The sequence below is a fragment of the Paenibacillus brasilensis genome, assembly GCF_009363115.1.
GTDB lineage: Bacteria > Bacillota > Bacilli > Paenibacillales > Paenibacillaceae > Paenibacillus > Paenibacillus brasilensis.
Genome location: NZ_CP045298.1, coordinates 945,001 through 1,002,671 on the forward strand (window position 1 = coordinate 945,001; position 57,671 = coordinate 1,002,671).

General features: G+C 47.3%; 53 protein-coding genes, 1 tRNA gene and 2 other annotated features (2 of these 56 only partly in view). Of the genes, 3 read left to right on the forward strand and 51 right to left on the reverse strand.

Going from position 1 to position 57,671, the window contains the following annotated elements; genetic code table 11:
* The 45 genes from GCU48_RS04350 to GCU48_RS04570 all read right to left on the reverse strand — a co-directional run.
* On the reverse strand, positions 1-1,197 hold the 5' portion of the coding sequence (locus tag GCU48_RS04350) for a LysM peptidoglycan-binding domain-containing protein (protein WP_152379188.1). It extends 561 nt beyond the left edge of the window; only the first 1,197 of its 1,758 coding nucleotides appear in the window; the start codon lies at positions 1,195-1,197; the stop codon falls past the left edge of the window.
* Between the two features lie 158 nt (positions 1,198-1,355).
* Complete coding sequence (gene ilvE / locus GCU48_RS04355) at positions 1,356-2,240, reverse strand: branched-chain-amino-acid transaminase (RefSeq protein ID WP_025718672.1); 885 nt, start codon at positions 2,238-2,240, stop codon at positions 1,356-1,358.
* A 17-nt stretch (positions 2,241-2,257) separates the two neighbouring features.
* The gene (gene pheA, locus GCU48_RS04360) at positions 2,258-3,157 is read right to left on the reverse strand and encodes a prephenate dehydratase (protein ID WP_152379189.1); all 900 of its coding nucleotides are present in this window, start codon (positions 3,155-3,157) and stop codon (positions 2,258-2,260) included.
* A complete protein-coding gene (gene thrB, locus GCU48_RS04365; protein WP_152379190.1) occupies positions 3,154-4,122 on the reverse strand; it encodes a homoserine kinase in 969 nt (322 codons plus the stop codon). The genes pheA and thrB overlap by 4 nt, the downstream gene beginning before the upstream one ends.
* A 27-nt stretch (positions 4,123-4,149) precedes the next feature.
* Positions 4,150-5,436 carry a homoserine dehydrogenase gene (locus GCU48_RS04370; protein WP_025718675.1) on the reverse strand — a complete coding sequence of 429 codons (1,287 nt, stop codon included), beginning with the start codon at positions 5,434-5,436 and terminating at the stop codon, positions 4,150-4,152.
* Between the two features lie 46 nt (positions 5,437-5,482).
* Positions 5,483-5,920 carry an ACT domain-containing protein gene (locus GCU48_RS04375; protein WP_025718676.1) on the reverse strand — a complete coding sequence of 146 codons (438 nt, stop codon included), beginning with the start codon at positions 5,918-5,920 and terminating at the stop codon, positions 5,483-5,485.
* A 154-nt stretch (positions 5,921-6,074) separates the two neighbouring features.
* Positions 6,075-7,385, reverse strand: a complete 1,311-nt coding sequence (gene obgE, locus GCU48_RS04380) for a GTPase ObgE (protein WP_152379191.1) — start codon at positions 7,383-7,385, stop codon at positions 6,075-6,077.
* Positions 7,386-7,398: 13 nt separating this feature from the next.
* Positions 7,399-8,136 (reverse strand): Spo0B domain-containing protein, encoded by a 738-nt coding sequence (locus GCU48_RS04385; RefSeq protein WP_152379192.1) that lies wholly within the window; start codon positions 8,134-8,136, stop codon positions 7,399-7,401.
* 146 nt (positions 8,137-8,282) lie between these two features.
* Positions 8,283-8,600 carry a 50S ribosomal protein L27 gene (gene rpmA / locus GCU48_RS04390; protein ID WP_049825205.1) on the reverse strand — a complete coding sequence of 106 codons (318 nt, stop codon included), beginning with the start codon at positions 8,598-8,600 and terminating at the stop codon, positions 8,283-8,285.
* Positions 8,601-8,605: 5 nt separating this feature from the next.
* Positions 8,606-8,944: a ribosomal-processing cysteine protease Prp gene (locus tag GCU48_RS04395; RefSeq protein WP_025718682.1), complete on the reverse strand. Its 339-nt coding sequence runs from the start codon at positions 8,942-8,944 to the stop codon at positions 8,606-8,608.
* A gap of 13 nt (positions 8,945-8,957) precedes the next feature.
* A complete protein-coding gene (gene rplU, locus GCU48_RS04400) occupies positions 8,958-9,269 on the reverse strand; it encodes a 50S ribosomal protein L21 (RefSeq protein ID WP_013372663.1) in 312 nt (103 codons plus the stop codon).
* Positions 9,270-9,282: 13 nt separating this feature from the next.
* Positions 9,283-9,370 (reverse strand) — a sequence feature (ribosomal protein L21 leader region).
* Positions 9,371-9,469: 99 nt separating this feature from the next.
* Positions 9,470-10,654, reverse strand: coding sequence for an Rne/Rng family ribonuclease (locus GCU48_RS04405; RefSeq protein ID WP_025718684.1), 1,185 nt, complete (start codon positions 10,652-10,654; stop codon positions 9,470-9,472).
* A gap of 49 nt (positions 10,655-10,703) precedes the next feature.
* A complete protein-coding gene (locus GCU48_RS04410) occupies positions 10,704-11,582 on the reverse strand; it encodes a M50 family metallopeptidase (RefSeq protein ID WP_152379193.1) in 879 nt (292 codons plus the stop codon).
* Positions 11,575-12,420, reverse strand: coding sequence for a M23 family metallopeptidase (locus GCU48_RS04415; protein WP_152379194.1), 846 nt, complete (start codon positions 12,418-12,420; stop codon positions 11,575-11,577). The genes GCU48_RS04410 and GCU48_RS04415 overlap by 8 nt, the downstream gene beginning before the upstream one ends.
* A 445-nt stretch (positions 12,421-12,865) precedes the next feature.
* Entirely contained in the window at positions 12,866-13,663 is a 798-nt protein-coding gene (gene minD, locus GCU48_RS04420; RefSeq protein WP_025718690.1) for a septum site-determining protein MinD, read from the reverse strand.
* Positions 13,664-13,666: 3 nt separating this feature from the next.
* Entirely contained in the window at positions 13,667-14,329 is a 663-nt protein-coding gene (gene minC, locus GCU48_RS04425) for a septum site-determining protein MinC (RefSeq protein WP_152379195.1), read from the reverse strand.
* 82 nt (positions 14,330-14,411) lie between these two features.
* Positions 14,412-14,942, reverse strand: a complete 531-nt coding sequence (mreD, locus tag GCU48_RS04430; protein WP_152379196.1) for a rod shape-determining protein MreD — start codon at positions 14,940-14,942, stop codon at positions 14,412-14,414.
* On the reverse strand, positions 14,942-15,760 hold the full coding sequence (gene mreC, locus GCU48_RS04435; protein WP_025718696.1) for a rod shape-determining protein MreC: 819 nt from the start codon (positions 15,758-15,760) through the stop codon (positions 14,942-14,944). The genes mreD and mreC overlap by 1 nt, the downstream gene beginning before the upstream one ends.
* Positions 15,761-15,815: 55 nt before the next feature.
* The gene (locus GCU48_RS04440; RefSeq protein ID WP_013311600.1) at positions 15,816-16,850 is read right to left on the reverse strand and encodes a rod shape-determining protein; all 1,035 of its coding nucleotides are present in this window, start codon (positions 16,848-16,850) and stop codon (positions 15,816-15,818) included.
* A 105-nt stretch (positions 16,851-16,955) separates the two neighbouring features.
* Positions 16,956-17,648 (reverse strand): RadC family protein, encoded by a 693-nt coding sequence (gene radC / locus GCU48_RS04445; RefSeq protein ID WP_025718700.1) that lies wholly within the window; start codon positions 17,646-17,648, stop codon positions 16,956-16,958.
* 13 nt (positions 17,649-17,661) lie between these two features.
* The gene (locus GCU48_RS04450; protein WP_152379197.1) at positions 17,662-18,270 is read right to left on the reverse strand and encodes a Maf family protein; all 609 of its coding nucleotides are present in this window, start codon (positions 18,268-18,270) and stop codon (positions 17,662-17,664) included.
* Positions 18,271-18,292: 22 nt separating this feature from the next.
* Positions 18,293-18,535, reverse strand: coding sequence for a DUF4321 domain-containing protein (locus tag GCU48_RS04455; protein WP_007431701.1), 243 nt, complete (start codon positions 18,533-18,535; stop codon positions 18,293-18,295).
* Positions 18,536-18,656: 121 nt separating this feature from the next.
* Positions 18,657-19,928, reverse strand: a complete 1,272-nt coding sequence (locus GCU48_RS04460; RefSeq protein ID WP_152379198.1) for an SPOR domain-containing protein — start codon at positions 19,926-19,928, stop codon at positions 18,657-18,659.
* A 167-nt stretch (positions 19,929-20,095) separates the two neighbouring features.
* On the reverse strand, positions 20,096-21,478 hold the full coding sequence (murC, locus tag GCU48_RS04465; protein ID WP_370881027.1) for a UDP-N-acetylmuramate--L-alanine ligase: 1,383 nt from the start codon (positions 21,476-21,478) through the stop codon (positions 20,096-20,098).
* A gap of 3 nt (positions 21,479-21,481) precedes the next feature.
* Entirely contained in the window at positions 21,482-22,858 is a 1,377-nt protein-coding gene (locus GCU48_RS04470; protein WP_152379199.1) for a bifunctional folylpolyglutamate synthase/dihydrofolate synthase, read from the reverse strand.
* Positions 22,859-22,894: 36 nt separating this feature from the next.
* Entirely contained in the window at positions 22,895-25,561 is a 2,667-nt protein-coding gene (locus GCU48_RS04475; RefSeq protein WP_025717698.1) for a valine--tRNA ligase, read from the reverse strand.
* 54 nt (positions 25,562-25,615) lie between these two features.
* Positions 25,616-25,900, reverse strand: a binding site (T-box leader).
* A gap of 71 nt (positions 25,901-25,971) precedes the next feature.
* Complete coding sequence (locus GCU48_RS04480; RefSeq protein ID WP_152379200.1) at positions 25,972-27,237, reverse strand: LysM peptidoglycan-binding domain-containing protein; 1,266 nt, start codon at positions 27,235-27,237, stop codon at positions 25,972-25,974.
* A gap of 125 nt (positions 27,238-27,362) precedes the next feature.
* Positions 27,363-28,274: an RluA family pseudouridine synthase gene (locus tag GCU48_RS04485; protein ID WP_025717700.1), complete on the reverse strand. Its 912-nt coding sequence runs from the start codon at positions 28,272-28,274 to the stop codon at positions 27,363-27,365.
* Positions 28,271-29,575 (reverse strand): glutamate-1-semialdehyde 2,1-aminomutase, encoded by a 1,305-nt coding sequence (gene hemL, locus GCU48_RS04490; protein ID WP_152379201.1) that lies wholly within the window; start codon positions 29,573-29,575, stop codon positions 28,271-28,273. Before hemL ends, GCU48_RS04485 begins: the two co-directional genes overlap by 4 nt.
* A gap of 31 nt (positions 29,576-29,606) precedes the next feature.
* Entirely contained in the window at positions 29,607-30,605 is a 999-nt protein-coding gene (hemB, locus tag GCU48_RS04495; protein ID WP_152379202.1) for a porphobilinogen synthase, read from the reverse strand.
* Positions 30,606-30,652: 47 nt separating this feature from the next.
* The gene (gene cobA / locus GCU48_RS04500) at positions 30,653-32,209 is read right to left on the reverse strand and encodes a uroporphyrinogen-III C-methyltransferase (RefSeq protein WP_152379203.1); all 1,557 of its coding nucleotides are present in this window, start codon (positions 32,207-32,209) and stop codon (positions 30,653-30,655) included.
* Positions 32,210-32,213: 4 nt separating this feature from the next.
* Positions 32,214-33,140 carry a hydroxymethylbilane synthase gene (gene hemC, locus GCU48_RS04505; RefSeq protein ID WP_152379204.1) on the reverse strand — a complete coding sequence of 309 codons (927 nt, stop codon included), beginning with the start codon at positions 33,138-33,140 and terminating at the stop codon, positions 32,214-32,216.
* 1 nt (position 33,141) lies between these two features.
* Positions 33,142-33,789, reverse strand: a complete 648-nt coding sequence (locus GCU48_RS04510) for a precorrin-2 dehydrogenase/sirohydrochlorin ferrochelatase family protein (RefSeq protein ID WP_152379205.1) — start codon at positions 33,787-33,789, stop codon at positions 33,142-33,144.
* Positions 33,790-33,796: 7 nt separating this feature from the next.
* Positions 33,797-34,624 (reverse strand): cytochrome c biogenesis protein CcsA, encoded by an 828-nt coding sequence (gene ccsA / locus GCU48_RS04515; protein WP_025717706.1) that lies wholly within the window; start codon positions 34,622-34,624, stop codon positions 33,797-33,799.
* Positions 34,625-34,640: 16 nt separating this feature from the next.
* Positions 34,641-36,035: a glutamyl-tRNA reductase gene (gene hemA / locus GCU48_RS04520; RefSeq protein WP_152379206.1), complete on the reverse strand. Its 1,395-nt coding sequence runs from the start codon at positions 36,033-36,035 to the stop codon at positions 34,641-34,643.
* Positions 36,036-36,282: 247 nt separating this feature from the next.
* Positions 36,283-36,681: an adenosylmethionine decarboxylase gene (speD, locus tag GCU48_RS04525; protein WP_025717708.1), complete on the reverse strand. Its 399-nt coding sequence runs from the start codon at positions 36,679-36,681 to the stop codon at positions 36,283-36,285.
* A 267-nt stretch (positions 36,682-36,948) separates the two neighbouring features.
* Positions 36,949-37,536, reverse strand: coding sequence for a hypothetical protein (locus GCU48_RS04530; RefSeq protein ID WP_025717709.1), 588 nt, complete (start codon positions 37,534-37,536; stop codon positions 36,949-36,951).
* 306 nt (positions 37,537-37,842) lie between these two features.
* Positions 37,843-38,454 (reverse strand): ribosome biogenesis GTP-binding protein YihA/YsxC, encoded by a 612-nt coding sequence (gene yihA / locus GCU48_RS04535; RefSeq protein ID WP_025717710.1) that lies wholly within the window; start codon positions 38,452-38,454, stop codon positions 37,843-37,845.
* Between the two features lie 18 nt (positions 38,455-38,472).
* Complete coding sequence (gene lon, locus GCU48_RS04540) at positions 38,473-40,809, reverse strand: endopeptidase La (RefSeq protein ID WP_152379207.1); 2,337 nt, start codon at positions 40,807-40,809, stop codon at positions 38,473-38,475.
* A gap of 110 nt (positions 40,810-40,919) precedes the next feature.
* The gene (gene lonB, locus GCU48_RS04545) at positions 40,920-42,647 is read right to left on the reverse strand and encodes an ATP-dependent protease LonB (protein ID WP_025717712.1); all 1,728 of its coding nucleotides are present in this window, start codon (positions 42,645-42,647) and stop codon (positions 40,920-40,922) included.
* 218 nt (positions 42,648-42,865) lie between these two features.
* Positions 42,866-43,984, reverse strand: a complete 1,119-nt coding sequence (ispG, locus tag GCU48_RS04550) for a flavodoxin-dependent (E)-4-hydroxy-3-methylbut-2-enyl-diphosphate synthase (protein WP_152379208.1) — start codon at positions 43,982-43,984, stop codon at positions 42,866-42,868.
* A gap of 109 nt (positions 43,985-44,093) precedes the next feature.
* Positions 44,094-45,350, reverse strand: a complete 1,257-nt coding sequence (gene clpX, locus GCU48_RS04555) for an ATP-dependent protease ATP-binding subunit ClpX (protein WP_025717714.1) — start codon at positions 45,348-45,350, stop codon at positions 44,094-44,096.
* A 12-nt stretch (positions 45,351-45,362) separates the two neighbouring features.
* Complete coding sequence (gene clpP / locus GCU48_RS04560) at positions 45,363-45,953, reverse strand: ATP-dependent Clp endopeptidase proteolytic subunit ClpP (protein ID WP_152379209.1); 591 nt, start codon at positions 45,951-45,953, stop codon at positions 45,363-45,365.
* Between the two features lie 403 nt (positions 45,954-46,356).
* Positions 46,357-47,670: a trigger factor gene (gene tig / locus GCU48_RS04565; protein WP_025717715.1), complete on the reverse strand. Its 1,314-nt coding sequence runs from the start codon at positions 47,668-47,670 to the stop codon at positions 46,357-46,359.
* Positions 47,671-47,813: 143 nt separating this feature from the next.
* Positions 47,814-48,749: a hypothetical protein gene (locus GCU48_RS04570; RefSeq protein WP_025717716.1), complete on the reverse strand. Its 936-nt coding sequence runs from the start codon at positions 48,747-48,749 to the stop codon at positions 47,814-47,816.
* Positions 48,750-48,984: 235 nt separating this feature from the next.
* Here GCU48_RS04570 and GCU48_RS04575 point away from each other — a divergent pair.
* Both GCU48_RS04575 and GCU48_RS04580 read left to right on the forward strand, forming a co-directional pair.
* A tRNA-Arg gene (locus GCU48_RS04575) sits at positions 48,985-49,058 on the forward strand.
* A 201-nt stretch (positions 49,059-49,259) separates the two neighbouring features.
* A complete protein-coding gene (locus GCU48_RS04580) occupies positions 49,260-50,018 on the forward strand; it encodes an exodeoxyribonuclease III (protein ID WP_025717717.1) in 759 nt (252 codons plus the stop codon).
* A 92-nt stretch (positions 50,019-50,110) separates the two neighbouring features.
* Here the strand turns inward: GCU48_RS04580 and GCU48_RS04585 are convergent, their stop codons facing one another.
* From GCU48_RS04585 to GCU48_RS04600, 4 genes are all read right to left on the reverse strand, one after another.
* Complete coding sequence (locus GCU48_RS04585) at positions 50,111-51,457, reverse strand: GH1 family beta-glucosidase (protein WP_152379210.1); 1,347 nt, start codon at positions 51,455-51,457, stop codon at positions 50,111-50,113.
* Between the two features lie 23 nt (positions 51,458-51,480).
* Complete coding sequence (locus tag GCU48_RS04590; protein ID WP_152379211.1) at positions 51,481-52,299, reverse strand: carbohydrate ABC transporter permease; 819 nt, start codon at positions 52,297-52,299, stop codon at positions 51,481-51,483.
* Positions 52,299-53,192 (reverse strand): carbohydrate ABC transporter permease, encoded by an 894-nt coding sequence (locus GCU48_RS04595; RefSeq protein WP_152379212.1) that lies wholly within the window; start codon positions 53,190-53,192, stop codon positions 52,299-52,301. Before GCU48_RS04595 ends, GCU48_RS04590 begins: the two co-directional genes overlap by 1 nt.
* Positions 53,193-53,265: 73 nt before the next feature.
* Positions 53,266-54,594 (reverse strand): ABC transporter substrate-binding protein, encoded by a 1,329-nt coding sequence (locus GCU48_RS04600; RefSeq protein ID WP_152379213.1) that lies wholly within the window; start codon positions 54,592-54,594, stop codon positions 53,266-53,268.
* A gap of 296 nt (positions 54,595-54,890) precedes the next feature.
* On the opposite strand from GCU48_RS04600, the gene GCU48_RS04605 reads away from it, so the two are divergent.
* A complete protein-coding gene (locus GCU48_RS04605) occupies positions 54,891-55,931 on the forward strand; it encodes a LacI family DNA-binding transcriptional regulator (RefSeq protein WP_152379214.1) in 1,041 nt (346 codons plus the stop codon).
* 99 nt (positions 55,932-56,030) lie between these two features.
* Here GCU48_RS04605 and glpK read toward each other — a convergent pair whose 3' ends face one another.
* Positions 56,031-57,524 (reverse strand): glycerol kinase GlpK, encoded by a 1,494-nt coding sequence (glpK, locus tag GCU48_RS04610; protein ID WP_152379215.1) that lies wholly within the window; start codon positions 57,522-57,524, stop codon positions 56,031-56,033.
* Between the two features lie 31 nt (positions 57,525-57,555).
* On the reverse strand, positions 57,556-57,671 hold the final stretch of the coding sequence (locus tag GCU48_RS04615; RefSeq protein WP_152379216.1) for an MIP/aquaporin family protein. 706 nt of this gene lie beyond the right edge of the window; only the last 116 of its 822 coding nucleotides appear in the window; its start codon lies off the right edge, out of view; the stop codon is at positions 57,556-57,558.

A 57,671-nucleotide genomic window follows, 5' to 3' on the forward strand; every position in this document is an offset into this window, starting at 1 on the left:
ATAGGGCGTATTTTCAGACGCTTCATGACTCAGATAGTATCCGGGGGGGCAGCAATCTGAATAAGCAGGATAAGGTGTTTGATGGACGTTTATAGGCCCTGTCTGCATAGCCCCCCAACTCCACGGATGCTCACAATCATGATCAGGAGCTACAGAGGGAGAGGTATGTTCTGCAAAGGAAGTATTTACAGGCGCATTCCCCCAAGGTTGAGGGGACCCAATGCCCGGATACCATGAGTTTGGCATTGTATTTATTTGTGGGCTGTAATCAAACGCCGGCTGCTGCACTGGCCATGGAGAATTTACCATCGACTCCGAGCTTGTGCAACCACAAAACTTTTCAGTTACGGGCTGTTTTTCCACATATACTGGAAGCTGTGGCTTGGGTACAACCGGTTGGTTAACTATGGGCTGTATCTGAGGTGGAGCTGGTTGGTTAACTATAGGCTGTATTTGAGGTGGAGCTGGTTGGTTAACTATAGGCTGTATCTGAGGTGGAGCTGGTTGGTTAACTATAGGCTGTATCTGAGGTGGAGCTGGTTGGTTAACTATAGGCTGTATCTGAGGTGGAGCTGGTTGGTTAACTATGGGCTGTATTTGAGGTGGAGCTGAATTGACGGGTGCCATGGGTACTTCAGGTAGTTTTAACTCTGGAAGCTTAGGAGGATTCTCTGTTTCTTTCGGCTGCGTCATCTGCTCTTTAGGACTAGGCATATTTTCCGATTCAGCCTGATTCGACTCCTCTTTAGGCTGGGTAAGCTCTTGCTTGGTTGGAGACTCGGTAGGAGACTCAGACTTAGGCTGTGTCATCTCTGGTTTGACTGCGGTATTTTTTTTATTCTCGACAGGATCAGAGGAATCTTCTTTGTAGTGTGGGATATTAACCGTTTCCCCGACCAATAAAGCATTGGGGTTTTTAAGCTGGGAATTGGCGTCAATAATTAGTTTAAGCGGTACATTCCAGGCCTTGGACAACTTCCACAAGGTATCTCCTTGCTTAACCTTGTGCTGATAGACCGTTGACGGTTGTGTTTCCATCGCAACAGGATCTGTCGGAATTTTGATTTTCTCGCCAATGCTTAACTGATTAGGATCAGCTAATTGGGGATTGGCAGCAATAACTTTCTCCAGTGCCACATTATACTTCTGCGCCAGCAAGTACAGGGTGTCACCTTTTTTAACGATGTGTATTTTCACAGGTCACAAACCTCCTACTTTCGTTCGGGCGTGATGAACGCCCGGCTTCTGTTATTACATCCTATGCACCTCCCGGGCGAATGACCCCATACAAACAAAAAAATCCTTTCAACCGAACACTCTCGCGAGCATTCTGTCAAAAGGATTCACCGTTTATTCTAGTCCTGCCACACTTTATAGCCGTCCTGATCCACGATTTTCCGGAACTCGGCCAGCAGCTCCAGAGTCACTGGACCCGCAACACCGGAACCAATCGTACGGCCATCCACTTCATAAGCTGCAATAACTTCCGCTGCAGTTCCTGTAAAAAAGACCTCATCCGCCACATATACATCATGCAATGTAAAAGGTTGCTCTTTGAGTGTATATCCAAGCTCGGCACACAAATCAATGATAGCATTACGAGTAATCCCCTCAAGTGCCCCCAAATAGCAAGGAGGTGTATAGAGTACTCCGTTTTTGACAATGAAAATGTTGTCCGCGGAGCCTTCTGTCACATAACCTTGAGAATTGAGCATAATAGCCTCGCCTACACCAGCATAATTAGATTGAATCTTCACCAGGATATTGTTGAGATAGTTCAACGATTTTATCTTCGGATTCAAAGCATCCGGGATGTTACGACGCTGGGAGACAGAGATCGTTTTCAGACCAGTCAAGTAAGCTTCCTCCGGGTAAATGGCGAGCTGCTCCACGATAATGATGATACTTGCCTTCGCACAACGTAGAGGATCAAGACCTAAATTTCCCGCACCACGAGATACAATTAAACGAATATATCCGTTACGCATTTCGTTGAGACGAATCGTTTCAGCCATCGCTTCCAGCATTTCATCCTTAGACAACGGGATGTTTAACTGAATGGATTTCGCAGAATCATATAGACGGTCCAAGTGCTCTTTGCACTTAAAAATATTGCCGTTATAGATACGAATTCCTTCGAATATACCATCTCCGTACAAGAAACCATGATCATATACGGAAACCTTTGCGTTTTCCTTCGTTACATGCTGCCCGTCCAAGTAAATCCATTGTTCTGCCATTAGAACCACACCTCCGATTATTGTTCCTTTACAACAGGTTCGATCGTTGCTTCAACGTACTTGTAGCTTGGATAGGAGCCGAGAATACGTACCTGGCATCCCAAAGCCTCAATCTCTGCAAAGGCTGTCGGAAGCAAAATCGAATGCAGAGATTCCAAAATTTCAATGTAAAAATAATAATTTCCCAATTGCTTTTTTGTTGGACGCGATTCGATACGGGACAGATTCAATCTGCGCCACGCAAACGTGGATAACACTTGATGCAGTGCTCCTGGAAAATCCTGCGGCGGTGTAACCAAGATGCTGGTCCGCTGTCCATCAGGGTTACGCGGGAGACTGATAGGTTGATGGCCGATCAGGACAAAACGGGTAAAGTTGTTGTCGTGATCCGTCACTTTACTAGCCAAAATATCCAATCCGTGTTTGACAGCCGCAAGCTTGGTTCCGAGAGCTGTCCAGCCCTTACCAGGGTTATGCCTAACCATTTCGACGGCTTCCGCCGTACTTCCTGCACTCTCCAAATCAGCTTGAGGAGCGGAAGCCTGTATGAACTTCTTACACTGGGGAAGCGCTACGGGATGAGACATAATTTTGACTATTTTGCTCAAATCCAGATCGCCCCGGTCATTGGTAAATTCACTACGATGTCCAATAAGGTTTTGAATGGAAGGATATACCCATTCCGCTTGCATCTGAATGTCCACCTCATGTACAAGCCAGTCCATGTGTAAGCTTACAGAGCCATCAATCGTATTCTCAATGGGAATTACACTATAGTCCGCTTTCCCCTTGTCTACTGCCTGAAACACGTCTGCTATGTGCTTATAAAATAATAATTCACAGGGCGTATCTCCTAGCAAATACTTAATCGCCTCATGAGAAACGGTCCCCTCAGGAAGAAGTGCAATTCGTTTCATTTCGTAAGCTCCCCTTTTATCATATCCATAAAAGGAAGTGTATTCCCTTCCGTATATACTTTAACGCCATCACTCTCCGGACGCAATTTTAACACAAAGGCATTGATGCCCTGTTTACTCATCGTATCCGTTAAATACTGTTCCAGCTCTGCCTTCCGATTTTCCCGCCGATCAGTCAACGCCAGAAGTGTCGGTCCAGCCCCGCTGAGAGCCACGCCAAGGGCACCATGATGATGCGCATTCTGCAGGATCTCTGTCATACCCGGCACAAGCGCTGCGCGGTAAGGCTGATGGAGCCGATCACTCATGGCTTCAGCGATCAACTCTGTTCGGCCCGATGCCAATGCCGCTACAAGCATCGAAGCATGACTTACATTGTATACCGCATCCTGCAAGGATACACGCTCGGGCAGCACCTCTCTGGCCTTAGACGTAGACAATTGAAACTCTGGAATGACTACCGTAACCTCCAGATTGGCATCCGGCTCAATCCGCAAGTGCTTGGCATGCCTACCATCCCACACGGCAGTAATAATACCACCAAACAGAGAGGCTCCGACATTGTCTGGATGCTTTTCAATAGCGCTTGCCATGTCAAACAGCTTGGAATCCGACAAAGGCGAGCCAATCAGCGTATTGGCGGCCACGAGAGCGCCTATAATGGCGGAAGCACTACTGCCCAAACCACGGGTAAGCGGAATATCGGAGTACATCGAAATATCCAGCTCAGGAACAGCTACGCCAGCTTCCCGAAAAACCATTTGTGCTACCTTGAAAATCAAATTTGTTTTATCTCGCGGAACCCCATTCATTTCATCTCCATACAGATGAAAGGCCGTCTGTTCTGCCTCTTTCAATTCAATCCATGCATATAAGGACAACGCCATGCCCAATGTATCAAAACCGGGGCCCAAGTTGGCGGTACTCGCAGGCACACGCACCCTTGCAGTTTTCAAAACGGTCATACGGATGATTCCTCCTGCTTTTATTGACTATCCTTCTACCCGATATACACTCTTGATGCGACGGATCACATCCAAAGTTTCAAAATGCTCCAGCACCTTTTTCATACTCGCTTTACTGGCCAAATGAGTCACAATAATAATTTCAGCATCGGGATTAACCTCATTCGGTTGCTGCACGACAGAGGCCAGACTGACGTTGAATTCAGCAAATACCTGCGTAATCCGTGCCAACACCCCGGCTTTATCATCCACATGCAAAAGCACGAAATTTTTGAAATACACATCTTCGTCATTGCTGATTTTTTTGGGATTGTAAGGCACGATTGCTTTAAGCCCATTCACGCCGAGTTTGAGGTTTTTCACAACCGCTACCAGATCAGCCACAACCGATGTAGCTGTTGGCATTTCGCCTGCACCCGCCCCATAAAACATGGTTTCACCCACTGCTTCACCATGCACATACACTGCGTTGAATACCCCATTCACCGAAGCCAATGGATGCTGCTTGCGTACCATTGTCGGCTGAACGTTGATCGTAAATTCATCGCCCTGACGCTCTGCAATGCCAAGCAATTTCATTTCATATCCAAGTTTTTTGGCAAAAGCGATATCCTCACTCGTTACCTTCGAAATACCGCTGACGCTCACATCCTTGAGCTCTACATTGGAACGGAATCCAAGCGTACCCAGAATAGCCATTTTACGGGCTGCATCCAGCCCCTCCACATCTGAGGTCGGATCAGATTCTGCATATCCAAGCTCCTGCGCTTCCTGAAGGACCTCCTCGTACGAGGCTCCCTCCTGGCTCATTTTAGTTAAAATGAAGTTTGTCGTACCGTTCACAATTCCCATAATACGGGTAATGCGGTCGGAGGAAAAGCCTTCAATTAACGTACGAATGATCGGAATCCCGCCTGCTACACTGGCTTCATAAAAAATATCACATTGCTTTTCCTGTGCCTTAGCCAATACTTCAGAGCCATGCAAAGCCATTAAGTCCTTATTTGCTGTTACGATATGCTTGCCTCGCTCCAGCGCTTCCAGAATGTACTCCTTGGTCTGACCAACGCCGCCCATGACTTCGATAATGACATCAATGTCAGGATCCCGAATGACTTCCCATGGGTCCTCAGTAAGCTTAGCGCCGTCCACTTCAATGGAGCGATATTTGTCTATATTTTTTACAGCTATTTTTTCAATAATGATAGGTGAACCAACTTGCCTGCTCAAATCTTCCTGATTTCCTTCTACGATTCGAACAACTCCCGTTCCTACCGTACCTAAACCCAACAATCCTACTTTGACCGGTTTCATCCATTTCCCTCCTGCTAACTTTATCTAATGGGCTGTACGGCCCTTGTTAACCTTGCCCGATCAGGCGGACACGTTTGACGCCAGAGATGGTCTCCAATCCTTCTAGCAAAACACCTAGCTCTTCACTCAGTCTGGGCATTTCTACCGAGATAACTACGTTGGCTCTGCCTTGCAGCGGAATGCTCTGCTGAATAGTCAGCACATTGCCTCCGTAATCTGCCACCCTTCCAAGCACTCTGGACAACATGCCGGATTGATGTTCCAAATCAATGGAAATATTGACAATTCGCTCACGCTCCAGCTGGTTAACCAAATGAATGCCGTCTTTATATTTATAAAAGGCGCTTCGACTTAGCCCAACTTGCTCCACGGCGTCATGCACGGTTTTTACATCTCCTGAAGCCAGCAGCATTTTAACCTGTATAGTTTTAACTATAGCTTCAGGCAAAATATCTTCCCGTACCAAGTAATAGCGCTCTTTCACGAACGTCCTCTCCTTAAAGACTTATGTTTTTGTATAGAGGACATTATATCGAAACTAGTGAAAATCAGCAAGCTAACTTTACAAAAAAAGGCTACTGCCATCTATAGGGTTCTCTATAGCGCAGTAGCCATTCATCTCAACCATTATTCTATTCCTAGTAGTAGCTGCTGCCTTCTACGAATTCGAACTCGAAATCAGCAATGCGTACAGATGTACCATCTGTGGCACCACGTTTACGCAGCTCGGCATCCACACCCATATGGCGCAGCGTTCTTGCCAATTTTAAAATGGCATCATGCGAATTCAACTGCATGCGCTTCATCATGCGCTCAATTTTGGGGCTGTGCACTACGAATGTGTCGTTCTCACGCACAATCGTAAAGCCTTCGTCTTCTGCCGTATCCAGCTTAAATACCTTACGCTCATTAACTTCTGCTACTTCCTCAACGACCGGCTCGTCCGGTATTTGATCCAGCAAATCAGCGGCCCGATAGAGCAGTTCTTTGACACCTTGGCGTGTCAGTGAAGAGATGGGCATAATTTCCAGGTCTGGACGTACAGAAGCGATCTGTTCTTTGAATTGTGCGAGTTTTTCTTCCGCTTCCGGCATATCCATTTTATTCGCTGCCACAATTTGTGGACGTTCCTCCAGGGCAGCATTATATTGCTTTAATTCGTCGTTAATTTTAGTCCAATCCTCAAACGGATCACGCCCTTCAGAGCCTGCCATATCCACAACATGGATAATTATGCGTGTTCGCTCAATGTGCCGCAGAAATTCATGTCCCAGCCCAACACCTTCATGGGCTCCTTCAATTAGTCCAGGCAGATCAGCCATCACAAAGGTACGATGATCGCCCACATCCACGACCCCCAAATTCGGGGTAATCGTTGTAAAGTGGTATGCGCCAATCTTTGGTTTGGCAGAGGATACAACTGACAGCAATGTGGATTTCCCTACACTAGGGAAACCGACCAGACCCACGTCTGCCATTACTTTTAGCTCGAGGGTAATATAACGCTCTTGTCCCTCTGCACCATTTTCAGCCAGCTCAGGTGCTGGATTACTAGGCGTAGCAAAACGAATGTTCCCGCGTCCTCCGCGTCCTCCTTTAGCTACGACAACCTGCTGCCCATGGCGCGTCATATCTGCCAATACTTCACCCGTATCATCATCTATGATAACCGTTCCCGGTGGTATCCGTACGATCATGTGCTCCGCGTTAGCTCCGTGTTGGGCTTTGTTACGACCCTTCACCCCACGCTGGGCTTTAAAATGTCGTTGATATCGAAAATCCATCAACGTACGCAACCCTTCATCTACACGGAAAATCACATCTCCACCGTTCCCTCCATCACCACCACCTGGGCCACCCTCAGGAACGTATTTCTCACGGCGAAACGCAATTAAGCCGTCTCCACCGTCTCCACCTTTAACAAAAATCTTCGCTTTATCTACAAACATGGTTACACCTTCCTTATGTCTGGCACTCCATCCGAATTTGAAGCATTTCGCCTGTAGGGAGCTTCTCCGTTCGAATGCGTTCACTTCCGTGTATGGGTTTGACCTGCTTTAATAAATTCGTATCGGCAGGTATATCACTTCCTTCAAAGCGGACAATAATATCCTTCTGATCCATACCGAAAAAAAGTGTCAATCTGCGCACTTCTCCCCAGGACGACCGGCCGCCACCATATTGATACGCACGCACCGTTTCTATGACGGCCGAGGCAAGCGACTCGCCGTCTTCGGGAGACATGACAGCGTCCAACTTTAACTGCTCCTCCACCTGTACTGACAACTGTAAGTTTCCAGCGTTTACGCGAAAAGACTGCAAATAAAATACCAGTGAAGGAATACCCAGCTTGGATATTTTACTGTCCTCTGCCACGCGCTCTTTTATTGTTTCCACATAAGCAGCTGATTTATCATGCTTATTCATACGAATATAACCATAAAGCACCTGTAAGTCATTCATCCAGTCATGCCGATGATGGTTAAGCGTTGCGATAGCTGTACGCTCCAAGGAACGCAAAGCAGCTTTCCGCTCATACTCAGCCTGTCTACGTGTATACCACATGCCAAAGCAAGCGGCAACAACAGACCACAAAGCTAATATGATAATCGTTAAACCTTCAGGATAGAGCAGTGAAAAAACCAAAGGAATCAGAATGGAACCCAACGCCAAATAAGGCGCTCTTATCCGCTGGAACATGGCTTCTCTCCGTTCTGCCATAATTAAATGGATTATTGAAAAACCTTAATCCAGTATAGCACAGACTGACTTTCCAGTTCATTACCATCATGCAAAAAAGCCTCCGACAAAAGTGCCGGAGGCTTTTCAGCGTGTCTAAGCCGCTATTAAGCTTCTACAGTAGCTGCTACTGGAGCAGTGTCGATCGGGTAGATGCTCACCTTTTTGCGATCACGGCCCCAACGTTCGAACTTCACAACGCCGTCCACTTTCGCGAATAGAGTGTCGTCCTTACCGATGCCCACATTCGTACCCGGATGAATTTTCGTTCCGCGTTGACGAACCAGAATGCTACCGCCGGTAACTGCTTGACCGTCAGCACGTTTCACGCCAAGACGTTTCGATCTGCTATCACGTCCGTTTTTCGTGGAACCTACACCTTTTTTCGATGCGAATAATTGAAGATCCAATGTCAATTTCAACATGATGTCTACCTCCTTCTTTGTTTATTTTCTATTTGAAGATACTTACCATATGATTCAGCAATACTTGTCAGCATAATCACCATGGACTCCAGCAACAGTTGAACCTGTGCATTCGCAACATCATGATTTTCAGGGGGAAAATACGCGCTCAAAAAGCCGTTTTCCATTTCTGTTTCCATTTCAGCATCCGTAAGAGCTCCAATCGAATTGACGGTTCCTACAGTTACCGCTGAAACGCCAGCACATACAATATCCTCGCCAGACTTGGCGTAATTCGCATGGCCTTTAATAGAAAATCCCTGTATGCTGCCATCCTCCAGTCGTGTAATGCGCACGATAATCACTTATCGCACCCTCTTACGCTTGGATTTTTTCAATCGTCACTTTCGTGTACGGTTGACGATGACCTTGCTTCACATGGTAGTTCTTTTTAGGTTTGTATTTGTATACAACGACCTTTTGACCTTGACCATGCTTCTCAACTTTAGCTGTTACAGAAGCTCCGGAAAGAAGCGGTGTACCTGCTGTCAAGCCATTGTCGCCAGACACTGCCAGAACACGGTCGAACGTTACAGTTTCACCATCATTAGCTTCCAACTTCTCGATGAACAATACGTCGCCCTCTTGAACTTTGTATTGCTTACCACCTGTTTCGATAATTGCGTACATTTGCTTGCACCTCCTTATGTCTCAGACTCGCCTAATAGCAGGTGGCAGATTCCCTTGGGATACTGCACTTCAGTACCTGATTGGAGCGGTTACAGCATGTGCAGCCAATCTTACGCATCACACATACCAAATGATTGTAGCACAAGCTTCGTCCACATTCAACCTTTAATTTTGATATGGTTATGATTTGCCGGATTGTTCTACATCAGCGTCTTTTCCTCACGCACCTTTTTACGGGTCATTTCCAGTAGCCCTAATCGCGTCCAGCCCACAACATAAGATTTGGTCCGATCCTTCTTCAGCCTGGCCTCCAGTACAGAGGATACTTCCCGACGGTTCTCCTCTTGCTCCATGTCAATAAAATCAATAATGATAATGCCACCAATATCGCGTACTCGCACTAGCCGGGCAATCTCTTCGGCTGCTTCAATGTTAGTCCGGGTCACTGTCTCTTCCAAATTATTGCCGCCCGTAAACTTTCCGGTATTCACATCAATAACGGTCAATGCCTCGGTGTGATCAATAACAATGTATCCGCCGCCCTGGAGCCATACCTTTCGTGCAAAATCACGTTCCAACTGCTCGTTAATACCATAGGCATTAAATATCGTTTCTTCTGCACTACGGAATATACTCACATGAGCTTTCGCCGGACCAATCTGTTGCAGCATGATTTCTGCATCCTTTGCTTGCTCCTCACTGTCAATGACCAGTTCATCCTGCTCTGGTGTAAACACATCCCGAATCAAGCGTTGAACGATGCTCAAATCCCTGTGTAATTCACATGGAGCGGAGCATTCACCAGCTTTACGCCGAATAAGCGCCCACTGCTGACGTAGCTGGTTCAGATCATTTTCAATCGCCTCTATACTCATTTCCTCCGAAACGGTCCGGATAATAATCCCTTCCTCACCCGTGCGCAGTTGCTCCCCCATTGCTTTCAAACGGGCACGTTCTCCCTCACGCTCTATTTTCTTGGATACAGCCACATAGTCGGCGCGGGGCATGTATACGATCCAACGACCCGGAAGCGAAAAATGAGTTGTCACTCTGGCCCCCTTGCTCCCAACAGCCTCTTTTAATACCTGTACTACAATTTCCTGACCCACCTTTAACAGTTCAGAAATGGACGGCTTTACCTGCGGCTGCTTGTCCAAATGAGGATGAAGAACGTCATCCACATATAGAAAGGCATTCTTTCGTTGTCCAATGTCAACAAAAGCGGCTTGCATACCCGGCAGGACATTGACTACCCTTGCTTTGAAAAAGGAACCTAAAATCCCCCGTTTTCGTGGCAGCTCAGCCGCATATTCAACTAATCGTCCCTCTTCCAACAGCGCCATTTGTGTCATCTGCTGCTGACACTGTACAATCATTTGCTTCATGGTTTTTCAACCTCTCTGAATACAGCCTCTTGCTTAACTCTTAAAGCATTTATTTGGGCTTGGGTTCCTCGCCATCTGGCGGACGTGCCGCAAAATAAGAGCGAATAAGGCGCTGCTCCGGCAGCACGGCTACAATCCGCCCTTGTTCATTCATCACGTAAACCATATGATACCGATCTCTTCTAAAAAGACGCAAAACAGGCTCCAAATGTTTCACTGGCAAGGATACAATAGGTAAAGCAATACTTCCCTTAGCTGCTTCACGGTAAAAAAGCTCGTCCCTCCCCAGCAAAAATCGTATAAAACGATAAGGGATATTACGATAATCCACAATATTAGAATAAAGCAAAAAAATCCCTACCGCCAGCAGATTTAAATGCACAGATCCATTTTGTCTTAACAGTGGAGAGATTCCAAAGATGCAAAATAGCAAGCTCGTCACGATACTGGCCCGAAAAGTCCACACTAATGTACGGTGATAAGAAAGAAACAAGCTGATCAGCGACTGTAGTATTTTCCCACCATCTAGCGGTAAAATCGGCAGCAAATTGAACAGTGCAATAACTGCATTTCCCTGAATGACATAATTTACATAATCATGCTCAACCCCGTTCACATTTTTGAGACATAAAAGGATGATGATCATGATTCCATTTTGCAGGGGACCAGCCAACGCTATGACGATTTCCTTCCACGCACTGAGCTTGCCCTGATCTTCAATGACCGCCACTCCTCCAAAGGGTAGCATCTGTATGGAGAGCACTCGCGCGCCAAGCAATGAAGCGGCTACCGCATGACCTAGCTCATGGATAAACACTAGTGTAAACAGGGTTATGATCTCAATAAAATGCCCAGTCAACACAGAGGTCAGCATGACCAGCACAAATAGTGGATGCAGTGATAAGGTCACACCCCGGACATTAATCAAGAGCTACCACTTCCGTTGGATCAATATACTGATCCCCCCTCTGCACTGCAAAAAACAGAGTCACCGCCTCATCGGCGCTACGGCTTGCTGGGAGTACACCGACCTCATCCCCCTCCTGAACCCAGTCGTTCACCTTTAAGGTAGAGCGGGAAATCCTTCCGTATGTTGCTGTAATACCACCCGTGTGACGAATTGTAATTGTAATCCCACTTTTGGGATGATTCGAAATGTCCAATACACGTCCTGCATCTATACTTTTAACAGCGACAGCCCCATTGTTGGTAACACTCGGTGTAATTTCCACCCCTTTGAGACTTAGTGCAAACGGCTGTGTTACATCACCTTCAATCGGCGGAGAGGCCTTTCGCCCCGCATTCACCTTGTGCGCTTCAGTCTCTTCGCCAAAAATCGGCAAAAAGGAAGGGGCTCCGTCAAAATAAGCTCCATACCATTGTCTGGCGGCTGCAAAATCCATATCCTTCTTCAAGGAATCTGCGATAAACATTCTCAAATTCACCGCATAGGGAATATCCCAGCGAAACAATCCCCATACCATTCCAAATAATACAGTTGCCATTACTGTTCTGCGCCAAAAAGAAGTCCAAAAAGACGGACGACGATTCTCTCCGAAAGATTGATGCCAGCGTTGCCGTTCGTTTTTCCACTCGGTTTCCGGGTCTCTGGGCAGATTTGCACTGATTACGGGCATTGGCTTCATTTCTCTATTCCCGAGCCTGTCCTGATATACACCAGAGGAATGTGGTTTGGATTGCCCTCCCGCGATTAGCTGCTGTATACGTTCTTCTCTGCGCTGCTTGATTCCGGAATTTTTATTCATCCTGTTCAGCCCCCTCAGCGAGGTATGTTTGATACATCTTATGAGGACGGGCTTCAACTTATGTTGTTCAGTTCGGGATTACGCTGCCGAAAAATCAAAAAAACCGGCGTAAATCCACCGGATACATGGGCATATGAAGGATAGCAAGATAAAGCAAAGACACTTAAATAAGATTAATCACTTATTTAAGTGTCCAGCAAATAAAAAGATAGCATGGCTTTAAAAAGCCTGAAAATCTTCGCCATGCCTTTCACTACATCCTCCTGAAGGGGACACGCAGGAAGGGGCGGAGTGGGGGATTTGAATCTGGAGAAGCGAAGCGTTCGCCTTTGCCTGTGAATTCCAACCATTTACGGTTTCAACAATCAGCGGAATTCAGAGACAACAGCGATCGTAAGATCAAATCACACGCGGAGCGTCTCCCAACTAAAACTCATGGTTTTACTCATCCACCCATACCAAAAAATTTCTTAAAGCGTGTCATTACGCTTTTCTTTTGATCCATCTGCATGAGGGGTACCGTATCGCCCAAAATCCGTCTCGCAATGTTGCGGTAGGCAATCGCTGCTTGTGAATCTGGATTCATGACAGTAGGTTCCCCTGTATTGGCTGCTTTGATGACCATTTCATCATCAGGAACGATCCCAATGAGGTCTATGCTAAGCACTTGTAAAATCCCATCAATATCCAGCATATCCCCAGATTTAACCATGCTGTTGCGAATACGGTTAACCACCAGCTTGGGTGAAGTCACATGTGAACTTTCCAGCAAACCAATGACCCGGTCAGCATCGCGTACGGCAGCATTTTCCGGGGTAGTTACAACAATGGCCTGATCCGCCCCGGCAATGGCATTTTTGAAGCCTTGCTCAATACCCGCAGGGCAGTCAATCAATATATATTCAAAATCCTTTTTAAGCTCCAAAATAATATCCTTAACCTGCTCAGGCGTAACAGCACTCTTGTCCTTAGTTTGAGCGGCAGGCAGCATGTACAGCTCCTCAAAGCGCTTATCCTTGACCAAAGCCTGATTTAAACGGCAACGACCTTCGGCTACATCAACAAGATCATAAATAATCCGATTTTCCAGACCCATTACCACGTCCAGATTACGCAAACCGATATCGGTATCCACCAGGCACACCTTTTTGCCGAGCAGTGCAAGCGCTGTTCCTATATTGGCTGACGTCGTCGTTTTACCGACGCCGCCTTTTCCTGAAGTGACGACGATAGCCTCTCCCATGTGCTACACCCCTTTGAACACGTTAAAATCGCGGCCCAGACGCACGATATTGCTCATTTTATCTATTTGCATAGCGCCATCCTTGAGATACGCAAATTCCATGCCGGATTCACGTGTCTCCCATTCGTCTGGTGGACGGCTGATCATTTCGGAAATTCGCAGTTGTGTCGGTGCAAAATAGGAGGCCGCGATAATCGCTTCGCTGTTTCCCTCCATGCCTGCGTGCGCCATGCCCCGTAGAGCACCAAGGACATAGATATCACCAGTACATGTTATAATTCCGCCCGGGTTTACATCTCCTAAAAAAAGTAGATTTCCGTTATGATGAAGCACTTGACCTGACCGGATAATCCCTGTCACCGTGTGAGTAGGGGGCTTTCCCTGCACTTCGGCAGGTAGCCCGGGCGATTCTATAGAACGTATAAGCAGATTCCCCTTCTGCCTCAAAATCTCCAGAATACTTTCCTTCTGTTCCTCTGTCACTTCCCGGCTTCCCAGCTTAATATCCACATGAATGATTGGGCCTGTTAAAATATTCTGATGACTGTGCTCCAGCTTAAATCGCAGCTCACCTAGCAAATCCTCAAACTCGCATTGATCGTCCAGCAGGAATACCAGGCCGTCTTTGATGCCTTTAATCGTGACATGATTCGATTTCACTGCCATTAGCCTGTCCCTCCTATTTCAATCATTTCGTCCCCGGGACGTCAAATCCCTGCTAACCTGGACAAAATGTGTGTAAAAAGACCTAGACAGCTTCTTCTTTTTTCACACGGGTACCCAAACGCTGCAATTGCTTGCGCACGGGGACATAAATAATGAGGGCAAACAGAAAATGGATAAACAAATCAGGAATCATATACTGTGCTAGCGCCCAGTCGAAAGTCTGATGGTTCAGCTGGAACAGCTGATCAATGGCAAAAAGCATAGAGTCCAGCAGAAAACTTCCAATCAACACAACTGCCATCATAATGGGCATCGGTGCACGTCTGGCTGTAAAAACAAGCCCCAATAAGTATGCAGACAACCCCATTGCAAAAGAGTAAGGCCCAATGATAAACCCGTAATAGACCACATCATGAATAAGTCCAAATACAATCCCCAGCACTAATGCGGTATGGCGGCTGTAATAAACAGATACAAACAAAATTACGACATATACGAGATTAGGCACCATCCTTGAATGCCAGCTATCGGGAAGAAGCCACGGAAGAATCGTTCCTTCGGCTATAAACAACACAAACAGCAGCAGTATTAAGACCTGACCGCGCATCTTCATTATTCCGGTACCTCAGGAGTGTACAAAACGAACAGTTCCTTCCAATCCACAAAGCTGGCTGCCGGTTTAATAATCGCTGTCCGTGTTTGACCAAACTCCCCAACCTGAATTTTTTCAACTGTACCAATCTGCAGGTTCTTACGGAATTTCCCGCCTCCACCAGACGTAATAATCTGATCGCCCTTGGCAATGGGATCATCTTCCGAAATTTTCGTCATTTGAAACGTATTGGTAACAGGATCATAGCTTTCTACCATGCCAAATGTTTTTTCTTTCCCTAGTGCAGTAGCAGCGATTGCATAAGAGTTTGGATTTTTAGGGTCCAAAGTAGTCAGTAACGTCACTGTAGAGGTGAAATTAGCGGTTCTGCTAATAACTCCTACAAAGCCTTCCATAGATCTTACTTCCTGGCCGACTCGCGCTCCATCCTTTTCCCCAATATCGATGACGAGTGTTTTGGAATCATTGCTGACACTGTTCACTTGAGCAACACGCCAATCATAATTGTCTTTCGCCATTTGCTCCTTAGTAAACTTCAATTCTTCCTTATATCTAGCATTAGTCTCTTTAAGATTGCGGGTCTGAATCTGCTCGGTAGTTAGTTGTGCCACTGCAATTTTCAAACGTTCGTTTTCTTTATAGATGCTCCGCATATTTCCGATATCTTCAAAGAAGCCCGCTATTGCTGAAGCGGGCCTGTAAAAGATACCTTGCACAAAGCCAATTGAATCTCTGGCGAACTTCTCTGGCCAGGTTAAGGAACTTCTCTGTCCAAGTGTAATCCCCATAAGGGCAATAAACAGAACGATTCCGATCAATAGAATAAATAGTCTTTTATTGCCAAACAGCTTAAACAGTTCCTACACCCCCGATTCAACGTTTGGAACGGACGGCAGAACTGCTCCGCGATTTGAACAAATGGATATTTTCAAGTGCTCTGCCCGTACCAATCGCTACACAGTCCAGAGGATTTTCCGCTACGATCACCGGCATACCGGTTTCACCCGCCAACAGCTTGTCCAGGTTACGCAAAAGTGCTCCACCGCCAGTCAGTACAATTCCTCTGTCCATGATGTCTGCCGCTAACTCGGGAGGACATTTTTCCAGGGTTACTTTGACCGCATCCACAATCGCATTCACTGTATCCGACAACGCTTCGCTAATTTCATCGGAAGTAATCGTAATTGTCTTCGGCAAGCCTGTCACCAGATCGCGTCCACGGATTTCCGATGTCTCCACCTGCTCTAATGGCATAGCAGAACCAACTTCCATTTTCAGCTGCTCTGAAGTCCGCTCACCAATCATCAGGTTATATTGACGCTTCACGTACTGGATGATGGACTCATCCATTTCATCACCAGCCACACGCACGGAACGACTTGTTACAATCCCGCCCAAGGAAATGACTGCAACCTCGGTTGTACCTCCACCGATATCGACAACCATACTGCCCGTAGGCTCCCATACAGGAAGATCAGCGCCAATTGCCGCTGCAAACGGCTCCTCAATCGTGTACGCCTCTCTCGCGCCTGCTTGCTTCGTCGCATCTTCAACCGCACGCTGCTCCACCGCAGTAATGCCTGAAGGCACGCAAACCATCACGTTTGGATGACGTGGAAACAAAGAACGTTGGGCTTGCGCCTGACGAATAAAATATTTGATCATCGTAGCTGTCGTATCAAAATCAGCAATGACGCCATCCTTCATCGGACGAATCGCACGGATATTCCCAGGTGTGCGACCAATCATTTTTTTCGCGGATTCACCCACAGCCTCAATGGTTTTTGTATCTGTACGCAAAGCGACTACAGATGGTTCACGAACCACAATTCCTTTTCCTCTTACGTATACCAGCGTATTTGCCGTCCCCAAGTCAATTCCTAAATCTTTTGTAAAGCCACCCAGCATGATGTAATCTCCTTTTCTCTTCCCTGAAATCTGTTATCCATGTATAAACGGTTTATTCAGGCCGGCCTAGCCGGTCGTATTTAAATGTTTGATTTAAATATTATATTATATCAGACCTTGCTCCTTCAAACTTACAAAGGTCCCGTCCCCGATCACAATATGATCGAGCACGTCGATACCCACAATGTTGCCCGCATCCATCAGGCGGCGGGTCAACTGGACATCCTCCGGGCTTGGCTTCGGATCACCGCTCGGATGGTTATGAGCGCAAATAATCGAAGCACTGCTGCATTTGATTGCCGCCCGAAACACTTCACGAGGATGCACGATGGCGGAATTCAGGCTGCCCATTGATAGTGTTTCCTGGGCAATGACATGATTTTTAGTATTTAGGAACAAGCATACAAAATGCTCTTTCTGCAAATAACGAAGCTGCTCAAACAGCAGATCTGCCACATCCCGCGGGCAGCTGATCACGGGGGTCTCCAAATGGCGGGACAATGCTAATCTGCGCCCCAGTTCAATACCCGCTTTTAGCTGTATCGCTTTAGCATTTCCAATGCCCTTAATCTGGGTCAGCTCGCTCAGACTCATATCCACCAGTTGACGCAAATTCCCCGCCTGCTGCAAAATACGCTGCGCTAAATGCACCGACGACTCATTTTGTGTTCCTGTACGCAGCAATATTGCCAGCAACTCCGCGTTGCTCAAGGCATCCGCCCCATATGTCATCATGCGCTCTCTTGGTCGTTCTTCATGGGGGAGGTCGCGAAGCATCGGTATTGGCGACTCCAACATATGTTTATCCCCTTTAAGGACGCAGCACATCCACTCCAAAATCGGACAGCATGTCCGACAGCAGGGAAAGCGGCAATCCTACGACGTTAAAATAACAACCCTGAATCGATTCCACCAGCGTAGCACCCATACCCTGAATGCCATATGCTCCTGCCTTGTCAGACGGCTCACCTGTATTCACATACGCCACTATTTGCTCATGGCTCAGAGGTTTCATTGTAACCTCCGTTTGGCGATGTCTGACAAGCGTTTTGCCGGTTACGGTATGTATGCAGGCCACCCCGGTGTACACAAGGTGTGTTCTTCCCTGCAATACAGTCAGCATACGAACCGCGTCCGCATGGTCAGCAGGTTTGCCCAATACCAAACCATCCAGCACGACAATGGTATCACTCCCAATCACCAGTCCAGCTTCTTCGGACTGAGCGGCAACGTTCACGACCGCTTCAGCTTTACGTGCCGCAAGGGTCTCCACAATTTGCTGAGGCGTCCAGCTCTCAGGCGTGCTCTCATCCGCATGACTCGGCATCACCTCAAAGGGGAGTCTCAAAAATGCGAGCAATTCCTTCCTTCTCGGTGAAGTCGATGCCAGAATAATGCGGGGTGTAATTTTCCCGTCCATAAGGGAAGCTCCTTTTCATCAGTTAGAGCCTGCGATACAGCCAGAACGCGGCGATGATGCCGATCAGACTAAGCAGGCTCAATTCAAAATTTATCGTTATGTTGTAACTGATAATATCCAGATCCGCTCTCGGCGACCAGGATATCGTAGTGGGGTGGGTCAGAAAGGAAAGGACTTTGAACGATTGAAGGGCCTTGGCAATCCATGCGCCCAAAAGCCAACCGAGCAACAAAAACAATATAAGCATTCCTACATTTTTTTTCATCCTGATCTTCCCTCGCCATTTTTTGACACCTTCATTATTATACGGTGATTTGTACTGCAATACAAACAGAAATCCGGCATGGGGAACTATTTCCAGTTCCCTGCCGGAAAATATGGTTAGTCTATTGTTTTATGAATTGAATAAATTCATTCTCACGCAAAACATATTCCATCATGGAGGACTGAATCTCCCAAATGTGCTCCTTGGCTGTGTTCTTGTTATATTCTCCAAGTGCAGAGACTGCACTGTTCATCGCCTTTTCCAGCGAAGCCACAGAGGCAGCCGCTTCCTTCGGAAGACCGGAGGGAAGTGCAGCGATATTTTGCGTCCACTGCTGATGAAGATCATTCAGCCCCTTCATTTCAGAGACTGATACCGCAGTTGGACCGCCATCTCCGAGCAGAGATGAGCTAAGTCCGCTCAGCTTGCTTACTAATGTGCCGCTTAACTGAAAAAAGGCTGTGAGCTTTTCACCTTCGCCTGTATAGGCGGCTTTTTCCAATCCAGGCAATCGAAGCTCACGAACATACAGTTCGACGCCTTGCGTCTTCAATTGATTGCTGAGCAGCTTGGCCTGCTCCCTGTCCGGTGATATTCCTGCATAAACCCGATTTTGATCCTCGGCATCCCCTCCGGCAGCAATGCCTGCCTTCAACAGTTCTTCTTTGGCTTGCAAGGCCCGTTCTGGAGTGCTGAAAACCCCGTACTGCAGCAAGTAATAGGTTTGGGGAGGCACTTGAGCCGTTACGACATTGACGGGGTTAGTATTCTCTTTTGCGGACGGTGTATCTGTGCTAACAGATTCATTAAAGACTGGCAAGGCCTGCTCTGCTGAGGATTCTGATCCCGGGACGATTCCGCCTCCGTTAAACAGCAGCAACATGATATATCCAAACATCCCTCCAGTCACCAGTGCGCTGGCTACTGAGCCGATCAACTTCCATCTGGAGGGGTGGGGCGGGCGTTTCCGGTACTCTTGACCGGAATGATAAGTTTCCCCATCTCTACCCTCTTCCCGGCCATCTGGCAGAACGTCTGCATCCGACCAGGAAGCTGCCGAACGGCCAAAGGGGTCGTCCCATCCCTCCTGTACCCTCAACGGCGAAGCAAAACGTCGGGTTGTAGCATTTATATTCACACTCACAGGTTCATCAAGTTTCTCTTTTTGCGTATGTTCAATATTTTCTCCCATCCCGCTAATCCGTTTCGTGCTTTCATGCAGGTTAACGCTTTGAAACTGCTTTTCATTTTGATGTAATCCCGTATCTCTAATCGTTTCACTCCGTTCGCTTGCAATTAGCCCGTTTTTGTACGGAAGCACCTGTAGCTTTTCCTCCCGCTTTGTCTCAGGCAGCTGTTGATCGAACCGGAATGTCATCTTGGCCTTGTTCACGGATGCACTCCCTCCTTGTCCCATACTTCCTCATAGTTTGTTGTATGAGCCAAGCTAAGAAAATATGCCTCCAGCAATACAAAAAAAGGTATCCCGGAACATATTCAATGTTCGGGATACCTTTGTATAATTTTCATTCATCGGCATAGCTTAACATGTTGTACTTATTACGCTTGAGGTTCACGAAGATGGCGCGCTAACGCGTCGCCTGCTTTCCAGATGTCTCCTGCACCCATCGTCAGCACAAGATCACCAGGCTGTAGCCGATCTTTCAACTCCTCGATCACAGCTTCTTTGGTCGGCAAATAGATCGCATTGGCATTGCTGTTTTGGACGATCAAATCCACCAGCTTGGAAGAATGCACGCCTTCAATCTGTTTTTCTCCCGCTGGTGAATAAATGTCGGTAATAATGACTTCATTCGCTTCACTAAACGCACGGCTGAACGCATCTAGCAGAAAAAAGGTACGGCTGTAGCGTTGCGGCTGGAACACAGCAATAATACGCTTGCCTGTCGCTCTCGCTGCACTAATCGTAGCCTCAATCTCTGTTGGATGATGCGCATAGTCATCAATAACCAGAATGTCATTGCTTTCACCCAGCACTTGAAAACGGCGCTTGGCTCCGTGAAATTCCAGAATGGAAGCAGCGATTTGATCGAATGGAATCCCTGCTTCCAAGCACGAAATTACAGTAGCCATCGCGTTGTACATGTTGTGTCTGCCTGGTACAGACAATTCGATCGTTCCGAGCGCTGTCCCTTTACGGCTCATGGTAAAGCTTAATCGACGGTCGCCTAATTGGATATCTGTCGCCATATAATCTGACTCATGCTCCACTCCGTAGGTAATGACCCGAGTTTGAAGCTGCGGTATCATCTCGCGGATGTTCTGATCATCTGCACATACAATGGCCGCACCATCTGGCCGTATTTGACTTAAAAACTGTACATAGGCACTTTTCAAACGATTAAAGTCGCCATCGTAATTTTCCAAATGATCTGCTTCGATGTTGGTTACGATACCTTGCCATGGATGATATTGCAGAAAAGAGCCATCGCTCTCATCCGCCTCAGCAACAACAAACTCGCTTTTACCCGCTTTGGCATTCGTACCCAAATTCGTGATTTCACCGCCAATGATATACGTTGGATCGACATTACATCTCTCCATAACCAAGGCAATCATCGAAGAGGTTGTCGTTTTACCGTGCGCCCCTGCAACAGCCACTCCCTTACGTTCGTTAAGCAAGCGAGCCAGCATCTGTGAACGGTGCAGAGTTGGAATATTCAATTCTTCTGCTGCCACCCGCTCTACGTTGTCACGAGACAATGCCGTTGAATAGACGACGATATCCGCACCTGCAATATGTTCAGGGGTGTGTCCGATATATATTTTTGCGCCTTTTGCCGCTAATTTTTCTGTCAGCTCTTGTGATGCCACATCTGAGCCAGTTACGGTATAACCCATCTCCAGCATGACCCGAGCAATCGCGCTCATCCCGTAGCCGCCGATACCGATAAAATGAACATGTTCCGAAGTAATCAACAAATTTCACCAACCTTTTTCCGAATCGGTTTGATACATAAGGGTAGCCCGTACATCCGCAATGAGATACAGCGTGCCGGACACCACCCCCAGATCCTCCGCTTCCGTATGTGACTGAAGCAGGGCAAGAGCCTTTTTCCAGTCACCTTCTACAATAATTTTCAAATCCGTTTTGGCATAAGACGGCCGCAGCTTCTCCACGAGATGAGCCAATTCAGCGGCATCCATTTTGCGGCGGAAATCGGGCTCGGTCAGGATAAGCGTATCCACTAGTGGCAGTATATGCTGCAAGTATGCTTCATGATGCTTGTTTGACAGCATCCCCATCATTAAAACCAATTTTCGGTACGAATACAGCTGGGGAAGACTCTTTGCAAGCGTCTGTGCCCCTTCTGGATTATGAGCCCCGTCAATGACAATTCTCGGCGAGGTGCTGACCTGTTCGAGACGCCCTGCCCAGGTCGTTTGTCTAAAGCCCTCCAGCAGTTCAGCATCGTCCAACACAAAAGCCGTATACTGACGAAGGACCTCGAGTGCCATCATAGCTCCTGCTGCATTAGCACACTGATGCTCACCTAACAACGCAATGTCGATTTCCATATGCCGGAAGGGTCCCGAGAACGAGAAAATCTGACCCGATTCGTCCCCGTTAAGCCGTGCATACGTAAACTGTTCTCCTGCCAAATACAGGGTAGCTCCCTGGCTTGCCGCCGTTTCGCGTATAACCTGAATAGCCTCGGGCTGGGTAACGCAACTTACAACAGGTACGCCAGGCTTGATAATACCGGCCTTTTCCCTTGCAATCTGATCAAGCGTATCTCCCAGAATATCCGTATGGTCATAGCCTACATTCGTGATAATCGAGACGATAGGACTCACGATATTAGTTACATCCATCCTTCCCCCGAGACCTGTCTCCCATACCACAACATCTGGAAAAGACACCGTAGCATAGTATAGAATAGCCAACGCTGTCGATACCTCAAACATCGTGGGAGATCCCAATTCACTGGCTGCTATTTCCTTGACCAAAGGGTACAAGCGATTAGTAAGCAAAACCAGTGTCTCATCAGGAATGTCAGTCCCGTTGAATTGAAAACGGTTCGTAAATCGTGTGATGTACGGAGACGTAAAAGTCCCGACATCGTAACCGCATTTCATTAGGACGGAGGTCAGAAAAGCACAGGTTGAGCCCTTGCCATTGGTACCCGCAACATGCACAAATTTCAAATGATGCTGCGGGTCACCCAACATACTCATTAGCTGTTCGATTCGTTCCAGTCCGGGTCTGATTCCAAACGGAATTAATCCGTTAATCCATTCCACTGCTTCATCATAGCTTTGTAAAGGAGCAGCTTCGCTGCCCCTGTTCGTATCTGACATCCTCTTCACCTTCAGGTCATTTTATAGTGAGTGAAATTATCCCTTGAGTTCTTCAATACGTGCGATAACTTTGGCGCGCTTATCGGAGTAATCAGCTTGTTTCGCCTTCTCCTCCTCGATGACTTTAGCTGGTGCCTTAGCCACGAAACCTTGGTTGGAAAGCTTTTTCTCCACGCGCTCCACTTCACTGTTCAAATGCTGAAGCTCTTTTTCAAGTCTGCTAATTTCCTGGGCAATATCAAGCAGTCCGGCCAATGGCAGGTATAGCTCTGCGCCGCTGACTACAGATGTCATGGCTTTATCTGGAACGGAGATCTCCAATCCCGCGTCGAATTCGGATGTATTGCAGAATCGGCGTACATATTCCGCATTGCGGTTAATGATATCAAGAACGGCTTGATCGCCAGGTTTTATGAGCAATTCAACCTTTTTGCTCATCGGTACGTTAACTTCAGCGCGGATATTGCGCACGGCGCGAATCACGTCGATCAGCAAATTCATTTCAGCTACCGCATCCTTATCCTCAAAAGCCGGATCATACACAGGCCAAGCGGCCAGTGTAATCGTTTCGCCTTCATGCGGAAGATGCTGCCATATTTCCTCGGAGATAAACGGCATGAACGGATGAATCATGCGCAATGTCCGATCCAGTACATATGCCAGTACAGACTGTGTTTTCTTTTTCGCCTCTGCGTTGTCGCCATATAGGGAAAGCTTCGCAAACTCAATGTACCAGTCGCACAAATCATCCCAAATAAAGTTATACAGAAGGCGGCCTGTCTCGCCAAATTCATAAGCATCTATTAGACGCGTAATGTCACGTGAAGTTTCGTTCAGGCGGTGGAGAATCCAACGATCAGCAGTGCTCAAATCACCGGTGATGTCGATATCCGCCGCAGTAACACCCTCCAGATTCATCAGTGCAAAGCGGGATGCATTCCAGATTTTATTGGCAAAGTTGCGGGCTTGCTCCACTCGTTCCCAACGGAAACGAAGATCTTGTCCAGGCGTACTGCTGGTGGAAATCATATAACGCATGGCGTCCGTGCCATATTGGTCGATTACGTCGAGCGGATCAACACCATTGCCGAGGGATTTGGACATTTTTCTACCGTCCGCATCACGAACCAGGCCATGCATGAGCACGTCCTTGAACGGAATCTCTTCCGTAAACTCCAGTGCGGTAAAGATCATCCGCGACACCCAGAAATAAATAATGTCATAGCCTGTAACCAGGACATTGGTCGGGTAATAGCGTTGGAGATCCTCGGTCTGCTCAGGCCAGCCCAGTGTCGAAAACGGCCACAAAGCAGAGCTGAACCATGTATCCAGCACGTCCTCATCCTGTTTCAGCTTTCTGCCAGCATATTCAGGCAAGGTTGTAGGGTCCTCTACCGAAACAATAATTTCTCCGGTTTCTTCATCGTACCAAGCCGGAATACGATGTCCCCACCACAATTGACGGGAAATACACCAGTCACGCACATTTTCAATCCAGTGCAGATAAGTCCGCTCGAAGCGATCCGGTACAAAGTTTACGCCGTTGCCGGCCTTCTGCACTTCAATCGCTTTAGCTGCCAGAGGCTTCATTTCCACGAACCATTGTGTAGACAGATAAGGTTCTACAACTACACCTGTACGCTCGCTGTGACCTACCTGGTGCACATGCTCTTCAATACGTATAAGTACACCCTGCTCCTTCAGATCAGCGACGATTTGCTTACGGCAATCGCTGCGATCAAGGCCCTGATATTTGCCTGCCTCGGCATTCATCGTTCCTGTTTCGTCCATTACCGTAATTTGTGGCAGTTGGTGACGTTGCCCCATTTCAAAGTCGTTCGGATCATGAGCTGGTGTAATTTTAACCGCGCCGCTACCAAAATCTTTATCTACATAATCGTCCGCAATAATCGGAATTTCACGCCCAATAATCGGAAGCACCAGTGTTTTGCCGATCATTTGCTTATACCGTTCATCTTCCGGATGTACAGCGACAGCTGTATCGCCCAGCATCGTTTCAGGACGGGTAGTGGCTACTGTAATAAATCCGCTACCGTCTTTCAGTGGATATTGAAGGTGGTACAGATTGCCATTCACCTCTTTATACTCTACTTCAATGTCCGACAATGCCGTACGTGCAGCAGGGTCCCAGTTAATGATGCGTTTACCGCGATAGATCAGGCCTTTTTTGTACAGCTTTACGAATACCTCGCGTACTGCTTGGGACAGTCCCTCATCCAGCGTAAAGCGTTCACGAGAATAGTCGAGAGAAAAGCCCATTTTCTCCCATTGATTATGGATATTATCCAGATAAAGATCTTTCCATTCCCATACCTTCTCCAAAAACTTCTCGCGGCCCAAGTCATACCGTGTCAGACCTTCTTCGCGCAGCTTTTGCTCTACCTTTGTTTGCGTAGCAATACCCGCATGGTCTGCCCCTGGCAGCCACAAGGCATCATAGCCCTGCATACGCTTGGCGCGGATAATAATATCCTGCAAAGTAAAATCAAGCGCATGTCCGATATGCAGCATCCCCGTCACATTCGGTGGTGGAATAACGATTGTAAAAGGCTCTGCCTCCGGATGTTGTCCGGCGCGGAAATAGCCTTTCTCCATCCACGTTTTATACCATTTTTGCTCTGCTGATTTTGGATCGTACGTTGTTGGCATTTCCAAGGTTGTCTTGTTGTCTTGTTCTGACATATCAGGATACCCCCATGATTTTTTCAATTGGCAAATAAAAAAAGCCCTTCATCCTCAAAGGACGAAAGGCTGTTCTTTCGCGGTACCACCTTTGTTTCACCCCTCGTGTATGTATCCACTGATCCATTACACATGGTGTGACACTTTATGCAGATAACGGTTGCGGACCGGCCTTATTCTACCGTGAACCTCGTACCTTCCGTTGGAATGACATGAGGAACCGTTCAAACAGGCGACTCCCGGGTGACTTCGGCCAGTAGCTTCCTGCGGAACCTCACAGCGCTGCAATTCCACTCTCTGAAGGGCTTGCTGCCTACTCTTCCCGATCTCAGTCTTTCAATAGCTATACCACATCATACATTTCCCATTGACTATAGTCAACACCCGCTGTGCATTTTTCAGTTACTGGATCAAGGGATGTACAATACCTGGCCTTCTTCCACATGATGCTCCGCCAATCTGTTATACAATTGAAGCTCCCGCGTACTGAGCTGATAGCGGTCAGCTATGGTTTCCAGTGTATCCTCACGTTGCACGATGCATAAGCGGACCTTGCGGAAAGGCGTTTCATCCTGCGTATGGAAAAACAGGTTTTTCCACTTGGCATCCTCTCGCTCTTCTTCGGCTTTCTGATTCTGATCCTGTGGCTGTTGCTCCAATTGAGACTGATATTCCGCTTCCTTCACCGAACGGCTGGATTGGAGCAGCGACGAGTAGACAACTGTGTCCGGCTCGTCTGCTCCTTCGTCCTTTTTGCTGTTGAGCGCCACACGCATCTCCGGTTTCTCGTCGGGAGAGGTGTCATAGACCGAATGGTCCACCTGCTCTGACGCTTCAGGCTTAAAACCATCCACCTGGCTCGTGTGCAATTGCGGCTCCAGATAGCCCCCCGGCTCTGCTAAGGAATGATCTTCAGACTGCAAAGGATCATGCACCACATCGGAAGATACAGCAGATACCTTCGGCTCACTTCCCGTCCATGCTTCCTCCTGCTGAACCCCCCATACTTCTGGTGCAGCATGCTCATGCTTTATCTCGGAGGGGCTATCTTCATCAGCTTTACCCGTCCAAGGCTCGTTGAATCGATTCGAATCTGCAGCTGGTTCATAAGCTTGCTGTTCCGATAACAGTTTCTGTTCTTCATGGTCCAGTAACGGCTGTTCCCAGGAAGCAAACTCCTGTTGAGTAGAATAGTCCTCTTCCTTCCGATACTCCCCATTATTGGAAAAGGATTGAGTCTGATGCTCGGGTGCATGCACCACGGTAAATTCCTCATCCAGCCAAACCGCCGTCTCCTCGGCATGCGAGCTTTCCACCCCATGCAGCGAAAGAACACCAGTGATATTCAGACTACGCAGGGAGAGCAGGTCCACATCAAAATTTTCAATCTCGACCGAAATATCTTCCAATCTTCCTACCCGGTTCAGCGGAATGGTAATTTCCACAGGTATCATATGACGAAGCTCGTTCGTTACCTCTTCAGGTGTGCGGTACACGCCCTCCAGCAGCAAATGCCCTCGCAAAGCGGCATGGTCGCCGTGGGTTACAACCTGAATGCGTGGCAGAAGCTCAATTTCCTCCAACTCAGCAATCCCGGCAGCTTCCTCCGTCAAATGAATGCGTTCATAAATATCAAAACGCAAGCCTTGCGGCTGATCATTCTGTTGTTTATTCAAGGATGGCATCCTCCTTTGGGCAGCCTCCGCACATCCTCTGACTCCTGTCAGGCGCACGGAAACTCCATATTGCAAACCGTTTCTAGGTTCAAGTATATGCGCCAAAATAGAAGGCATGCCATCTTTTATAGCTGTTTGTACAGCTTTTGCAAATCATCCGGCCAAGCATCCGCCACGGTAATCGTGTCGCCGCTGAGCGGATGACCGAAGGTAAGGCGCTCTCCATGCAGCGCCTGCCTGCCAAAATCAGCAGCTCGGCCCCCGTATAATACATCCCCGAGCAGCGGGAAACCAGCATGACTAAGATGAACGCGAATCTGATGGGTTCGGCCGGTATCCAATGTCAGATATACAAGACTGATCGCGCTTGAACCACTCCCCCATACTTCACCAAGTTCCACATGGGTAACTGCCTTTTGTCCGGTCGGAGATACACGACGACGCTGCTTGTGATGCCTGTCCTTGCCAATCGGCCAATCCAATGTCCGGAGCGATGCAGGCACTTCCCCCCTTACCCAAGCGACATAGCGACGGTCGATATCCTTGGCTCGCATTTGCTCGTCCAGCTTGAGCAACGCGAATTCATTTTTGGCATATAGCACCGGGCCTGTCGTATCCACATCCAAACGATGCACATGTCGTACCGCTGCATGAATGCCATTGATTTCATAATAGGATGCGACAGCATGATCCAGCGTCAGCGGACCATCCTTTACACCGCCGTCTGGATGGACCGCCATACCTGCCGGTTTGTGTACGACCAGGCAAAAATCGTCCTCATACAGTACCTTCAAATCATACCAACGAGGGATGACGCCAAGGTCCATTACAGGAAAAAGGGCCAGCCGTAGCCGGTCCCCTGTAAGTTCAATCCCTTTTTCGTGCCGTAGTCTGCGCCACAGCTTGTCTGGTAAACCCAAACGGTTCAGCAACCAGTCGTCTACAGCCTCAACCCGATTTTCGCCAGCTGTAATTTCTCGTCCCGGTGTGACTTCCAGCCAAGGTCCCCTTCTTTTCCAGCTACCTTGCCAGCTCATAGACGTTTGAGCGCGCGATAGTTCGCTTCAATAGTGGCGTCAATATCCTCAACCGTATGCACACCTGATACAAACATGCCCTCGAATTGAGATGGAGCCACACTGACTCCCTCATTCACCATTTCGGTAAAATAACGGCGGAAGTGATCCTGATTACTCTTTTTAGCCGTATCAAAATTGACAACCTTCTCGTCCGTAAAAAATGGACACACCATGGAACCTACACGGTTGATTGTGACAGGAATACCCAGCTCTCGCGCGTTACGTTCGAATCCGGCCTGAAGCCGTGCTGCCCGCTCTTCCAGCCGATCATATACTTCTGGCGTCAGCAATTTAAGTGTCGAATAGCCTGCGGCCATAGCCAACGGATTTCCGCTCAGCGTACCCGCTTGATAGATAGGCCCGGATGGAGCGATTTGCTCCAAAATGTCACGACGTCCGCCGTAAGCACCTACCGGCAGTCCGCCCCCAATTACTTTGCCCAGACACGTAAGATCCGGTGTCACACCAAAGCGTCCTTGGGCAGAGTGAAGCCCCACCCGGAATCCGGTCATCACTTCATCAAAAATCAGCAGACTTCCATATTGCCGGGTTACCTCACGCAGCCCTTCCAAAAATCCGGACTGTGGGGGTACGACTCCCATATTGCCTGCTACCGGCTCGACAATAATTGCGGCAATTTCTTCGCCAAATTTCTCAAAAGCCAGCTTGACCGAAGCCAAATCATTATAAGGAACGGTGATCGTATGTGTGGCCACGACTTCCGGTACACCCGGACTATCGGGTAAACCCAATGTCGCAACACCAGAGCCCGCTTTAATCAGCAGGCTGTCCGCATGACCGTGATAAGAGCCTTCAAATTTAAGAATTTTGCTGCGTTTCGTAAATCCACGTGCGAGGCGTATCGCACTCATGGTCGCTTCGGTTCCCGAGTTGACCATACGAACGAGATCCATGGAAGGAACACGTTCACATACGAGCTTGGCCATTTCCGTCTCCGCCAGCGTTGGTGCGCCGAAGCTGGTTCCTTTTACAACAGTAGCCTGTAAAGCTTTAACCACTTCGGGATGTGCATGGCCCATAATAAGCGGTCCCCATGAACATACATAGTCTATGTAGGATTGACCGTCGATATCATATACACGCGATCCTTCCCCATGGTCGATATATACTGGCGTAATGCCCACGGATTTAAAAGCCCGAACCGGACTGTTTACGCCACCGGGAATATATTGCTTTGCCTCATCAAAGGCTACTTTGGAGCGCGTATCCTTGCGCACCGTTCGTTGTTCGTCGATCATTCTGGTCACTCCTGTCGTCTGAAAAATACGTTTATTGCTTCAACCATCTCGCCGCATCCTTGGCAGAATAGGTAATAATCATATCCGCACCTGCACGCTTCATGCTTGTCAAAATCTCCATTACCATCGCTTTTTCATCAATCCAGCCTTGGAGTGCTGCCGCTTTGACCATTGCATATTCACCGCTGACATTGTAAGCCACCAAAGGCAGGTCAAATTGGTCCTTAATGGTGCGCATTACATCAAGGTAAGAAAGAGAAGGCTTTACCATCAGCATGTCCGCACCCTCAAGCACGTCAGATTCTGCTTCCCGCAACGCTTCACGCGCATTGGCAGGGTCCATCTGATAGGATTTGCGGTCACCAAACTGCGGCGCAGAATCTGCGGCTTCCCGGAAAGGACCGTAAAAAGCAGACGCATATTTGACGGAATACGACATAATCGGAATATGTGAGAAGCCTTCCTGATCCAGTCCATGCCGAATGGCCTGCACAAAACCATCCATCATATTGGATGGAGCGATAATATCCGCGCCTGCTTTAGCCTGGGAAACTGCTGTACGTACCAGCACCTCCAGCGATTCATCGTTCAATATCTCGCCGCATACCTCACCATCATGCTTATGCATGTGTACCATGCCGCAGTGTCCATGATCCGTAAATTCACACAAACAAGTATCGGCTACAACCAGCAGCTCGGGATAGCGGGACTTGATCAGACGAGTAGCCTCCTGCACAATCCCATCTTCCGCGAAAGCCGAAGTCCCCAAACTATCTTTGGTTTCCGGTATGCCAAACAAGAGCACAGCAGGAATGCCCAGCTCGCTAATTTCCTTCAGTTCCTCCTCCAGCTGATCCAGAGAAAAACGGTATACGCCAGGCATGGAGCTAATCTCCTGCTTCACCCCAGCACCAAATGTTACGTAGATCGGTTGAATAAAATCAGCCGGATTCAATACAGTCTCACGCACCATACTGCGGATCGCAGCCGACTGGCGCAAACGACGATGTCTCGTAAAAGGTACACTCATGATTGCAAACCTCCATATTTTATACATTCATTTGGTAAAAGCACAAATTATAATGTCACAGTAGTACTCGATTGTTTCCAGTCACATAGCGATTGGACCAAACTTTCAATAGTCGCCTGCTCCGACATAAAGCTGACGGTCAAACCGGCCTGGGTAGCTGTCTCACCAGTCAAGGGTCCAATTACAGCAATCGTAACTCCCTCCAGCAGCGACACCGGATCATCTACCCCCATTTGCCTGAGCGCTTCCAGAAAAAAGGTTACGGTTGAGGAACTGGTAAAAGTAATGGCGTGAATGGCGCGCTCCTCAAACAGCTTGAGCAGCTCATCATCCTGTGTGTTGGCCGCCAGTACCGTCTGATACAGATTAGCCTCAGTAACCTCAAGCCCCATCTCTCTTAGCTTTTCTGGCAGCCAAGACCGAGCGAGATCGCCTCTGGGAAGGAATGCGTTCTGCCCTGCCTGCAAATCCTGTTCAAACGCTTCGAGCAAGCCCTCTGCCTGAAACGGACCTTCGATCTGTTCTGCGACGATTCCATGCGTCCGAAGTGCGGCTGCTGTAGCCGGACCGACTGCGGCAATACGCGCTTTGAACAGCGCACGTACATCCTTGTCCTGCTCCTCCAAGTGATTAAAGAAGTATTCCACTCCGTTAACGCTGGTAAAAAACACCCAATCGTATTCAGGCAGTCGGGCAAATGCCTTTTTAATTTGCTTCTTCGTCGGCTCGTCCGAAGGGACTACCGTCTGGATGACAGGGAATTCATAAGGCTCGCCACCGAGCTCCTCAATCCGGCGAACCAGACTGCTGGCCTGGGCGCGTGCACGAGTAACCAAAATCCGCTTGCCGAATAGAGGCATATCCTCAGCCCATTTTAACTGTTCACGCTGATTGACCACTTCTCCAACAACGATGACAGCGGGAGGCTGGAAATTAGCAGCCTTTACCTTCGCCTCGATATCCGCCAGCGTACCCACCAGTGTATCCTGCTCTGCACGGGTTCCCCAACGAATCAAAGCCACGGGTGTATCCGACGGTTTGCCGTGCTTCATCAGTTGCTCACTGATGTAGCCAATCTTCGCCACACCCATCATAAAGATCAGTGTGCCCGTTGCATTCGTTACTTTATCCCAATGAATACTTTTATCGAGTTTATCCGGACTTTCATGCCCCGTAATGATAGACAGCGATGAGGCCATATCCCGGTGTGTAACCGGAATGCCCGCATAGGCGGGTACGCTGATTGCTGAAGTAATGCCGGGTATGATTTCATAAGAAATACCGTGTTTACGCAGCAGCCCGGCTTCCTCTCCAACCCGACCAAAGATGGTAGGGTCTCCCCCCTTGAGCCGAACAACCGTTTTTCCTTCCAACGCCAAGTCCACCAGCAACTGATTGATTTCCTCTTGCTTCATGGTGTGACGATCCGGCAGCTTGCCGACATATATTTTTTGCGCACCTGGCTTCATCAGCCCCAAGAGGCGCGGGCTTGCCAGTCTGTCATACACAATGACATCACCCAGTTGAATACATTCCCATCCCTTGACCGTAATTAATCTTGCGTCTCCGGGCCCTGCGCCAACTAAATATACCTTCCCCGCCATATCCTCATCCCCTTACCTGTGCCAGAATCTGTTCTGCTCCCTTGGCAATCAAACTGGACGCTACCGCTTCTCCCAGCTTTTGCGGATCTTCTCCCTGGAGCGTTTCTTTCAAAATAATCTCGCCATCCGGCGAGCCTACCATACCCGTAAGGCGGATTTCTTGACCCGCCCAGACGGCATGAGCCCCGATCGGTACTTGGCACCCCCCATTCAGTACACCAAGAAAGGTTCGTTCTGCAGCAACCGTAGCCGACGTATCCCGGTCATTGTAAAGACGCAACAATGAGAGCAGCTCTTCATCGTTGGCGCGGCATTCAATACCAAGCGCTCCCTGTCCTACAGCCGGCAAGCAGGCTTCCTCTGGAATATAGGCTGTAATTCGCTCTTTCCAGCCCATCCGGTGTAAGCCCGCCGCTGCCAAAATAATGGCGTCAAATCCTTCCGTCTCCAGCTTTTTCAGACGGGAATCAATATTACCACGTACAGGCTCTAATTGTAGATCTGGTCGCATGGCCTTGATTTGACTAGCCCGGCGCAAACTGCTCGTGCCTACTTTTGCTCCTTGAGGCAAATCCTCCAGGCTTTTGGCTCCGAGTGTAACGAGGCAATCCCGTGGGTCCTCTCGGCGCGGTACAGCGCCGTTCACAAGACCTTCCGGCAATTCGGACGGCATATCCTTCATACTATGTACTGCCATATCAATCTCACCAGCCAGCATGGCCTGCTCAATTTCTTTGACAAAAAGTCCTTTGCCGCCTACTTTCGACAAGGTTACATCCAATATTCGATCGCCCTTGGTCAGTATTTTTTTCACGTCAAACTGCAAAGCCAATCCATGCTCCGCGCACAGCGCATTCAAATCCTCAATGACATGACCGGTCTGCGTTAGCGCAAGCGCGCTCTGTCTGCTCCCTACCACAATTGTTCGCATGTTATTCCTCCTGATTTTGCGCAATCCATAGGTCCATCTCTTTTTCGGTCCAAGCAACAAATTCATGACGTCGTATTTGATCCAAAATCCCGCTGTTCGCCAAACGCCTCAGAAGTTTGGCCCTCTGTCGCGGAGAACTTACAGTACGTTTGATAATTTGTCTCATTTCGTACATAAAATCAAGATATGGTTCATATTCACTGCCGAATAATGGTTCTAAAGCTGATGTAATATCGGCGGTCACAGCCGGGCCTGCCCCTGCAGTGGAAACACTGATCGTCAGCCTCCCCCGCCGAAGGATGCCTGGCGTTATAAAGTCCGTCTCTTCCAACCGGTCCGCCACATTTACCAGTATACCCCTTTGTCTGGCCTCCTGCGCAACCGCGTTATTTACTTCTCTCTGATTCGCCGTCGCATATACAAGAAAGGCTCCCTGGAGGTCGCCCTCGCGATACACGCGATTTACCCAGTGGAGCTGCTTGTGATCGGCCAGAACCTGTAAATCCGGCGTTATATTCGGGCTGATGACGGTAATGCATGCTCCGCTTTCTATCAGCCCCTTTACCTTGCGTTCCGCTATACTACCGCCGCCTACAACACAACAAATCTTATTTTTACAATTCAACGAGATGGGGACAAAATATTGCAAACGGTATTCACTCTCCCGTCCACTGATGAAATACAGACCAGGAATTCAGCAAAAAGTTAAGAATTAATAGTGTATAGCCCACTAATGCCCACTTTGCCATCACGAGGCCTGAACGCTGATTCAATCTTTTACTTACTAAAAATACAATGTACACGCACAAGGCTATCGCTGTCATCAGCACTTTGGTATCCAGCAAAAGACGCCAGCGCTGCTCGGCAATAATGGAAATGACTGCAACGACAATGGAGACTCCGAGTAAGGGAGTGCCGATCAAGAGGGCCTTATGCGTATACCGATCCATCATTTCAAGACTTGGCAGACGTCTGATCGTATCATTCCATTTTTTTACTTTCAATTTACGATGCAAAAACAGATATAAGCCCGAAAATACAGCCGCTACTGTCATCGCTACAAATCCGAGATTAGCCAACGCAATATGAATGAGAAGCAGCCCATGCACTGTATGCCAATTTGCGAGCGGGTTGTCGGTGGGCTCCATCCATATTTTATTGAGCACAAGCACTGCGAAGCTAATAATATCAAGCAGCAATACCGCAAATTCAGAACGCTGATAACGTGACAAAATCAAAGAAATCAGCACTAAAATAAAGGAGAACAGAAATAAAAAGTCGTAGGTCACAAAAATAGGAAGGTGCCCCTCGTTCCAGGTTCTTATTCCCATATATACAAGTTGGAGCAAAAGAACGACAACAAGAAGCCCTGTACCTGTCCGTTTGGCATTCGCATTACGTCGAATCCCATCCGAGAATACAAACAGAAGGCTCAGGGCAAAAACATAAATCATTGAATCATATATCAGCATGCCTGAAGCCACGTCTGTTCACCTACCCTTACAGGCCGGCCGGCGCTAACGACGCTGGCGAGGCTTGGACCTGGCCGGATGTTTCATGAACACCGACCTCCGGTTTCATTAACGCGGATGCATCGCTTTTATCTAATTTCTGAGCGGCGTCCTCCAAACGATCCTCCAGAGCAAAAATGTGGCTGAACATCTCCAACGCCTCATTCCCCTGCTTTTGGACTGCCAATTCCTTCATCCGATTGATCGGATCATGCATCATCTGGTTCAGCATGCTTTTCGTCAAGCGGCTAATCACTTTGCGTTGCCGTTCATCCAGCTCTGGAAGCTTGTTGAACAAGCTTTCCAGTGTATCCTGGTGTACGGATTCTGCTTTTTCCTGTAAAGCACGAATCACCGGACGCACTCCCATCGTTTTCAACCATTGATAAAATTCACTAAGCTCGCCTTCGATCATATGCTCGATTTTGGTTGCTTCGGTACGGCGCATTTCCAGATTGCTCTCTACGATACCTTCCAAATCATCAATATCGTATAGAAAAACGTTCGATAATTCCCCAATAGCCGGTTCCAGATCGCGCGGAACCGCGATATCAATCATAAACAAAGGGCGGGACTGACGACGTTTCATGCTGGCTTCAACCCGATCCCTATCGAGTATATATCCTTGGGCACCTGTCGAGCTGATCACAATGTCCACATCGGCCAACCGTTGAATTCCTTCCTCCATCGTAACCGGTGTTCCGTGAAACTTGGAGGCCAAATCCTCCGCACGAGACAAGGTCCGATTCGCCACAATAACTTCAGCTGCTCCGCCACTGTAAAGATGCTTAACGGTAAGCTCGCTCATTTTACCTGCACCGAGAATCAGCACTTTCTTATCGGTAAACATACCAAAAATTCGCTTGCCCAGCTCAACTGCTGCATAGCTGACAGATACGGCACTTTCTCCAATAGACGTCTCCGAATGGGCACGCTTGCCCAATGTGACGGCTTGCTTAAACAACATATTAAACCACGTAGCCGTAATTTTCTGGGATTGAGCCTGAAGAAAAGCATTCTTCACCTGTCCCAAAATTTGAGTTTCCCCAATGACCATCGAATCAAGACCACAAGTCACCCGGAACAAATGCCGGATCGCCTGCTCGTCCTCATATATATATAAATGTTGTGTAAATTGATCACGCGGAATACCGAACCATTGCTCCATAAAACTGCGTATAAAATAACCGCACATATGAAGGCGGTCTACTACCACATATATTTCAGTTCGATTGCAGGTTGCGACAACTACGCCCTCCAACACACTTTTAGTAAGTTTGAGTTGTTCCAGCGCTTTTGGTAAATCTTGTTCTGCAATTGTAAAACGCTCTCTGACTTCCACAGGCGCCGTACGATAATTCAACCCAACAACGACGATGTGCATTGCAAATTCACCTGCCTAAACTGTAATAAGAATAGCTGCTGTTATCATAAACTATGTTAATTATATCACAGAAGTCCAAATCTCCTTGGACTGTTTTATGAATTGTTTATGAAAATTAGATGACTCACATGAACATTCAACACGCACTGTATTATTTGATTTAGTGTGAGCCACTTTTAAAACAAATAACCATGGAAAATTCCATGGTTATGATATAGGACACGCAAATGGCTCCATAAGAAACGAATTACACCAATTCAGCGTGCTTGCTCTCCGGTGATTCCACCTGAAGCTCTCCCAGGCCGCGAATCAGCTTCTTCGCATATGTTCTTTCCGGTTTTAGGACGGATACCAGGTAGTCGATAGCCAGCTGCGGATCAACAGTCTCACCGCAGGTATAACAATCAATAGCGGCAAATCCTCTTTCAGGATACGTATGAATAGAGAGATGACTCTCCGACAGCAGTACAAGCACAGTAGCTCCCTGTGGTTCAAATTGCTTGGATTGAACGGACATTACCGTTGCTCCGCAAGCTTCAGCAGCCTCAACTAATTGAGTCTCCAAAAACTGTGCATTATTCAGCAATTCAAACTCAACACCCCAAGTATCTACGGCCACGTGTCTTCCGAAAGTTGAGTATTCCAATTCCATCTTTCGGTTCCCCCTTCCTAGGAATAAAATGTTTGAAAAAAATTTCATCCGCTAGGACCTACGTCATTCACTTCCCGAGGGATAACCTCTCGCAACATTCAATGTCCTGAGTGAATCCTGGTTCCTATATTCATTTTCAACGAGATTAAAAATAACATCTATGTACGGCAAATGCAATCATTTTTTTGGAATAAAAAAGCCCCTCCCATAGCGAAAGGGACTGCTTTGCATAACAATTCATTCCAGCATGCCCAAGCCGGTTTAAGCTTCCAGTGCAAACAATCTGGAGCAGCTCATCCGAAGTCTTTGATCAATCTGTTCCAGCTCCGAGGACGTTCGAGCCAGATTCCGTTGATCCAGTAACGAATTAATGAGGTCATACACGGCTGATATTTCATTTTCCACGTTTTGATGCTGAAAAAGCTGCTGTAGTTCATGTACCGTATTCTTATACTCGAACACCAGCTTGGAGCCTTCGTCATTCTTCTCCATAATTTTACGAACAGTGCCTTCGTTATAAAAATACACCATCGTGAATCCTTGATACATCCGGTAAACAATCCCCTCACCCTTAAAGCGAACAAAAAGTTTGCGTATAAACAAGGTTAGTTGCGGATGAATTAAGCGGCAGGTCAATTCACAGACATATTCTCCCTCTCTGGCTTCAAAAAACAAATGAACTTCCTCACCCGCAGTATGCTCCAGAACGATTTCCTGTCCCCCGTTATCCAGCACTTTAATTCGGTAATGCATTTGGGGATCATCCACGGCCTGCAAAAATTCATCCATTTGAGTTTCCGACAAGGTCAAAGTGGTTTTTACATATTCTGTGGCTAACCGCTGAGCCATACCAATCTCCTCAATTCTTTCCTGAACCTATAGTTCGAGCTTTACCATTTATTATACATCAGACCAATAGCGCTTTTCTTTCGGACCAATTCATAAAAATCGGTCATTCATGAGAAATAAACGGAAAATACCTTCATTCGAGTGGTATTATCCCCCATATGCTCACTTTTCTGCTGGAAATCCGCGTGATTGCTCTGTTATATATATTATTCCCACCAGCTTAATAGGTTTTAATTAGTCTGAAATTTATACATTACTCTGAATTTTACACACTACGAAAAAGGACGCCACAAGGGCGCCCCACATTTATAATTCCGTCTGCTCTTCGTCGTCATTCTCTATATAGCCGGAGATGACAGACCACAGTTCTTCCTTGCCCATACCTTCTTCGGAGGAAAAGGGGATGAACAATCCCCCGGGAAGTATTCCGAGTTCCTGCTTAATGACTTTATAATGCTTCTCACGTCGTGTTTTGGGGATTTTATCTGCCTTTGTACCTACAACACATACGGGAAGCCCGTTATGACGCAGCCAATCATACATCATGATATCATCCTTGGACGGCGGATGGCGCAAATCAACCATTTGAAGCACCAGCTTGAGCTCCTCCCGCTCCAGCAAATAAGACTCAATCATTTGACCCCAGGCTTTGCGGGACGTTTTGGATACTTTAGCGTAACCGTAGCCGGGAAAATCAACAAAATAGAGATCATCATTAATCCGATAATAATTAAGCTGCTGGGTTTTCCCCGGCGTAGAACTGGTACGTGCCAAATTTTTGCGGTTAATCATCCGGTTAATCAGTGAAGACTTTCCGACATTAGAGCGCCCTGCCAGAGCGATCTCTGGCAAAGCGTCTACAGGAAACTGACTGGGACCAACCGCACTAATAATAAATTCTGCTTTTGTTACTTTCATTATGTCCTTAATTCCTCTCTAATGTACCCTTGCCTGCTCAACCAAAGCATGCTTCAGTACCTGATCCATATGGGCAACGGGAACAAATTCAACATCCTGCCGGATACTGTCGGGAATATCCTTTAAATCCCGTTCATTATCTTTGGGAAGCAGAATTTTTTTGTAGCCTGCCCGGTGAGCCGCCAACGATTTCTCTTTCAAACCACCAATTGGCAACACACGACCGCGTAGGGTAATTTCGCCCGTCATCGCCACATCCTTCGATACATGACGGTTGGTCAAGGCCGAAATCAATGCCGTAGCAATGGTGATTCCCGCAGAGGGTCCATCCTTCGGAATCGCTCCCTCAGGAATATGAATGTGAATGTCGTTTTTCTCATAAAAGTCCGGTTCAATACCCAGTTCAATCGCTTTGGAACGAGTAAAGCTGAATGCCGCCTGTGCGGATTCCTTCATCACGTCTCCAAGCTTACCCGTAAGAATCAGTTTACCGCTGCCGGGTACGACCGTCACTTCAATCATCAGCGTTTCACCACCGACCTCTGTCCATGCCAAGCCTGTAACCGTACCGATCTGATCCTCCAGCTCCGCTACGCCGTAACGGAATTTGGCGATCCCCAAATAATCCTTCAGATTATCCGGTGTGACTTGAATTGGTCCTTCCCCACCGGATACAACAGACTTCGCGGCCTTACGGCATAGGGAAGCCAGTTGCTGTTCGAGATTCCGTACCCCAGATTCACGGGTATATTCGCGAATGACACGCAGTAACGTTTCCTCCCCGATAACCAACTGCTCCTCTTCCAAGCCATGCTCTCTCTTCTGCTTGGGCAATAGATACCGATTGGCAATCTCCAGCTTCTCCAGTTCGGTGTAACCAGGAATATAAAGTGTTTCCATACGGTCCATGAGCGGACGCGGGATATTATGTGCAGCATTGGCTGTTGTCACAAACATCACGTTCGATAAATCAAAGGGCAGCTCAACAAAATGGTCGCTGAACGTATTGTTCTGTTCGGGATCAAGCACTTCCAGCAATGCCGCTGAGGGGTCTCCCCGAAAATCGGAAGCCATTTTATCAATCTCATCCAGCAAAAAAACCGGATTGGACGTGCCTGCCGTCTTCATTCCCTGAATGATACGCCCCGGCATCGCACCAACATAGGTCCGGCGATGACCACGGATTTCTGCTTCATCCCGTACACCACCAAGGGAGATGCGGACAAATTCCCGCCCCATGGATTTGGCAATCGAACGAGCCAGCGAGGTCTTGCCGACCCCTGGCGGACCTACGAGACACAGAATCGGTCCCTTAATGGTCTTCACCAGCTTGCGCACAGCCAAGTACTCCAGTACCCGCTCCTTCGGTTTATCCAGTCCGTAGTGGTCATGATTCAGCACCTCTTCGGCCTTGGCAATATCCAGGTCATCATCGGTAAACGTATTCCACGGCAAGCTTAACAGCCAATCGACGTAATTGCGGATGACGCCACCCTCGGCGGAGCTTGCAGGCATTTTTTCCAGACGGTCGATTTCCTTTTCGACCTTCTCTTTTACCGGAACAGGCAGCTCCAGCTCACTCAACTGGTTGCGCAGCTCTTCAACTTCTCCTGCACGACCTTCCTTCTCGCCAAGCTCCTTCTGAATCGCCTTCATTTGTTCACGCAGATAATATTCCTTCTGCGTCTTTTCCATTTGCTTTTTCACTCGCTGGCTGATTTTACGTTCCAGCTCCAGAACCTCACGCTCGTTGTTCAAAATATCCAAAAGCTTCTCCAGACGCTGAGTTACGTCGATCGTCTCCAGAATATCCTGCTTTTCCTTAATCTTGAGCGTCAGATGGCTTGTGATTACGTCTGCCAGCCGTCCAGGCTCCTCAATATCGGATACCGCAGCAAGTGTCTCGGGCGTTACCTTTTTGGACAAGTTGATATAATGCTCGAACTGGGTCAATACAGTGCGCATAAGCGCATCTGTCTCAGGCTGCACATTTTCTGCCTCATGCAGTTCCTTGGCCAGTACCTCGTAATATTCTTCATTGTCCGTATATTGAATAATCTCGGCACGTTCCAGCCCCTCCACCAGCACCCGAATCGTTCCGTTAGGAAGCTTGAGCATCTGGCGCACCTTGGCTACCGTGCCGACTCGAAAAATATCCTCTTGTGTGGGTTCTTCAATATTTACCTCTGATTGAGAACACAGGAGAATCAAATTGTCTTCAACCATCGCTTTTTCCAAAGCCTTGACCGATTTTTCCCGGCCCACATCGAGATGCAGAACCATGCTCGGGTAGACCAGAAGTCCTCTTAAAGGCAGCAAAGGAAAACGACGACCTTTTGTCTTGGTGGGTCCCATCGCTTTCGCACCTCCAGTGATTCTCAGGTTCCGGATTTTACAATCCTCACGTTGTTATCTTTCATATTTTATCAAATGTTAAATAAAAAAACCAATGAAAGGGTCGCTTATTAGCAAGATCCTGTATCAGATATCGCCCCATTATGCGTTCCATCAGCCTGTAACAACGAAGATTGGGATGGGCGAAAAGTCTCAATTGGCGCATGCACAGGTGATTCTGACGTCATTTCTTCCCCGAACACATGACGGAATACTTCGGTAACCGACTGTACCGGGATAACCTGTAAGCCCTCGATACTGTCAAAAAGAGCTTGCCAGTTTTCCTGGGGAACGATCACTTTTTTGGCTCCTGCCTGAAGAGCCGCCTCGACCTTGGCTAATACGCCGCCAATCGGTTTGACACGGCCATGGATGCTAACCTCTCCAGTCATCGCAATTTCGTGATCCACCGGAATTCCCCGCATGGCGGAAGCAATAGCTGTCGCCATGGCGATTCCTGCCGACGGACCATCTACTGGCGTGCCTCCGGGAAAATTGATATGCAGATCGTAATTCGACGGAGACAGTCCGAGTGTGCGCAAAACGGTCAATACATTTTCCACAGAACCTTTAGCCATACTCTTGCGTCGCAGCGTACGGGAGCCGCCCCCAATTTCCTCTTCATCGACTACTCCCGTAATATTGTAGCTTCCCTTTCCTTCAGGAACCGGAACCGCCGTAACCTCAATTTCCAGCAGCATTCCCATATTCGGGCCGTATACAGCTAACCCGTTAACAAACCCGATTTGCGGTAATCCCGGTATTTTTCGATCAGGACGCGGTTGAATTTGACTGCTTCCCGCAACCCATTCCACATCAGACGCATTAAGACGCTCCCGTTTCTCGGTAAGTGCCAAACCAGCAGCAAGCTGGATCATATTGACGGCCTCACGACCGTTCGTAGCGTAACGCTGTACGACCTCTACCGCCTCGGGACAAGGTCCAAAGCCCAGCTTGTGGACAGCATCCTCAGCAATACGAGCAATTTCCTGCGGCTGAAGGGCACGGAAATAAATTTCCATACACCGGGAGCGGATGGCAGGTGGCAGCTCATGCGGCGAACGGGTTGTCGCACCTACCAAACGAAAATCCGCTGGCAAACCATTTTGGAAAATATCGTGGATGTAGGCAGGAGTATTTGTATCTTCCGAGTTGTAATATGCACTCTCCAAAAATACCTTGCGGTCCTCCAGCACTTTCAGCAGCTTATTCATCTGTGTCGGGTGCAATTCACCGATTTCATCAATGAACAGCATGCCACCATGCGCCTTTGTTACAGCTCCAGGCTTGGGTTGCGGAATACCCGCTACCCCCATAGCTCCAGCCCCTTGATAAATGGGATCATGCACTGATCCAATTAACGGGTCCGCAATCCCGCGCTCATCAAAACGGGCCGTCGTGGCGTCAATTTCCGTGAATTTCGCATCAGCCTTGAATGGAGAGGACAGGTTTTTCTTTGCCTCTTCCAGCACTACGCGCGCAGCAGCCGTCTTCCCTACCCCCGGCGGGCCATAAATAATGACATGCTGGGGATTCGCACTACATAGCGCCGCTTTGAGCGCACGCAGTCCGTCCTTCTGGCCGACGATATCCTGTAACGTTGCTGGCCGAGTACGTTCAGCCAGCGGCTTGGTAAGTGAAATGGAGCGCAGTTTGCGCAGCTTGTCCAGCTCCTTCCGGGACTCCCGGTCCACCGCACTACGGTTCGTTTTCTGGCTCCGCAGGAGATTCCAGAAATACAGACCGATGACAATTCCGAAAAACATTTGTACCAACAACAAAATCATAGTCAAGTCCATTGTATTTCCTCCGTTTCTCGTCTCAGCAATTTGAAAAATGCTGCTCTATGAAAGACAGTATTTCCTTTTCCACGATAGCTAAACGGCAGTCTTTCAAAAGATCAGAGGGAAAATACAAAAACACCGTGAAGAACAATTCTGCAGCAGAACTGTTTTTCACGGCGATGATATAATGACCATAAAATAAGATAATACTCTGTATAAAACTGATTGATCCTCTATACTTTCTCAGCTGTATGGCGTTCTTCGCGCCCAGGGATTTTGCCTGTCTCTTCATATGCTTTAACGATGACATCAATTTCTTTTTTCAATTCATCAACCATGTCAGCCTCGGGTACTTTACGGATCATTTTACCGTAACGGAACAAAAGCCCTTCCCCGCGTGCTCCAGCAATGCCGATATCAGCTTCCTTCGCTTCACCCGGACCATTTACTGCACAGCCCAGCACCGATACTTTAATCGGCACCTTGAGTTTGGCAATATAGTCTTCTACCTCGTTAGCAATAGAGAACAAATCAATGTCCAGACGTCCGCAAGTTGGACAGGAAATCAATGTAGCCGCATTGGTGATCAGTCCAAACGTTTTGAGCAGCTCCCGTGCAACCTTCACTTCCTCCACCGGATCGGCACTAAGCGAAATGCGCATCGTGGAGCCGATGCCTGATGCCAGCAATGCACCCATACCTGCCGCACTTTTAACCGTTCCGGTAAAGAGCGTACCTGCCTCGGTGATGCCCAGGTGGAGCGGATACTTGATAATTTCGGCTGCTTTCGTATAAGCGGCAATCGCCATCGGTACGTCAGATGCTTTCAGAGATACAATAATATCGTGAAAATCAAGTTCCTCCAAAATACCGATATGAAACAGCGCGCTTTCCACCATCGCTTCTGGCGTAGGATAGCCGTACTTATCCAGCAAATGCTGCTCCAATGATCCGGCATTGACACCAATCCGAATCGGAATCCCTTTTTCCTTACACGCTTTAACGACAGCCTCCACTTTTTCACGTCGGCCAATATTACCTGGGTTAATGCGTACCTTGTCAATCCCATTTTCAATCGCCAGTAGAGCCAGCTTGTAATTAAAATGAATATCCGCGACGAGCGGAATATGAATCCTTTTTTTAATTTCTTTTATGGCTGCGGCTGCTTCCTCATTGTTTACGGTAACCCGCACCAGTTGACAGCCGGCTTCTTCCAAACGAAGAATTTCCGCTACAGTAGCTTCCACATCTGCTGTTTTGGTTGTACACATACTTTGGATGATAACTTCATTACTGCCGCCAATCGTCAGATTCCCGACTTTAACGGGACGTGTGTCTTGTCTTAAGAACATGTACTTTTCTCTCCCATTAACACCAAACCTCCACCCCTTAAAACCTCATAAGGTTTAGTGAAGTGGAGATTCGGCTTCTCATGTTGTAGAGATCGCGAAGTATCAATCCTTAGGCGCTCTCTTCTTGTTTTTTATCCTTATCTGTACCACCGAGTTCCGGTGCGATTTTGTCTTTTACTACCTGCTCATTGATAACGCAAGTCGTTACATCCTCACGGGAAGGAACTTCATACATGACGTCGAGCATGATACCTTCGATGATCGCGCGAAGACCACGAGCACCCGTATTACGCTTGATCGCCTCACGAGCAATGGCTTCCAGAGCATCCTGCTTAAACTCCAGTTGCACATTATCCAGTTCCAGCAACTTCTGGTATTGCTTAGTTAACGCATTTTTCGGCTCAGACAAGATACGAACCAATGTCTTCTCATCAAGCGGCTCCAGCGTAGAAATGACTGGCAAACGTCCCACGAATTCCGGAATCAGACCGAATTTCAATAGATCCTCAGGCAATACCATTGAAGTATATTCGCCTGGCTTCAGATCTTTTTGTTCGCTAGTGGCATTAAAGCCAATGACCTTTTTACCGATACGGCGTTTGATCATTTGCTCCAGACCGTCAAAGGCACCGCCGCAAATAAACAGAATATTTGTGGTGTCAATTTGAATGAACTCTTGGTGCGGATGCTTGCGACCACCTTGCGGAGGTACAGAAGCAACCGTGCCTTCCAGAATTTTAAGCAGCGCCTGCTGTACACCTTCACCCGATACGTCACGCGTAATGGACGGGTTTTCGGATTTACGGGCTACTTTATCAATTTCGTCAATATAGATGATGCCGCGTTCGGCTTTTTCCACATCATAATCGGCAGCTTGAATCAATTTCAGCAAAATGTTTTCAACGTCTTCACCCACATAACCAGCTTCCGTGAGGGAGGTGGCATCTGCGATAGCAAAAGGTACGTTCAAAATTTTAGCCATGGTTTGCGCTAGCAACGTTTTACCCGAACCTGTAGGTCCAAGCATCAGAATGTTACTTTTTTGCAATTCTACATCATCAATTTTGTTTTGTGTATTAATACGCTTGTAGTGGTTATATACCGCTACAGACAACGATTTTTTCGCTTGATCCTGACCAATGACATATTGGTCCAAAATATCACGGATTTGCATGGGTTTCGGAATGTCTTTCAGATCTACTTCTTCCTCATGACCCAATTCCTCTTCCACAATCTCCGTGCACAGCTCAATGCATTCGTCACATATATATACGCCTGGTCCGGCAACAAGCTTGCGAACCTGATCTTGAGATTTGCCGCAGAAAGAACATTTCAATTGTCCTTTTTCATCATTAAATTTAAACATAGAGCCACCCCTTTACAGATTAATCGGTTTAGACAGCACCTGGTCAATGATACCATATGCTTTTGCCTCTTCTGCTTCCATGAAGAAATCCCGGTCAGTATCACGTTCGATTTTTTCGAGGGGCTGACCTGTACGCTCTACATAGATTTGATTCAGCTTGGTACGTGTTTTGATAATCCAGTCCGCATGAATCAGCATATCTGAGGCTTGCCCCTGAATGCCGCCGAGCGGCTGATGGATCATAACTTCACTGTTGGTAAGTGCATATCTTTTGCCTGGTGCACCCGCTGTGAGCAGCAAAGAGCCCATACTTGCAGCCATGCCCACACAGATCGTCGATACGTCCGGCTTAATAAATTGCATTGTATCATATATACCCATGCCCGCAGTTACAGAACCGCCTGGCGAGTTAATATACAAATTGATGTCCTTTTCCGGATCTTCCGCAGAAAGGAACAATAACTGTGCAATGACGAGATTGGCGACATCGTCATCAATTGGGCCACTTAGGAAAATGATGCGATCCTTAAGCAACCGCGAGTAAATATCGTAAGATCGTTCTCCTCGATTCGTTTGTTCCACAACCATAGGGACGAGACTCATCACGACCAACCTCTTTTCTTAATTAAAATGAACACTGTATTCATCCGCTTGTTAAGTCCCATTAAAACGAAAGCGGCGAGCATGAAACCGGAACACCTTACAAAATATTTTAACATGTTCAGAGTCTTGTGTCATATTTGCATCCGCTCATCTAGTAGTGCGGCTGTTATATGCTTTGCCAAGACCTTCTCATATTTAACCATGTTTCGTATGTATGTGCAAATATACGGTAGTGACTTATGTAAAACAAGAAAACACCACTCACAACGTTTTCCATAAACGACTAAAATTTGGGTTGCCTAAGGTAAAAATAAGGCACGTAACTTTCACTACGTGCCTTATCTCTATCTAATTACTACGTTGCAGCCTGTTAGAGCATACCTCGTATATTTTATCGTTTGAATTACTCAGCAGCTGCAGCTGGCGCTTCAACTTCCTTGCTGTTTTCTACCAGCAAAGCAATTGTTTTGCGCAGCGAGATCTCTTCTTTCAAGTTTGCGAACGAGCCGTTACTTTCCAGAATACTGCGGATTTCTTCAACAGAACGTTTGTAAGCATCAGCCATGTTTTTCAGCTCTTCATCAATTTCCGCTTCGGAAACTTCGATGTTTTCTGCTTTAGCCACTTGCTCCAGCACGAGGTTGTTACGCACGCGCTTCTCAGCATCAGCTTTCATTTGCTCTTCCAGATCTTCCTTGCTTTGACCGGAGAAGCCGAGGAACATTTCAAGGTTCATGCCTTGGCTGCGCAGACGGTTGTCGAAATCGCGAACCATGTTTTGCACTTCACTCTTGACCATTGCTTCAGGAATGTCGATTGTTGCATTCTCAGCAACCTTCTCCACCACAGCACCCTCACGAGCTGCTTTAGCTTCGTTTTCCTTACGCTCCAGCAATTGCTTTTTCAAGTCTTCCTTGAATTCAGCCAATGTGTCAAATTCACTTACATCTTTAGCAAATTCATCGTCCAGTTCAGGAAGAACTTTGCGTTTCAGTTCATGAACTTTCACTTTGAATACGGCTTGTTTACCAGCCAGGTCAGCAGAATGGTAGTTCTCAGGGAACGTTACTTCAACGTCCTTGGAATCGCCAGTGTGCAAACCGATCACTTGATCTTCAAAGCCAGGGATGAATGTATTGGAGCCCAGCTCCAGAGAATACTTCTCAGCTTGTCCGCCTTCGAACTGGACGCCGTCTACGGAACCGTCGAAGTCAATAATAGCTGTATCGCCGGATTGAGCTGCATCTTCATCAACGACAACCAATTCAGCATGGCGTTGTTGCAGGCGTTCCAGCTCTTGAGCCAACTCTTCGTCGCTAACTTCAAGTTTGCTTACAGGTACTTCTACGCCTTTGTACTCACCCAGAGTTACTTCAGGCTTAACTGTAACCTTCGCTTTGAATTTGAAAGATTCGCCTTTAGCAAATTGATCAATTTCAACATCCGGGCTGTCAACCGGGAAGATGTCCGTTTGCTCTACAGCTTCGCCATAAGCTTCTGGCAGCAGGAAATCAATTGCATCCTGATACAAGCTCTCAATTCCGTAGCGTTTTTCAAAAATAGGACGTGGTACCTTACCTTTACGGAATCCTGGTACACTTACTTGCTTTACCACTTTATTAAAAGCTTTGTCGAGTGCAGCGGCTACACGATCCGCGTCAACCTCAACTTCAAGAACCCCAAGGTTCTTCTCTATTTTCTCCCAAGTTGCTTTCATTTTATGCTTTCCCCTCCAACAAAATCTTCACTTAGTTTTCATTACAATCAACGCACACAAAATAACCATTATAGTATATCTAACATTACTGTCTTTTTCAAGAGCAGCCCTTTGAATGCTTTACAAGTAAACGTTTCCGGGCATTAAGGAGTATTCATTCCCGCAGCTACAAATAGCCGCATTGATCGATACGCCTGCTCAAAACGAAAGCGCAGCGCATCTGTAATGCCGTAAATAGCACGTGTTTCTTCCTCATTGTTGTGTCCACTCAAACTCTCCGAAACCGTCTGATGGAGAGCTGCCGCCCAAATATCCGGCATTCCGTCCTCCTCCACCAGCATCGATCTGTAATCATTCGTACCGTATACAGCCATTACAAACTGCGACCATAGCTCCTGCGCAAAATAAAACAGCGCAGGCTCATGTACCTCGGTCTGATCGGCTACCCGTTCCAAGATACGCATGATCTGTTCAGGAAAATCACCCGGCTGAAGCGGAACGGTCTCAATATCAATCTCCGCTTTTTCATCTCCCCGTCTGATTTCTATCGTCCCTTCCATTCCGCGTCGTCGCAGTGTTTGTAAAATACGGAATTGGAGGAGAGGATGGATTTCCCGCTCCTTTATCCAACGAAGCAAGGCAGCGTCAATTTCCGGTAAATCCAGATAGGACAACTGCTCAAGTGCTAAAATCGTCTGTTCGGATAAGGGTTCATCCATAGCCATCTGCAGCAGCTTATTGCCATACCCTGCATCCTGCTCTTGCTTAAAGCGTGCATGGCGACGAGCCAATTCCACTTCATCGACCTCGTCTTCTTCCACAGCGCTCGTTACTCCCCCACTGTCAGCATACTGTGGAAAGGCAGCTTCCAGCCATTGCAATAGAGCTTCCCATTCATCGTATTGTTTCTGCTCCTGTCCCTGACACTGCATTAAAAAACGCAGCATCGCCATCGCCTCTCCATAACGTTCGTTCTCAAGCATCACAGTAAGTTGAATTTGATAATAGTCCAGTGTCTTCGGAAACAATACAATATTATTTTCTTTTGTCGTCACCTTGGAGTCCTTTATTAAAGGCACCCCCTCTCCTCCGTAAGCTAAAGTATTTGTAGATTATATGAGAAACAGCAGCTTAAGTCCAACCACTCGTCTTCAACATATTCACCTGTATTCTAACATACCCTTTTATAAGGCAAAAAAAACTACACCTACTCTGAATTTATGCTGCACAAAGTCAAAAACAATCAAATAATATGAAAAAAAGACTTGAATCTTTCTTATCCATGTGATACATTAATATTCGCTTGAATTTTATGTCCCAGTAGCTCAGCTGGATAGAGCAACGGCCTTCTAAGCCGTCGGTCGGGGGTTCGAATCCCTCCTGGGACGTATGTACTGCAGAAGCTTCCTAATTTCCTAATTAGGAAGCTTTTTTTGTTGCAACAGTATGAGCATCTTCCTGGGGCACAGAATGTCATGGCCTGCGTATCGTTAGCCTAAACTTCGCAGTCTCCACCGGTAGAGAGTATCCCTTTTTAGATCCAAGTAACTATTTTAATGTAGAAGAGCTGAGTAATAAGGAGATCAACAATGAAATTAATATCCTGGAATGTTAATGGTTTAAGAGCCTGTGTGACCAAAGGATTTTATACTTATCTAAAAGAAACGAATGCTGATATTTTTTGCGTTCAGGAAACCAAGCTTCAAGAGGGCCAAATCCTCATGGAGAACATGGAGGAATACACACAGTATTGGAATTATGCCGAGAAAAAAGGATACTCCGGTACGGCTATCTTCACCAAAATCAAGCCGCTTTCCGTGCACTATGGACTTGAAGAAAATGAGGAGCCTGAGGGCAGAACCATTACTCTGGAATTCGAGAAATTTTATCTCGTTAATGTATATACTCCCAATACCAAACGAGATCTCTCACGGCTACCGTACAGACTGGAATGGGAGGACCGTTTTCGCAGCTATCTGCAACAGCTGGATGCATTGAAACCTGTCATTATTTGTGGTGATCTTAATGTGGCTCATCAGGAAATTGATTTGAAAAATGCAAAAGCCAACTACGGCAATGCCGGTTTTACGCCTGAGGAACGGGAGCGCCTGTCGCAGCTGCTCGACGCTGGATTTACAGACACCTTCAGATACTTTTATCCTGACCGGACGGATGTTTATTCCTGGTGGTCCTACATGCCGAAGGTGAGAGAACGGAACATCGGCTGGCGGATCGATTACTTTCTCGTCTCGGACAGACTTCGCCCGCTATTGATAGATGCAAGCATTGATTGCCATATTACGGGCAGTGACCACTGCCCTGTTATACTGGATATGCAAGATATTTAGCATAGTCCTCCTTACACAAGTCTTTATGCAGTCTTAAAAGCCGTCATGCTCTGTATTGCAGCATGACGGCTTAATTTATTACGAACATCTGTTTAAAACCCGTTATTCGCCATCACTTGCTTGAACCACAGCGCACTTTGTTTAGGTGTCCGTTCCTGTGTTTGGTAATTGATATGTACAATACCGAAGCGTTTGCTGTAGCCCCAAGCCCATTCAAAGTTATCAAAGAAAGACCAGACAAAATAGCCTTTGAGCTGCCCTCCCTCTGCGATGAAGCGATGACATGCCTTTAAATGCTCCTCAATGTAGCGCTGACGCCCGGTGTCCTCAATTTTCCCATGGCTCGGTTCATCCTTCATCGCTGCTCCGTTTTCCGTAATTAAAATGGGCAAACCCTTGGTAAAATCCTTTTCAATCCGGGTCAGCAGCTTATAAAAGGAGTCGGGATGAATCTCCCATCCCATATCCGTTACTGGTTCCTCGATGCGCACTTGTTCTGCCTGAAGCAACGAAGCGTCTGTAGTTGCTCGAATAACGCTGCGTGTATAGTAGTTGATGCCCACAAAATCCCCCGGCTGCTGGATCAGCTCCATATCACCAGGCTGTACAAAATCCATTCCATTCAGATGCGCTCCGTACCATTCCACCATATCCTCAGGATATTTCCCGTTAAACAACGGCTCGGCAAACCAACGATTAATAAATCCATCCCGCCGGACGGCAGCGGCTATATCCTCAGGGTGTTCAGTAGCTGCATCTACATGCTCCATGTTCAGCGTAATACCAATGTGACCCGTCAGCCCCTTTTCCTTGTGTAAATTCATGGCTATCCCGTGGCACATCAGAATATGATGGGCGGCAGTAAAGGCTTCCCTCCAGTTCTCATGGCCAGGGGCATGCTCTCCTGTACCATAGCCCAAAATAGAGGCACAGTACGGCTCATTTATCGTATTCCACCAGCTTATACGCTGTCCAAACCGATCCATGATTACAGACGCATACGTTATAAAATGCTGGATAATCCCGCGATTCGTCCATCCACCCTCGTCCTCGACCCATTGCGGAAGATCCCAATGATACAGCGTCAGCATCGGAATTAGCCCGGCCGCCTCAATCTCATCCAGCAGGCGCTCATAGAAAAGCAGGCCCTGTTCGTTAACCATGCCGGGTGCGGGAATAATACGCGGCCAGGCCACGGAAAAACGGTAATGTACAAAGCCCAGCTGCTTCATTAATTGCACATCTTCCTTAAAGCGGTGAAAATGGTCACAAGCTATTTCTCCGCAGTCACCGCCCATCACCTTCCCGGGTACTTGACAGAAGGTATCCCAAATGGAAGGTGTTCTTCCTTCCTCAGCTGCACCACCTTCGATTTGATAAGAAGAGGTCGAGGTTCCCCACATAAACGTGGCTGGAAATAAGAAGGCATTCTCACTCATACTCGGTACCATCCTTTCAGAAATCAAGACTTCACAGCTCCGGCCATTGCACCGCCGACAATAAAGCGCTGGAGGAAAATATACAAAATAACCAGCGGTAGTGTAACAATCAGAATACCGCAAGCGAGCAGCGGCCAGTTATTCATGTATTGTCCATAGAAAGAGAACAATCCCTTGGTCACCGGCTGATACGCGGGATCAGATAAATAAATGGTAGGACCTATAATATCGTTCCACGCCCCAATTGCTGTCAAAATGATACCTGTCGCCAGCACCGGTTTCATCAGCGGTACAAGAATCGTAAACAAATAGCGTGAATATCCGCACCCGTCCATTGCAGCCGCTTCATCCAGCTCTCGGGATACAGACTTGATGTATCCCACAAACATCAGAAAGGCAATGCCGGTACCCGTAGTTTTCAGCAAAATAAAACCAAGCTGCGTATTGTAAAGTCCCAGACTATTAATGAGAGCAAATTGCGGGATCAGCGGGTTCGGAAGATACATGGATATCAGGAAAAACACATAAAAAAAGGTGCTGAACTTAACATATCCCCGCGCCAGCGGGAAAGCCGCAAACACGGATATCACCAGCGTTAACAACGTAGATACTCCCGTATACAAAATACTGTTCCACATATACTGAGAGAAGTTCCCTTTTTCCCAAGCGCCCATGAAATTCTCAAAGCGCAGACTTTTGGCTATAGCTACAGGGTCAATCAGATACTCACTTTGAGTCTTCATTGATACATTAAAGAGGTAGAAAAGCGGGAATAAATATAACGAAAGCATGAGCAGTACGATGATATAGCTCAGTAGCTTTGTTCCTTTACTACTGCTCATTACATTTCCACCTCTCTTCTGCGCAAATAATACAGAGCAATCATCGACACTGTAAATACGAACAAGAACTGGATCATGGCTACTGCAGAAGCAAGGCCGTAATCCGACGTCCCCGTGCTGAAGGCTGTTGCATACACATCAAACGCAAGTGTCGTCGTGTTGAATTTACCACCTGTCAGCACATAAATAATGTCAAAGGTTTGCAAGGCTCCGATAATGGACAGCAGCATATTGACGGTGAAGGACGGCGCAATCATCGGAAAGGTAATATTTTTGAACGCTTTCCACCCGGAAGCGCCGTCCATATACCCTGCTTCATATAAATCGTTGGGAATGGATTGGAGTCCGGCCAAGAAAATAGTCATCGAGTAACCCATGTACATCCAGACTTGCACAAAAATAATCAGTTCAAATGCAATATTGTAATCGCCAAAGAAGTTGGAGCTGGTTCCAAAAAAGTTCATCAAGGCTTGTGCAGGACCGCCAAGCGGATTGGCAATCAGCTGCCAGATCAGGCCGGATACCGTTACTCCAAGCACGACAGGCAGGAAAAATACAGCGCGGTAAAACACATCACCTTTGAGCTTTTTATTAATAATGATGGCCATGAACAGTCCTACTGCATTTTGAATCACAACCACCGCTGTAGCAAAATATAAGGAACGACCCATGGAAGCAATCCGATCTCCTGAATCGGAGGAGGTAAAAAAGGTCATATAATTCTCAAATCCGACAAAATTCCATGTTTGTCCCGGAACTCCCGAAGCATTTGTAAAGGAAAACAATACGGTTACCATTGAAGGACCAAAGCCAAGAAGCAAATAGAGCAGCACCGGAATACTCAGCAAAAGATAGGGCATTAACCGGGCCGCGCCCTTTCCGAAAGGATACATGGGCCTCACACCTTTTTACATTATTATGAAGGCTTTACAGATGCCGATCTGAGCTCATGTAAAGCCCGTTGATTTATTTAGGGGCTGCTGCATCCCAGTCCGCCTGCGATTTTTGGGCAAGCTCCAAAGGCGTCTTTAACGGACCGGCAGGCGCGAGAAATTCCGCATGTACGCTGGAATCTTTAATGTACTGTCCAACATTTTTGCGATTGATAAACAACTGATCCCAAGAGAGCTTGAAGTTTTCCAGCGAAGGCTGGATTTCATTCACAAATTCACTACTTATCTTCACATCAGGCTGTGTTGGCAAAAATCCGGCAGCGTTCACGAAATCGGTGTAGTTTTGCTTTTCAGAGAGCATTTCAAGCCATTTGATCGCATAATCCTTGTTTGGCGACTTTTCCAATACCATCCATGTCATATCGTACTTGCCTGCAAGATTTTTATTTTTGGCGGGATCATTGCTGCCCGGAATTGGGAAATAACCAAATTTCAGCTCTGGATTGGCTGTCTGGATCGTAGTTGCATCCCAGGTGCCATCCGCAATCATAGCTACACGTCCTGTAGCAAACAAACTTGGCAAGGTTCCATAGTCAATCCCCATAAATCCACCGATGGCATTGTTCATCAAAATTTGTGTTTTTTCCAGCACCTCAAGCTGGGAAGGGTCTGTCAGCTTCGTCTTCCCGGTCCACAGCCCTTTGATATATTCCAGCTGATCATCATGAATAGAGGCTTGAAGCCCTTGGACAGCAAGGTTAATAGGCCATACATCCTTACCGCCGAAGCCAATCGGTTCCACACCGTTAGCCTTGAGTACCTTCATAACATTTACCAGCCCATCCCAAGTTGTGGGTACCGCAAGATTATATTTTTTAAAAATTTCCTTGTTGTAGAACAAACCTGTCAGCGCCACCTTACCCATATTTACTCCGTATACCTTGTCCTTATAGGTCATGGCATTTTTGACATCTGTAGGATTATAGTTTTTGATAAAGGCTTGATCCGACAGATCGGCTATTAGTCCTCCGTCAATCCATTGCTTCCACATTGGATCAGCTGCTCCCTTTGACCACTCCTGCGGAGCTCCTACGAAGCTGAATTTCAGAGGAATAATGTCTGCATCACCAGATGAACCAGCATTCATACGCGTTTGCATCAGTTGGTCATACGTTGAGTCAGCAGGTACCGTCGTATACTCCACCTGAACATCTGGATACTTCTCTTCAAACTTTTTATTAAATTCCTTTATATAGTTATTAATATTCTCCTGCTGCCAATGAATAATCTTCAAAGTGACCTTTTTATTCCCGTTCTGTACAGCATTGTTACCTTTACCGCAAGCAGCCAACACCACAATTAAAGCGGTTACAATAAGTAATAAAAAACTCTTTTTTAGCATTGCAGAATCCCCCCCACATAATCTTAGAATAAATGCATCTCCGTTTACGAAAGCAGTTTCGTTATTTACGTTTATTATTATGTAACGAATGACCTGTATTTGTAAATAGAGATTTATGAAATATCAAAAAAACATGAACCACTACTAAGTTAACCTTATTTTCCCAAAATATATAAAACTATAACTTAAATAGCAGTGTTGACTCTCCTCTATAAGGTAGCATAGAATACGAGTAATCATTAAAATTCAGAATACAAAGTCAATTCAACTAAACTGGTTTAGTCTCGGAGGATTTCATGAATATAAAAACAATAGCTAGTATGGCAGGCGTTTCGGTAGCAACCGTTTCAAAAATCATAAACAATTACACAGATATCAGTGAGGAAACCCGGCAGAGGGTGCTTAAAATAATGGAGGAAACAGGCTATAGACCCTCCTCCTCGGCTAAAACGCTGGCTACCAAAAAATCAAATTTGGTAGGCGTTATATTCGCTGGCAAACTGAATGTCGATTTTAGCCATCCTTTTTTTGTAGATATCATTAATGTCTTCAAAAAACAGATTGGCTTGCTCGGTTACGATCTGCTGTTTTTCTCAAATGAAAAATTTCTGGATAATGGAGAGGACTATTTGGCTCGTTCGAAATATTTTTCAGTGGACGGGTGTATTATTATTGCAGGAGATGAAGTGGAAAAGAGCGTTTTTGATCTCGATGCCAGCCCCATCCCCTGCATTGGTGTCGACATTGAATTAACCGGAGCCAGCTCCTGCTACATTATGTCCGACAATCAGAAAATCTCGATGAAGGTTGTTGAGCATTTTTACATGAATGGCTACCGCGATATGGGTTTTATAGGCATTGAACGCCCATCTCTGGTGATTAAAGAGCGAGAAGAAGCCTTTATCACTTCACTAAAACGGTTTAGTCTTGATGTCAGACCCGAATGGATCTTGTATGCCAAGGACTATGCGGCAGAAGATGGATACCAGATAGCAAAGGCGTGGATACAGCAAGGAGATTTACCAAAAGCTATTTTCGCGGCTACTGACCTACTTGCTTTTGGTGCCATCCGGGCTTTCAAGGAAAGCGGCTTGAGGGTGCCCGAGGATATTGCTGTGGTGGGATGTGATGATATAGAGGCCTGTCGTTATACCGATCCTCCACTGACCACTGTAAAACAAGACAAACAAAAAATAGGCCGCCTGGCCGCTATGGTGCTGTTTGACCTGATGAATAAGCAAATGGAGACGAAATGTATTAAAGTAGAACCCGAGCTGGTCATTCGCAGCTCCTGCGGAGCCCGGCAAAATTGGAACCATACGATGGTTAAGGGCTAGTATACACCTTAACCCCCAGACATAATTGTGCCCCGCAAGATGGACACTTTTTCTCAAAGTATCTATCTTGCGGGGCATTTTGTATTTTAGTCGGATAAGCTATTTGTAGGCCATCGCCGCGCTCACGGCCTTTTTCCAGCCTTCATACAGGCTGGCTCGCGTTGTCTCATCCATAGTAGGAACAAATGAACGCTCTGCCCTTACACGCTTGCGAAGTTCATCCATACTCTTCCAGTACCCAATAGCCAAACCTGCCAGACATGCGGCACCCAGTGCCGTCGTCTCATGAATAACAGGCCGCTCCACCGTAGCATCCAAAATATCACTTTGGAATTGCATCAGAAAATTGTTCAGCACAGCTCCTCCATCCACCCGCAGCACTTTAACTGAAATACCGGAATCAATCTCCATTGCTGTAAGCACATCCTTGGTCTGATAAGCAAGCGACTCCAATGTAGCACGGATAAAATGCTCCTTTGTAGTTCCACGTGTCAGCCCAAACATCGCTCCACGCACCTCGCTATCCCAGTAAGGACTGCCCAGTCCGACAAAAGCAGGTACAAGATACACCCCTTCTGTAGATGATACACGGGCCGCATAGGGCTCACTATCCTTCGCTTCCCGAAACATGCGCAGACCGTCGCGCAGCCACTGGATCGCAGAGCCTGCTACAAATACGCTCCCCTCCAGCGCATACTGCACCTTGCCTTCCTCCAGCCCCCATGCGATGGTCGTAATGAGACCATGCTTGGATTCCACAGGCTGATCCCCCGTATTCATCAGCATAAAGCAGCCAGTGCCGTAAGTGTTTTTGATCATCCCTTTTTCGTAACAAGCCTGGCCGAACAAGGCTGCCTGCTGGTCACCCGCTGCACCGGCAATCGGTATATTCTGACCAAAGAAATGATAATCCACCGTGTGCGCATATACCTCAGAGGAAGGTCTCACCTCTGGCAGCATGATTTTGGGCACACCGAGAATGTCGAGCAGCTCTTCGTCCCACTTTAGCTCATAAATGTTGTACATCAGCGTCCGAGCTGCATTGGAGTAGTCCGTCACATGTGCCGTTCCACCGGAAAGCTTCCAGATCAGCCACGAATCAATCGTGCCGAATAACAAGTCGCCCCGCTCCGCCTTTTCCCTCGCACCCTCCACATGGTCCAGTATCCACTTCACTTTGGTACCGGAAAAATACGGATCGATCAATAGCCCCGTTTTGCTGTGAAACAGCTCCTCATGTCCTTGCTGCTTCAATTCCTCACAGATGTCCGAGGTTTGGCGCGACTGCCATACGAGCACGTTGTACACAGGCAATCCCGTATTTTTATCCCACACGGCTACCGATTCTCGCTGATTGGTAATACCGATGGCGGCAATTTGGTTTGCTTTTACACCGGATTCGGAAAGACAGGAGGCAATGACTCCCAGAATGGAGCTCCAGATTTCATTTGCATTCTGCTCTACCCAGCCGGGTTTGGGAAAATATTGTGGAAATTCCCGTTGAGCCGAGTACACCACATCCCCTTCGCGATTGAACAAAATCGCTCTTGAGCTTGTCGTTCCTTGGTCCAGTGACAAAATATATTTTCCCATTGTTCATCTCTCCCCTGTAAATCTATTGATTTTATACTGTAAGCTTGTTGACTTTATGGCTTTTGTAAGTACGACTGAAACGGAAGGTAACCAGCAGCACAATCACAATGATGCCTAACATAATCCAGAAAGCCGGACTTAGATATC

What these genes read in the sequence shown, in the direction of transcription:
- ilvE (WP_025718672.1), bottom strand. Translation starts at nt 2,240, where the DNA reads ATGGCAGAACAATGGATTTACTTGGACGGGCAGCATGTAACGAAGGAA.
- pheA (WP_152379189.1), bottom strand. Translation starts at nt 3,157, where the DNA reads ATGAAACGAATTGCACTTCTTCCTGAGGGGACCGTTTCTCATGAGGCG.
- thrB (WP_152379190.1), bottom strand. Translation starts at nt 4,122, where the DNA reads ATGACCGTTTTGAAAACTGCAAGGGTGCGTGTGCCTGCGAGTACCGCC.
- GCU48_RS04370 (WP_025718675.1), bottom strand. Translation starts at nt 5,436, where the DNA reads ATGAAACCGGTCAAAGTAGGATTGTTGGGTTTAGGTACGGTAGGAACG.
- obgE (WP_152379191.1), bottom strand. Translation starts at nt 7,385, where the DNA reads ATGTTTGTAGATAAAGCGAAGATTTTTGTTAAAGGTGGAGACGGTGGA.
- GCU48_RS04385 (WP_152379192.1), bottom strand. Translation starts at nt 8,136, where the DNA reads ATGTTCCAGCGGATAAGAGCGCCTTATTTGGCGTTGGGTTCCATTCTG.
- rpmA (WP_049825205.1), bottom strand. Translation starts at nt 8,600, where the DNA reads ATGTTGAAATTGACATTGGATCTTCAATTATTCGCATCGAAAAAAGGT.
- rplU (WP_013372663.1), bottom strand. Translation starts at nt 9,269, where the DNA reads ATGTACGCAATTATCGAAACAGGTGGTAAGCAATACAAAGTTCAAGAG.
- GCU48_RS04405 (WP_025718684.1), bottom strand. Translation starts at nt 10,654, where the DNA reads ATGAAGCAAATGATTGTACAGTGTCAGCAGCAGATGACACAAATGGCG.
- GCU48_RS04415 (WP_152379194.1), bottom strand. Translation starts at nt 12,420, where the DNA reads ATGAATAAAAATTCCGGAATCAAGCAGCGCAGAGAAGAACGTATACAG.
- minD (WP_025718690.1), bottom strand. Translation starts at nt 13,663, where the DNA reads ATGGGAGAGGCTATCGTCGTCACTTCAGGAAAAGGCGGCGTCGGTAAA.
- minC (WP_152379195.1), bottom strand. Translation starts at nt 14,329, where the DNA reads ATGGCAGTGAAATCGAATCATGTCACGATTAAAGGCATCAAAGACGGC.
- mreD (WP_152379196.1), bottom strand. Translation starts at nt 14,942, where the DNA reads ATGAAGATGCGCGGTCAGGTCTTAATACTGCTGCTGTTTGTGTTGTTT.
- GCU48_RS04440 (WP_013311600.1), bottom strand. Translation starts at nt 16,850, where the DNA reads ATGCTGGGTGGCTTTACAAAAGATTTAGGAATTGACTTGGGGACGGCA.
- radC (WP_025718700.1), bottom strand. Translation starts at nt 17,648, where the DNA reads ATGTTGGAGTCGCCAATACCGATGCTTCGCGACCTCCCCCATGAAGAA.
- GCU48_RS04450 (WP_152379197.1), bottom strand. Translation starts at nt 18,270, where the DNA reads ATGGACGGGAAAATTACACCCCGCATTATTCTGGCATCGACTTCACCG.
- GCU48_RS04455 (WP_007431701.1), bottom strand. Translation starts at nt 18,535, where the DNA reads ATGAAAAAAAATGTAGGAATGCTTATATTGTTTTTGTTGCTCGGTTGG.
- GCU48_RS04470 (WP_152379199.1), bottom strand. Translation starts at nt 22,858, where the DNA reads ATGTCAGATACGAACAGGGGCAGCGAAGCTGCTCCTTTACAAAGCTAT.
- GCU48_RS04475 (WP_025717698.1), bottom strand. Translation starts at nt 25,561, where the DNA reads ATGTCAGAACAAGACAACAAGACAACCTTGGAAATGCCAACAACGTAC.
- GCU48_RS04485 (WP_025717700.1), bottom strand. Translation starts at nt 28,274, where the DNA reads ATGAGCTGGCAAGGTAGCTGGAAAAGAAGGGGACCTTGGCTGGAAGTC.
- hemL (WP_152379201.1), bottom strand. Translation starts at nt 29,575, where the DNA reads ATGATCGACGAACAACGAACGGTGCGCAAGGATACGCGCTCCAAAGTA.
- hemB (WP_152379202.1), bottom strand. Translation starts at nt 30,605, where the DNA reads ATGAGTGTACCTTTTACGAGACATCGTCGTTTGCGCCAGTCGGCTGCG.
- cobA (WP_152379203.1), bottom strand. Translation starts at nt 32,209, where the DNA reads ATGGCGGGGAAGGTATATTTAGTTGGCGCAGGGCCCGGAGACGCAAGA.
- hemC (WP_152379204.1), bottom strand. Translation starts at nt 33,140, where the DNA reads ATGCGAACAATTGTGGTAGGGAGCAGACAGAGCGCGCTTGCGCTAACG.
- hemA (WP_152379206.1), bottom strand. Translation starts at nt 36,035, where the DNA reads ATGCACATCGTCGTTGTTGGGTTGAATTATCGTACGGCGCCTGTGGAA.
- GCU48_RS04530 (WP_025717709.1), bottom strand. Translation starts at nt 37,536, where the DNA reads ATGGCTCAGCGGTTAGCCACAGAATATGTAAAAACCACTTTGACCTTG.
- yihA (WP_025717710.1), bottom strand. Translation starts at nt 38,454, where the DNA reads ATGAAAGTAACAAAAGCAGAATTTATTATTAGTGCGGTTGGTCCCAGT.
- lon (WP_152379207.1), bottom strand. Translation starts at nt 40,809, where the DNA reads ATGGGACCCACCAAGACAAAAGGTCGTCGTTTTCCTTTGCTGCCTTTA.
- lonB (WP_025717712.1), bottom strand. Translation starts at nt 42,647, where the DNA reads ATGGACTTGACTATGATTTTGTTGTTGGTACAAATGTTTTTCGGAATT.
- ispG (WP_152379208.1), bottom strand. Translation starts at nt 43,984, where the DNA reads ATGTTCTTAAGACAAGACACACGTCCCGTTAAAGTCGGGAATCTGACG.
- clpX (WP_025717714.1), bottom strand. Translation starts at nt 45,350, where the DNA reads ATGTTTAAATTTAATGATGAAAAAGGACAATTGAAATGTTCTTTCTGC.
- clpP (WP_152379209.1), bottom strand. Translation starts at nt 45,953, where the DNA reads ATGAGTCTCGTCCCTATGGTTGTGGAACAAACGAATCGAGGAGAACGA.
- tig (WP_025717715.1), bottom strand. Translation starts at nt 47,670, where the DNA reads ATGAAAGCAACTTGGGAGAAAATAGAGAAGAACCTTGGGGTTCTTGAA.
- GCU48_RS04580 (WP_025717717.1), top strand. Translation starts at nt 49,260, where the DNA reads ATGAAATTAATATCCTGGAATGTTAATGGTTTAAGAGCCTGTGTGACC.
- GCU48_RS04585 (WP_152379210.1), bottom strand. Translation starts at nt 51,457, where the DNA reads ATGAGTGAGAATGCCTTCTTATTTCCAGCCACGTTTATGTGGGGAACC.
- GCU48_RS04590 (WP_152379211.1), bottom strand. Translation starts at nt 52,299, where the DNA reads ATGAGCAGTAGTAAAGGAACAAAGCTACTGAGCTATATCATCGTACTG.
- GCU48_RS04595 (WP_152379212.1), bottom strand. Translation starts at nt 53,192, where the DNA reads ATGTATCCTTTCGGAAAGGGCGCGGCCCGGTTAATGCCCTATCTTTTG.
- GCU48_RS04600 (WP_152379213.1), bottom strand. Translation starts at nt 54,594, where the DNA reads ATGCTAAAAAAGAGTTTTTTATTACTTATTGTAACCGCTTTAATTGTG.
- GCU48_RS04605 (WP_152379214.1), top strand. Translation starts at nt 54,891, where the DNA reads ATGAATATAAAAACAATAGCTAGTATGGCAGGCGTTTCGGTAGCAACC.
- glpK (WP_152379215.1), bottom strand. Translation starts at nt 57,524, where the DNA reads ATGGGAAAATATATTTTGTCACTGGACCAAGGAACGACAAGCTCAAGA.